The following is a 57,671-nucleotide window of genomic DNA, read 5'->3' as shown; positions in this document are numbered from 1 at the left end:
ATAGTCAATCAAATTGACTATATTATGTCGGTAGAACAAATAATGATTTATATAATATAGAATCAATGGAGGTTTCACATGGTTAATATCGTGAAAATTAGAGGGAGTGTATTTGCACCGTATGCATCGCTGGAACCTATTAAGGACCCTGCAACAGGAAGAGTGTTTGAATATGCTGGAGATGCACGTGAGTTTACACCACAAGCTGTGAACACAAAGCGTTCAAGGTTAGAACAAGAAGTGAATATTGATTTTTATAAAAGAGAAATTTTCACATATGCAGATGCTTGTATCGTCACCGTGAAGATTACAAATTCAGATGGCTCAATTGAGTATCAAAAGGGAGAAACAAGTACAGAAAACATTGTATGTACAAATATTGTATGGAGTGAAGATGAAGTTTCATTTGAAATGAGAGCAAGTGCAAGTAATCCTTTAAACGCAGCAGCACCTGCAGCTGATTATTTTTTGACTATACGAGCTAATGAAAGTGGTACTGTGAATATTGAAGGTGTACATGATGGTTTCCCTTGCTATGAATTTTATAAACAAGTAGATTTTGGTTCGTTTGAATTGATATACACACATGATTTCAGAAAAACGGATGATACCCCAGCAGCACTAGCTGGAGAGATGGAATATAGCTTTAAAACGACAGTCTAAACATAAATATAGCGCTATTTTTTAGAAGGAAATAGAAAAGTAAAAGAGAAATCTATTGGTTTTAGGATTGAAATTATGGTCTGTTTTATTTAATAAGCATTCAGCATCTAAAATAAAATTATAGAGGTGTTTCTTATGACTAATATCGTGAAAATTAGAGCCAGTGTATTTATTCCAATGTCTTGGACTGAGGCTAAGAAGGATATGGAAACAGGAAAAGTAATGCAATTCGAAGGTGATTCACGTGAATTCACACCGTATGCGGTAAATGCGATGCGCTCTAGAGTTGAGCAAGAGGTAGTAGTTGATTTCTATAAAGAAGAAGTGTTTTCATATGCGAACACGGGTATTACGACCGAGAAGATTACAAGTCCAGATGGTTCTGTGAGTAAAAGAACAGGGAAAGCAAGTACAGAAAATATTGTGTGCACTGATATCACATGGAATTCTGAAGGTGTGCAATTCAAAATGAGTGCGAGTGCAAGTAATCCATTAAATGTATATGCACCTCCTGTGGATTATGTATTAAATGTATGTGTGAAACAGGATGGTAGTATTGATATTCAAGGGGAGCATGATGGATTCCCTTGTTTTGAATTTTATAAGCAAGTAGATTTCGGTTCATTTGAAAAAATATATACACATGATTTTAGAGAAACTGGTGATACAGCGGCAGCCCTAGGCGGGAACATGGAGTATAGTTTTACAAAGAGATTATAGGAAGTATGATAATAGAACGATGGATTGATTCATTCGTAAAGAACTTGGAAATATCTAAGTTCTTTTTTTGTTTCAAATTTGTGAAAGAAAGACATATTGATTGAAATTAAATTTTTTATAATTTATTATATACCCGTACAGGTATAGGTTTTATATGTGTGATATATGAGGGAATTAAATAATAAATAGTATGGAGGTTTGACATATGTCTAGAAAAATTGTTGTAGTAGGCGGAGTTGCTGGCGGGGCATCAGTAGCTGCAAGGCTTCGTCGTTTAAGTGAGGAAGATGAAATTATTATGGTTGAACGCGGTGAATACATTTCGTTCGCAAACTGTGGATTGCCATATTATATTGGCGGTGTCATTACAGAAAGACAAAAGTTATTAGTACAAACTGTTGAAAGGATGTCAAAACGTTTTAATTTAGATATACGTGTATTGAGTGAAGTTGTAAAGATTAATAAAGAAGAGAAAACAATTACGATAAAGAATGTAACTACAGATGAAACATATAACGAGGAATATGATGTTTTGATTCTTTCACCAGGGGCGAAACCAATTGTTCCACCTATTTCGAGCATTGAAGAAGCGAAGGCGTTGTTTACGCTACGAAATGTACCTGATACAGATCGTATAAAAGCGTATATTGATGAGAAGAAACCACGTCATGCGACGGTTATTGGTGGAGGATTTATTGGAGTGGAAATGGTTGAGAATTTAAGAGAACGCGGGATTGAGGTTACTCTTGTAGAGATGGAAAATCAAGTGATGCCACCAATTGATTACGAAATGGCGGCATATGTACATGAGCATATGAAGGTGCACAATGTTGAGCTTGTTTTTGAAGATGGTGTAGATGCGTTAGAAGAGAATGGGACTGTTTTACGTTTAAAAAGTGGCTCAGTTATAAAAACAGATATGATTATTTTAGCAATTGGTGTACAACCAGAGAGTAGTTTAGCGAAAGATGCAGGATTAGCATTAGGAGTTAGAGGAACGATAAAGGTAAATGAGAAATTTCAAACATCTGACCCATATGTATATGCAATTGGTGATGCGATTGAAGTGAAAGATTTTGTTACAGAAACAGAAACGATGATTCCTTTAGCGTGGCCCGCTAATCGTCAAGGTCGCATGTTAGCAGATATTATTCATGGTCATACGGATTCTTTATATAAAGGTACGATGGGAACTTCTGTGGCTAAAGTTTTTGATTTAACAGTTGCTTCGACTGGAGTAAATGAGAAAATATTAAAACGATTAAATATACCCTATGAGGTAGTACATGTACAGGCAAATTCTCATGCGGGATACTATCCGAATGCTACGCCAGTGCTAATAAAATTAATCTTTAATAAAGAAAGCGGAAAGATTTACGGAGCACAGGCTTTAGGGCGTGACGGGGTAGATAAGCGTATAGATGTTATCGCGACGGCAATGAAGGCAAACTTAGCTGTAATCGATTTACCAGATTTAGAATTATCATATGCCCCGCCGTATTCTTCTGCAAAAGATCCAGTAAACATGGTGGGGTATGCCGCAAGTAATATAGTAGATGGTTTTGTGGAAACGGTACAATGGCATGAAATAGATAGTATTGTTGACAATGGTGGATATCTTATAGATGTTCGGGAGCCCAATGAACTAAAACAAGGAATGATTAAAGGCTCTATTAATATTCCGTTAGATGAATTACGTGATCGATTGGATGAAGTGCCAATGGGCAAAAAAATATATATCACTTGTCAACTTGGTATGAGAGGGTTTGTTGCAGCGCGCATGTTAATGGAAAAAGGATATAAGGTAAAGAATGTAGATGGTGGTTTTAAATTGTATGGGACAGTACTGCCAGAACGTGTTGTATATTGATATTTTTCATCTTCTACTTCAAGATTTAGTGGAAGATAAAAACTTATAGATTAAGGTTTTATTTTTTGTTTTGCGAACATATAAGGTGAAAATTTAAAATAGGGGTTTACAAAATACCCTATAGGGTATAATGTATTGTCATAGGTTATAAATAGTGACATAATGGTAATGAGGTGATTATAGGATGGAATATAATCAAGATATGAAAAATAGATTGAAACGTATTGAAGGTCAAGTTCGTGGTGTGCTTCGTATGATGGAAGAAGGAAAGGATTGCCGAGAAGTTATTACACAGTTAACGGCATCTCGTTCTGCCCTTGATCGTACAATTGGGCTCGTTGTTGGAACGAATTTAGAGCAATGTTTGCGTGAACAGTTTGAAAGTGGTAATGGTTCAAATGAAGAGTTAATTAAAGAAGCTGTTCAATTACTTGTAAAAAGCCGATAATCTGTCAAACATAATTGTTGACAGATTTTCAAAAACATTTTAATATACCCCTACAGGTATATGTATATAAATTGTGGAGGAATCGATTATGAGTATAAAAGTGGATATGAGTTTAGATTGTAAAGGGTTGGCTTGTCCGATGCCGATTGTGAAAACGAAGAAGGCGATAGAAGGATTAGCACCAGGGCAAGTGATTGAAGTTAAGGCGACAGATAAAGGATCTACGGTAGATATAAAAAGTTGGGCGGGTAAAGTAGGACATCAATATATAGGGACGAAACACGAGGGTGATGTATTGGTGCATTATGTTAGGAAAGCAAACGAGCATGAAGTGAATGAAGTTGTGAAATATCCTCATACAATTACGAATTCGGAATTGGAAGAGATATTATTAAATGGTGAAGAGTGTATTGTATTAGATGTTCGCGAAGCAGCGGAATTTGCTTTTGGCCATATTCCATCCGCCATTTCGATGCCATTAGGTGAATTATACAGTGCAGTGTTAGATGAGACGAAGCAAATTTATGTTGTTTGTCGAACTGGTAACCGTAGTGATGTAGCTTGCCACATGTTGAAAGAGAAAGGTTATGCAAATGTGAAAAATGTCATTCCAGGCATGTTAGAGTGGCAAGGGAATATAGAGAAATAAATTTTTTTGAAAGAAAATATACCTATGGGGGTAATGAAATGAATGTTAAACCGTTACAAGCAAAAGATGTGGCAGAGAAAGTTTTATTCGGAGAGTTATTCATTTTAGATGTTCGTAATGAGGCGGATTATGAAGATTGGAAAATTGAAGGGAAACAAGTTTCTTCTATTAATAGACCTTACTTTGACTTGTTAGATGGTGTAGATCATATTGTAAGTGAATTACCTAAAGATAAAGATGTTTTAGTAGTATGTGCAAAAGAAGGGTCTTCTATATTTGTGGCAGAGCAATTAACAGAGGCTGGATTAGAAAATATTTATTATTTAGCTGGTGGCATGAAGGCTTGGAGTGAATATGTAAAGCCTATAAAAGTTGGAGATTTAAAAAATGGTGGAAGTATGTATCAGTTTAACCGCCTTGGAAAAGGCTGTTTATCTTATATGGTCGTTTCAAATGGTGAAGCAGCAGTTATTGATGCAGTAAGAACAGCCGAGGCATATGAAGAATTTGCGAAAGAGCATGGCGTTACGATTACGAATGTAATGGATACACATTTACATGCAGACCATATTTCCGGAGGACGTAAGTTAGCGGAAAAGGTAGGTGGTACGTATTGGTTACCACCAAAAGATGCAGAGGAAGTTGTTTTTTCATACGAACCGCTTGTTGAAGGATCTGTTATTACGGTGGGGGGTACTAAAATTGTAATTGACGCATTATACTCACCAGGACATACGATTGGAAGTACGTCATTCATTGTAGATGATTCTTATTTATTATCAGGCGATATTTTATTTGTAGATTCAATTGGGCGTCCTGATCTTGCTGGTAAGGCTGAAGATTGGGTGAGTGATTTACGTAATACTTTGTATAGCCGATATAAAGAGCTATCTCAAAATTTAGTTGTGTTACCGGCTCATTATTCAAAAATAAGTGAAATGAACGAAAGTGGTATTGTTAGCGCAAAATTAAAAGATTTGTTTGCGAATAATGCGGGGTTAAATATTGAGGATGAGGGAGAGTTCCGTAAAGTTGTAACAGAAAACTTACCACCTCAGCCAAATGCATATGAAGAAATTCGTCAAACCAATATGGGTAAAATTCACCCAAGTGTGGATAAAGAGCGTGAAATGGAGATTGGTCCAAATCGTTGTGCAGTGCACGAATAATGAAATAAATAAAAAATGGAGGAATTGATGATGAATATAAAACAAGTGTTAGATGCGAAAGGTTTAGCATGTCCAATGCCGATTGTAAGAACAAAGAGAGCAATGGATGCTCTACAAACTGGAGAAGTGTTAGAAATACATGTAACGGATAAAGGGTCAGTTAAGGATATTCCAGCGTGGGCAAATAAATGTGGCCATGACATCGTAAAGCTTGAAGAAGAAGGCGATGTGCTGAAGTTTTGGATTAGGAAGGCGTAGTGAAGCAATAGTTTTGTAAATATAGGGAGGTTGGTTATATGAACACAATATTAAGTACGCTTTTCATTGTACTTGCTGCATGGTTTGTTATTTCACGATTTTTACCAGTGAAAGGTGTTCAAAATATAAATGGCAAAGAATTGAAAAGTATAGTGGGGAAAAAGGGGAAGTATTTTATTGATGTCCGTACAGTAGGTGAATATAGAGGGAATCATATGAAAGGCTTTCAAAATATCCCCCTAAATGATCTAGCAAGTAAGGCGAATCAATTAGATAAGAATAAGGAAGTAATCGTTATTTGCCAAAGTGGAATGAGAAGTAAGCAAGCAGCAAAGGTATTGAAAAAACTAGGGTTTCAGCAAGTAATAAACGTTTCAGGTGGTATGAATGGTTTGTGAGGAGGAAATTTAAAATGAAAGAAATGACTACAAAAGAATTAGAAGAAAAATTGTTGCGTAAAGAAGCGGTAAATATTGTGGATGTACGTGAAGTAGAAGAAGTAGCTGAAGGGAAAATTCCAGAAGCATGTAATATTCCACTAGGACTATTAGAGTTTCGTATGCATGAATTAAATAAAAATCAGGAATATATTATCGTTTGTCGTTCAGGCGGGAGAAGTGCAAGAGCTGTTCAATTTTTAGAAAGTTACGGTTTTCAAGTAATCAATGTGGTAGGTGGTATGTTAGCTTGGGAAGGAAAAGTAGAATAGGGAGAAACAATTTTTATAAATAAAAATACCCCTATAGGTAATTGGAGGGAGAACAATATGGAACAACAGAAGAAAACAACAATCGTTTTATTTAGCGGAGATTACGATAAAGCAATGGCTGCTTATATTATTGCAAATGGTGCAGCGGCGTATGATCAAGAGGTTACTATTTTTCATACTTTCTGGGGATTAAATGCTTTAAGGAAAGATGAACATGTGAATGTAAAGAAAACATTTATAGAAAAAGTATTTGGAAGAATGATGCCACGCGGTGCTGATAAGATGGGGTTATCCAAAATGAATTTTGCTGGTATGGGACCAAAGATGATTAAAGGCATTATGAAAAAACATAATGCAATGCCTTTGCCAGATTTAATTGATTTGGCAAAAGAACAGGGGATTAAACTTGTAGCTTGTCAAATGACAGTAGATTTATTAGGGTTAAAAGAGGAAGAGATTATGGAAGGCGTAGAGTTTGCAGGTGTAGGGGCATATTTAGCAGATGCTTCGGATGGGAATGTAAACTTATTCATTTAATCACCTTCTTTTTAGAAGGAGGGGGATGTAAGGTGAGTGGAGTATTATTACTTTTTATAATTGGGTTTATAGGATCGTTTATATCAGGAATGGTTGGAATTGGCGGTGCAATTATTAATTATCCGATGATCTTATATATTCCGGTATTGTTAGGATTTAATGGCTATACGTCACATGAAGTGAGCGGTATTACAGCAGTACAAGTATTCTTTGCAACTTTTGCAGGTGCCTGGGCATATCGGAAAAGTACTGATATGAATAAAATGTTAGTTGTGTATATGGGAGCTAGTATATTAATAGGAAGTTTTATAGGAAGTTTTAGTGCAAATCTATTAGATGAACACGCTGTAAATGTTGTTTATACAGTATTGGCGACCATTGCAGCTATGATGATGTTTGTACCGAAGAAAAATAATAGTGGAGCAGTTAAGTATAATAAATGGTTAGCAAGTGTGTTAGCGTTTATTGTAGGAGGTGTTTCGGGCATTATTGGAGCTGGAGGTGCGTTTCTTTTAGTTCCTATTATGCTAGTTATTTTAAAATTACCATTGCGCATGACGATAGCGACATCTATCGCTATTACGTTTATTTCCTCAGTAGGGATTACGACTGGAAAAGTGATTACTGGACAAGTAGTTATCATTCCAGCTCTAATTATTGCGGTTGCAAGTATATTTGCTGCGCCACTTGGAGCGCGAGTCGGGAAGAGGATAAATCAAAAAGTACTACAATATATGTTATCGATTTTAATTGTCGGCACTGCTGTTAAGATGTGGATTGATATGATATCGAAATAAAAGGATGGGCTGCTTGCAGCCCATCCTTTTATTTATGCCCAAATAACTTTCATTAAGTTTTTATATTCGTCATTCGCTAATTTATATAGCATTCTCGTATGTTCAAAGACAAGTGCTGGATTAAAGTTTGGTTCTGAGAATGCAAGAGATGTTGAAATATCAATTGCATTTTGCTTATTTAATGTGAATTTTGCAAAGCGATAAGATGTATTTAATTCATTGATGACATGTAAAATATCATTTGTTGATGTTGCATCAGGTACGTGAGCAACATTGAAGCAGTATATATCCACCGTAGGATGTTCGTTTTGGAAAGCAGCGATAAGTTGAATTTTTGCGCCAGCTTCAGTCTCTAATCCTACTGAAAAATGAACAGAGCCATCATTTTCATCTATATTTTCTTCCATGTATATATCGTTGGATTTTAAGTAGTCTTTAAAATCTGAGATGTTATGTTTTACTGCAGCTTTCATATGTATGAGCCCCCTGATAATTGGAATAGATTGCTACTATTTATTATAATTTAAAAATATTAAAAAAGATAGTTAGAAAGTTCTGATTTTTAATTCTGAAGAAATAAAAAGAAGCCGTACTCTACCTCCATAGAGTACGGCTTCTTTACTATTCATTGTCGTTAGACGATGTTTCTGTATCTTCACTGCTATTTTTGTTCTTATTTTTCACTTCATTGTTACTTGATTCGCGTTCACTTGAATTTTCAGACTTAGATTCTTTTGTCTTTTTCGAATCAGAGTCTGAGTCAGACTTTGTATATGCAGGTAGCCCAAGATGAGTACGAAGTTCATTTGTAACATTAGCTAATTCTTTTTTATCTGGATTGTAGTAGTAAGTTCGACCACCACCAGCAGATTTGCTACAAGTATCGTCACCTTTTGCCATATAGCAATCATCACCTTGGATTTGTAATTTCTCAATTTCCGAATCCGATCCATATTTATAGAATGAAAGCATATCATCAAATGTTAAGTTTGTAACGAATTGTCCGTTAATATCATCAATGATGTTGCCAACTTTTGTTACAGAACCAACACTTGTTAGCTTCTTTAAAATAGCCTCGATAACGAGTTGTTGACGTTGTCCACGCATTGCATCACTATCGATGTGTCTTGTTCTAGCAAGAGCAAGAGCTTCTTCGCCATTTAGCTTTTGAACACCTTTTTCTAGGTGAATAGCCTCAGCATTATCATTGCTATCTTGCTCAGTAAATTCAACTGGTACATCAACTTCAACACCGCCCAAGTCATCGACGATTTTTATAAATGATTTAAAGTTGAATTTTACAAAATAATCGACAGGAACATTCATTAATTTTTCAACTGCATCAATGCTTGCTTGTGGTCCACCATTTTTTCCGTTTTTAGCAGAACCGAATGCATGAGCGTGTGTAATTTTATCTTTTTTCTTTTCTATTGGAATATAAGTATATGTGTCACGTGGGATACTTAATAGTTTAACAGTTTTGCTATCTTTATTAAATGTTGCAAGTAAAAGCGCGTCTGTTCTTATAGCTTCACCATATTCTTTTCCACGGACATCGCTTTCATCAACACCCATTATTAAAACAGAGACATTGTTTGTAATAGGTTTTACAGCCTTATCACGTAAATCAGATTTATCACCGCGTGCTAAATCGTGTGCGGCATTTCGAACAGCAGAAGATGCTTTATTTACTAAAAACCAAGTATAACCGCCACCTATTAATAAAACGAATAGTATAGCGCTTATAATAATTTTTATTTTTTTCTTATTTTTTTTCGGTTTATTGCGTGTATTTTCTTGCAAAGATGGGTTTTGCTCCATTTCCTGTACTCCTTCATTTGGATTGAAATACGACACTCATATCCACTTATTATAATGAAATTTAGCGAAAAAAAACATTACAAAACATTTACATTTCGTAAAAATTCAATATATTTATAAAAAGTCAGATTTTCTATATTATATTTTTGAGATGTAGAATAAGTATAAGTTGTTTTAGTAGAAATGAAAATATATATTGTGAGAAAGTGATAGAGAAGTAAGATTTGTTGAAATATAGCCAAGAAGAAACGAGTAGGTTTACTAAGTTTTTCTATATAATAAAGAAGAACTTTACGGATAAAGGAGAGAGCATAATGAATCATACATCATTCCGAGCAATCGTTGTGAACGAAAAGGAAAATCATCAGTTTGTAAGAAAAGTTGTTGAGAGAGAAGTAAGTAGTTTACCTGAAGGAGACGTGTTAATACAGGTTCATTATTCTTCATTAAATTATAAAGATGCTCTTTCAGCTACTGGTAATAAGGGTGTTACGAGAACATATCCTCATACGCCAGGAATTGATGCTGCAGGAGTGGTTGTGAGTAGTGAAGATGCTACCATTAAAGCAGGAGATCAAGTTATTGTAACGGGATATGACTTAGGTATGAATACCTCTGGTGGTTTCGGAGAATATATTCGCGTGCCATCATCTTGGGTCGTGCCTTTACCGGAAGGAATGTCATTAAAGGAAAGTATGATGTATGGGACAGCAGGTTTTACTGCGGCTTTGTCGGTATATAAGCTTATTGGAGCAGGAATCAAGCCTAGTATGGGAGATGTTTTAGTAACGGGTGCTACAGGCGGCGTAGGGAGTGTAGCTGTTAGTATATTAAGTAAGCTAGGGTTTAACGTAGTAGGAGCGACAGGAAAAATGGAAGAGGAAGATATGCTACTACGTCTAGGAGCGAAAAAGGTGATTCATCGCGCGGAATTGAATGATGAATCAGGAAGACCGATGTTAAAAGGGATATACGCGGGAGTTATCGATACTGTAGGTGGACATATGCTAGAAACAGCTTTAAAAACAGTAAAGTATGGTGGTTGTGTAACGACATGCGGTAATGTGGCAGGCCAGGAACTACAAACAACGGTATATCCGTTTATTTTACGAGGTATAAGCCTTTTAGGGATAGATTCCGTGCAATGCCCAGTAGATGTGAGAAGAGATGTTTGGACGCTTTTAGCGAAAGAATGGGGAAATAAAGAGTTACTATCTTATACAGAAGAATGTACATTAGAAGAATTAGAGAAGAAGTTTGCACTTATATTGCAAGGAAAGTTAAAAGGAAGAACAGTTGTTAAAATATAATGAAAAAAGAGACGCTTAAGTTAGCGTCTCTTTCTTATTATAATGATTGTTTTAGATTGATTTTTCCTTGTTCACCTAAAACACCGTCAGCGATATTTACAGCGTGATCGCCAATGCGCTCTAAGTTACTTACCATATCGACGAAGATGATACTTGCATCACCTGAACAGCTGCGTTCATTTAGACGTAATACGTGACGTTTACGAAGAACACGTTCCATTTGGTCGATTTTGCGTTCTTTGGCAATAACAGTTTGAGCTAGTTCAGTATCGAAGTTTGTTAAAGCTTCAACTGAGTCTTGCAGTGTTGAAATTGTTAACTCAAGCATTTCGTTTAATTCAGCTAATGCTTCATCTGATAGTGAAACACGGTTTGAAATTTGGAAATCTACAAGTTCTACAAGGTTTTCTACATGATCACCGACACGTTCAATATCTCCAACAACACCTGCTAAAACAGAATGTTTTTCAGAATCCGTAGGTGAAAGTGGCTTTTCTGATAGTAAAACTAAATACTCGGTAATTTTTTTATCTAAATTGTTAATAGCTCCTTCTAATTGAGTAGCCATGTTTGCGTGTTTTTTGTCTTGTGTATTTAAAAATTGATTTGCTTCTTTTAATCCATGTAATGAGAACTCAGCCATACGGATAATCTCTTTTTGAGCTTCAGTTAAAGCGATGGCTGGAGATTGTTCAATAAAGATTGGATTTAAATGTTGTGGTTTGAAGTCAATCGCTGCATCTTCACCACGAATAATTTTTGTTACAATCCATGCTAACACTGCAATGAACGGGAATTGAATGATTGTATTTGTTACGTTAAATGTTCCGTGTGCAAATGCAATAGTCATTTCTGGATTCAAGTTTAATGATGTTTGGAAATATTGAATTAAACTTGTAAATGGTATTAATAAAATTGTAAAGATAATTGTACCGATAATATTAAAGATAACGTGAACTAATGCTGCACGTCTTGCTGCAATTGAAGTACCGATTGCTGCTAATACAGCTGTAATTGTTGTACCGATGTTATCACCGAATAATACAGGAAGAGCTGCTTGTAAATCGATTGCACCTTGACCGAATAGTTCTTGTAAAATACCGATTGTTGCACTTGAACTTTGTACAATTAAAGTAAAGACTGTACCGACAACAATTCCTAAAATTGGATTATCACTCATGCTCACTGTTAATTCTTGGAATGATTCTAAAGAACGAAGAGGTTTCATACCTGCGCTCATTAATTCTAAACCGAAGAATAACATACCAAAACCGAATACAACTTGACCTACAGAATGTACTTTTTTATTTTTAAAGAAGAATAGTAAGATTGCTCCAACTGCCATAACTGGGAGAGCATATTCTCCGATTTTAATTCCGATAATAAATGCAGTAACTGTCGTACCGATGTTTGCACCCATAATAACACCGATTGCTTGTCTTAATGTCATAAATCCGGCACTTACAAGTCCGACTGTTAAAGCGGTTGTTCCTGAACTGGATTGGATTAATACAGTAACTAACATACCTGCTAGTACACCCATAAGTGGGTTTGTTGTAAAACGATCTAGAATATCGCGAAGACGATCTCCAGCTGCTTGTTGCAGTCCATCGCCCATGTATTTAATCCCGAATAAGAAAATACCTAATCCACCAATGAACTGGAAGATCATATCTTGAACATTATATTCCACGCATTCCACTCCTTAAATTTCATGTACGATGTAATTATTAACTGAACCTTGAGTCACTGTAAACGGTTTGCTAGTAAAATTTACACTAAATTTACAAAAGGAATAAAAGTTTACAATCCCTTAAAGAAACAACTGCATTTCATTGGTTTTTATCTTGTATAAATCTTAATTTTGTAAAGAAATCACACTTTTTAGAATAATGTTGTTCAGTCGAATATCAAGGAAAGCGTCTGCAAGTTCATCGTATATTTTTTGATGAACGTTAAAAAAATATGTAGAGAAATGCATGTAGTTTTAGAACAGCAAAATGAGGGAAAACAATTCGTTTAACATGATAAAAAAGCCACTGAATTATCCAGCAGCTTTTTCCGTGTTTTTATCGCCATGCTTTTGTTTTCTTATGCTTGTAATGTAAATGAAGAGAAAAGCAATAAGTAATAGAGAGGAGTAACGATATACAGTTGCATAGTTTGTAAAGTGAGCAATAAATCCAAAGATAATCGCTCCAGCGCCGATTCCAAGGTCAAATGCGGAGAAGAATGTAGCAGTTGCTACGCCGCGTCGATGCGGTGCTACGCGGTCAATCATCCATGCTTGTAGTGCAGGTTGGATCGCTCCAAAACCACTTCCGTAACATGCTGCAGCAATAATTAAGCTCGGAATTGTCGTCGTATACGACAATAAAATAATACCTGTAAACGTTATAATAACTCCCGGAATGATGACGAATGTATGGCCTTTCGCATCATATAGCTTTCCAGAGAATGGACGAGTCACAGCGATTGCTAGTGCGTTACATAAAAAGAAGAGACTAATATCAGCTATGCCGACTTCTGTAGCAAATAGTGTGATAAAACTTCCGATTCCTCCGTACATTAATGTAATACATAATATTAATAATGAAGGAAGTAAAGCTTTACGCTCAATAAATCCATCGAGAAAAGTACTAGATGATTGTTGTGGAGGCTGTTTCGTTTTTTGGATTTGAAGTAGTTTCGTTAATATTAATGAAACAATTGTGCACGATAATGCACATAAAAAAAGAATTGTGAAGTTATATGTTTGCATAAGCCATAGTCCGATAAGTGGACCGAGGGCCATTGCAAGTGTTCCAGAAAGACCAAAATATCCCATGCCTTCTCCGCGGCGAGCTGAGGGAATTAAATCAGAAACGACAGTTCCATATGTAGTCGTTGTAATACCGAAACCAGCTCCGTGCAAAATACGAACAGCAAGCAAGAGAAAAATAGTTGAGGCGAAAAGGTAACTGCCCATAGCGAGTAAACAGATAGCAGTACCGATCATTAAAATGATTTTTTTATTGAATTTTTGCAAGGCGTTCCCAGTTAGCGGTCTAACAAAAAGTGCCGCAACGGTAAACATGCCGACAACAAATCCGATATTTGAACTTGTGCCACCAATTTCTTTCACATAAACAGGTAAGGTTGGAATTAACATTTGAAACCCTAAAAACATACATAAGTTTGCAAAAATTAAAGCAACAAACTCTTTTGTCCATAACGGTTCTCGTTTTACGAGTATTGCTTCTCCCATATATTCATCCCCTATATAAAATTTTCTCTTTTCTTTCGAGTATATGTATTGGCCAATGCAACAGTCAAGGAAGGTGTCTTGAAAACGGATAACAATTTTTAAGGTGAAAAACTGACAAATTTGTGTAAAGGCTACACAACTATGAAAAAAAGATGTAAAGTATAGATGTATAGACTTGTAGGTGTTAAGAATGATAGAAATTGTTTTTTCTTTAAAGAAAGCGGATTCAAAGGAGTAGTGAACAAGAAGGGGATATATACTTTTTCACTACATATATTTGAAAAGGTTTACAATATGATGAAGAAAGAGGCGTGTACATATGAGACGATTAGGTATTTCTATTTATCCAGAACATTCAACAGTAGAGAAAGATAAGGAGTATTTAACATTAGCAAGTAAATATGGGTTTACACGTGTGTTCACATGTTTATTATCTGTGGATGGAGAAAAAGAGAAAATTATTGAAGAATTTAAAGAAACGATCTCACATGCGAATGCATTAGGGTTCCAAGTATTAGTGGATATTAGTCCATCTGTTTTTGAACAATTAGGTATTTCGTATAATGATTTATCATTCTTCCATGAATTGGGTGCGTACGGTATTCGTTTAGATGTTGGTTTTTCAGGATTAGAAGAATCAATTATGACTTATAATCCGTATGGTTTGAAAATTGAGATTAATATGAGCAATGGTACGAAGTATGTAGATAACATTATGAGTCATAGACCAAATCGTGAAAATTTAATTGGTTGTCATAATTTTTATCCGCATCGTTATTCAGGGTTATCATACGATCATTTCATTAAATGCTCGAAACAATTTAAAGATTACGGTATGAGAACGGCTGCTTTTATTTCATCATTTGATGCAACATACGGACCTTGGCCAGTAACAGAAGGGTTATGTACATTAGAGCAGCATCGTGAATTACCGATGACAACACAGGCGAAACATTTATTCGCGACGGAATTAATTGATGATGTTATTATTGCAAACGCATATGCGTCAGAAGAAGAATTACAAGCACTAGGTGCATTAAATAAAGAGAAACAAACATTTGATATAGAAATATATGATACAACGACAGAACTAGAAAGAATTATCGTATTAAACGAACCACATTTTTATCGCGGAGATGTATCTGAATATATGATTCGTTCTACACAAAGTCGTGTGAAATATAAAAAAGAAGAGTTTAAACCTCATAATACGCGTGAAATTAAGCGTGGGGATTTATTAATTGATAATGAACAATATGGTCAGTATAAAGGCGAATTACAAATTGCATTAAAAGATATGGTGAATACAGGAAAAACAAATGTAGTTGGTCGAATTGTAGAAGAAGAGATTTTCTTACTAGACTATTTACAAGCATGGGATAAATTCGGATTTACATTAAAGAAATAGAGAGAATATAAAGGGGAAAAACTACTGATTTCAGCAGCTTTTCCCCCTTTATATATAAAGAGCGAGAGGAAGAGCTATGACAAAGGTGCATCAGCGATTAATTTCTATTTTAGAGGAATTTTTAGAAGAGAAATCGATGTTAAATCGAGCTTTTTTAGCGGGCCGTTTACATGTATCGACGAAGACGATTCAAAAGGATATAAAATTATTAAATGATATATTGGAAGAAAACGGAGCGAAAATCGAATCGCAAAGAGGGACTGGGTACGAATTAGAAATTATACAAAAGAAGAAATTTGAAGACTTTTGTGTGAGTCTATTTCAAAAACAGACGGAAAAGATCCCAACTTCTTATGAAGAAAGAATAGCGTACATTCTGCAGCGTGTTTTAATGACAGAGGGATATGTGAAGCTTTCAGAATTAGCGGAAGAGATGTATGTGAGCAAATCAACGGTCAATTTAATTATGAAAGATGTTACAGATATATGTGGTCGCTATAAATTACAAATTGAGAAGAGACCGTATTATGGTATACGTATTGTTGGAGAGGAATTTAATATTCGTTCTTGTTTATCACAATATGGTTTACCGCGTTATGACCATACTCCGTTTCATGAGCAATTTGAGCAGACGGAGACATATTTATCGCTACCGCATATATCACTCATTCGTTCAATTATATTAAAGTATATTGAAGGCGGAACAATATATTTATCTGATATAGAAATTGATAATTTAGTCATTCATATTGCAATCGCATTAAAGCGTTGTCAAAGTCAACATTATATGAAAGGACTGCATGCGGAGCAATCAGAACTTATAATAAAGAAAGAATATACAATTGCGAAGCAGATTTTAGGAGATTTAGAGAAAGCGTTAAAATTTTCATTTCCAGAAGAAGAAGTATTATATGTGACGATGCATTTATTAAGTACTGCTGTTACAACGAGAAATCGCTATGAAAATATAGAAGAGCTATTAGGGAAAGATATATATGCATTTATGCAACATATTCTTTTTAAAGTAGCGGAAGAACGGAATCTTATTTTTTATTATGATGAAGAATTATTATTTGGATTTGGTATTCATTTAAAAACGTTATTAAATCGTTTGAAGTATAAGTTAAATACGAGAAATCCTCTTTTGGCAGAAGTGAAAAAGAATTATCCGTATGCTTTTGAAATTGCGGTTCTCGTTGGAGATATCATTGGTGAATATACGGGTGAATCGATCCCTGAAAGTGAAATTGGTTATATTGCAATTCACTTCGGTGGAGCTATGAGCCGTTTGCAGGAGCAAAATCAAAAGAAAAGATGCTTATTAGTTTGTGCGACTGGTCAAGGAAGTGCCCAACTATTAAAATATAAAATTTTATCACAGTTCCGAGATAAATTAGAGATTGTAGGTATTACAGGCTATTATCAATTGAAAGTAGAAGATCTTTATAAAGAAAAAATAGATTGTATTATTAGTACGATTCATATACCGAGTGGCTTGCCTGTTCCAGTTATAAAAGTGAATTCAATATTTGATGATAAAGAGATTAAATCGATTGGTCAGCGGTTGTTTACGCATGTGAATACTAGTGTGCAGCCTTATATTAAGGAAGATTTAATCTTTTTAAATTATAGTGCTTCTACGAAAGAGGATGTTATTCAGTTTTTATGTGAGAAAGCTGCTGAGAAACGCTATGTACCAGAAAACTTTTATGCTTCTGTTATGGAAAGAGAAAATACGTCTCCGACAGCGGTTGGGAATTCAGTTGCAATCCCGCATCCGATGCAGTTATTAAGTGAGGAAACTTTTTTGATGTTTTGCACACTTGAAAAGGCTGTTGATTGGGGAGATAAAAAAGTACAAGTAATTATTTTATTTAGTGTAAAGCGCAATAATAATGAAGATTTGCAAAGGCTTTATGATTTTTTATATGATATTATGTCTAGTCAAACTACGATAGAGAAACTTACTCAGACCGAGGTAATTGAAGATTTTCAAGAGATTTTATTATCATTTTGAAAAAGTATATAAAAACTTCCGTTACATAACGGAAGTTTTTTATGTTTAATTGTATGCGTTTTCATAATAAGATGAAAATATAGAACCATATAGCTTGGGGGAATTTAAAATGGCTGATATGCAAACTCCATTTGCGTTAATTTTACATGGTGGCAATGCGAGAAGTGCGGCGCTTGAAGCAATTGCTTTTGCAAGACAAGGAGATTTCGGGAATGCCGGCGAAAAGATGAAACTTACTAGTGAGGAAATTTCAGCAGCGCATCGTATTCAAACGGATTTAATTCAAGAAGAAGCAAGAGGAAATCATGCAGAAATTAGTTTACTGTTGGTGCACGCACAAGATCATTTAATGAATGCAATTACAGTGAAAGAACTGGCTGAAGAATTTATTGCTCTTCATAAACGAGTAGAAGAGAAAGTGACCGTATAAGATGTACATTTTATTATGTTGTGCAGCAGGTATGTCAACGAGTATGGTCGTAAGAAAAATGCAAGAAGAGGCAAAGAAACAGGGGAAGAATTATAAAATTAAGGCAGTTGATTCAGAACTAGTGAAGCTTGAAATTAAGGAAGCCGATGTCGTTTTAATTGGCCCACAGGTGAAATATTTATTCCCAGCTGTAGAGTTTCTTGCAAATTCATACAATATACCAGTTGCGATTATAGACCAACGAGATTATGGCATGTGTGATGGTTTGAAGGTGCTTAAGCAAGCAGAACAATTAGTTTTAGCATAATTATATCTTTTTAAATATAAACATTATAATGTTATAAAGTTTATTTCGTTCTTTTATAGTAGAGAGAAAGAGGAGGGCTATTGATGAATGGGTTTATGAGTTTTATGGAACAAAAGATTATGCCAACAACGCAAAAAATTGCAGGACAACGACATTTATTAGCAATTCGAAACGGGGTTATTTCTACATTACCGTTAACGATCGTCGGATCATTTTTTGTTATCTTTTTAAATTTACCAATTGATGCATATATGGAATGGATCGCACCGTTTCGTCATATTTTAGATATTCCATTTCGATTTACAGTAGGACTAATGGCATTATACGCAGCGTTTGGTGTAGGGGCTTCGCTCGCGAACTTTTATCAGCTCAATCAGTTAAGTGCAGGGTTATTATCTGTACTCGCCTTTTTACTAGCATCAGTTGAACCAATTCAAATTACGAAAGCTGTACCAGGTGTTATTGATGCAGGGAGATATATTTCAGTAGGAACATTAAGTGCAACGTCTTTATTCGGCGCAATTGTTACAGCATTAATTGCAGTAGAAATTTATCATTTTATGATTAAGCATAATATCTCGATTAAATTACCAGATAGTGTACCACCAGCAGTTTCAAATTCGTTTGCAGCATTAATTCCAACATTAGCAGTTATTCTTTTATTCTGGGGCATTCGCTACGGTTTGAAATTTGATGTGAATACAACGATCACATATTTAATCGCACCATTAAAATCAGTATTAGTAGGAAATAATTTATTCGGTGGTTTATTAACAGTATTCTTAATCGTGTTTTTCTGGTCATTCGGTATACATGGACCAGCGATTTTAGGACCAATTATTCGTCCGATGTGGGATTCAGCAATTCTTGAAAATATGGAAGTATTCACGGCTACAGGAAATGCACATCAGTTACCAAACTTATTTACAGAGCAATTTATTCAATGGTTCGTATGGATTGGCGGATCAGGCTCAACGTTAGCTTTAGTAATTATGTTTATGTTCTCTAAATCTAAGTTCCTAAAAGAGTTAGGTAGATTATCATTCGTACCAGGTTTATTCAATATTAACGAACCAATTATTTTTGGGGCACCGATTGTAATGAACCCAATTCTAATTATTCCGTTCGTTATTACACCGTTAGTGACAACGACAGTATCATATTTTGCAGTTGTTTCAGGTATGATTCCACTTATGATGGCGAAACTGCCATTTACGATGTTAGCACCAATTGCAGCGGTAATTAGTACGGACTGGACAATTATGGCTGGTGTACTTGTACTTGTTAACTTTGTCATCTCATTCGTAATTTACTATCCATTCTTCAAAATGTATGAGAAACAACAATTAGCAGGAGAGGAGAAAACAGAATGCTCGGAGCAATTATCATCTTAATTACATTCGTGGTCGGACAGTGTATTGCCCATTATTCGAAATGGGTACAAAGTAAATCTTTATTAGTGTTACTACTAGTATCAGTTTTATTTATCGGTTGTTCAATGGGTGCATATGTAATGTTAGGATTGCAATCACCGTACGTAATTATTGTACCGACAATTTTATGTGCAACGTGTTTATCTGCAAAATATAGATTTACGAGCATGGCATTAATACAACGTGTGAAGGAGATGCAAAAGCATGGAGCGTAAATTAGGAATTTCACTTTATCCAGAACATTCAACGAAAGAAAAAGATATGGCTTATATTTCCGCAGCGGCACGACACGGTTTCTCAAGAATATTTACTTGTTTGTTATCTGTGAATCGTCCGAAAGAAGAAATTGTAGCTGAATTTAAAGAGATTATCAATCACGCAAAAGATAACAATATGGAAGTTATTTTAGATGTAGCTCCAGCTGTGTTTGATCAGCTTGGTATTAGTTATAGCGATCTATCATTTTTCGCAGAATTAGGCGCAGACGGTATTCGTTTAGATGTAGGTTTTGACGGATTAACGGAAGCGAAAATGACGAATAATCCGTACGGTTTAAAAATTGAGTTAAATGTAAGTAACGATATTGCGTACTTAGAAAATATTCTTTCGCATCAAGCGAATAAATCAGCTTTAATTGGTTGCCATAATTTTTATCCGCAAAAATTCACTGGTCTTCCATACGATTATTTCATTCGCTGTAGTGAACGCTTTAAAAAGCATGGTATTCGCAGTGCAGCCTTTATTACATCACATGTCGCAAACATCGGTCCATGGGATATTAACGATGGATTATGTACATTAGAAGAGCATCGTAATTTACCAATTGAAGTACAAGCGAAGCATTTATGGGCAACAGGGTTAATTGATGATGTCATTATCGGAAATGCTTATGCGAGTGAGGAAGAGTTAGAGAAACTAGGAAACTTAAATCGCTACATGTTACAGCTAAAAGTGCACTTTGTAGACGAAGCGACTGAAGTAGAGAAGAGAGCTACGCTGCAAGAATTACACGTAAGGCGCGGCGACATAACAGAGTATATGGTACGTTCTACAGAAGTACGTAAAAAGTACAAAGATTATGACTTCCCAGTGCGTGAAAGTGTGCTGCAGGAAAGAGGGCAAGTTGTAATTGGAAACAATTCATTTGGTAAGTATAAAGGTGAACTGCAAATCATTCTGAAAGAAATGCCGATAGATGAACGGAAAAATATTGTCGGTACAATTGCAGAAGAGGAGTTATTCTTACTAGATTATGTAGGAGCTTGGACGCAGTTTACTTGTGTGGAATAGGGAAGAGAAGGAGAGGATGCTGTGACATCCTCTTTTTTCTGTTGAAATAGTAATCTATCGTATATAGAATGCAAAGAGATAGACTTAATTTGGACGGGAGAGAAGGAGATGGAAGAGTATATAGATGATTTATTAAGGCGGATGGCTGATGAGGAAACAGAGATTTGGCATCGTGCGTATGATGAAGCAAAAGCGTTAAATGACTTATTAACTTTTCCTTATTTACAGCAGAAGGTAATCAAAGCAAAAAAGGTATCTATGAAGAAAGATATTTATTATTTAATGACGAAACTCGCCATCAATACGAAGGAAATCTATATTGCTGATTATCTTATAGATCGTTTGGAATGTGAACAAAGCCCGACTTTGTTAAGTGAACTGCTTAGTAATATTTATACATTGCCAGAAATAAGTAGTACAAATAAAATCATTCCGTATATTTATCATAAAAACGATAGTGTTCGTTATTGGGCAGTTGCTTCCTTAAAGTTATATAAATCGTTAGAAGCGGAAAGTGCGTTGCTAAAGTTGTTGGATACTGAAGAAAATAAAGATGAGATTACACATATTTGTTATACATTGTTTGAGATTGGAACGAAGCAATCGATTCTGCCGTTAACAAAGCTTTTATATAGTAATAGTGCCTATGTTCGTTCAACCGTTATTGAGGTTTTAGCAAAAATAGGGGGATCGGACTTACAAATAGTTTATATTGAAGCTTTACATGATAGAAATGTTATGGTGAAATATGAAGCTGTTCGAGCTATTTATACGTATGGCGACGAAATGGCAATGAGAGCAATTTGCGAACGTGTGAATAAAATTGTTGCTAGAAGACGTAAAAATGAAGTAGAGCCTACGGATGAAGCAGAGATTATCATTGCTCTTCGTTTCTTACATAAGTTTGCTAATCATGAAGAAGTTTTAAAGATATTTGATAAGGTATACAAAAAACGTGGAAACTTGTTTATTTCGAAGAGGGAGTGGCTTCGAGACAATATTGCTTACTTTCAAGAGAAAGAAAGAATGTAATAATTATAGAAAAGGAGCCAGTCTCAACGATGAGACTGGCTCTTTTTTATAACTAGTTTAATACTTTAACTGTAACTGTTTTACGTCCCCAGCTACTTGATGAACCTTTATCTGGCATTAAAACGTCGATTTTATTACCTTTAATAGCTCCACCAGTATCACCAGCGATTGCTACTCCGTAACCTTCAACCCATACTTTTGAACCTAATGGAATGACACTTGGATCAACTGCAATTAGTTTCATGTTTGGATTAGCTGTTAAGTTGTGGCCTAAAGCTGATTTTACTTGGTCGCCTGCTTTATAACCATTTTCAAGTGGATCTGCTGTGTAAGCTGTTGCTACAACACGTAACTCACGAGAAGATGATGGTGTACTTGTTTCAGTTTCTTTTGCAACAGGTTGTTGTGTAGCTGGTTTTTGAGCTTTAGCCGCTTCTTGAGCCTTAGCCGCTTCACGAGCTTCAGCTGCTTCTTGAGCCTTAGCTGCTTCACGAGCTTCAGCTGCCTCTTGAGCTTTAGCTGCTTCACGAGCTTTAGCTGCTTCTTGAGCCTTAGCCGCTGCTTGAGCTTCAGCATCTGCTTGAGCTTTAGCTGCTTCACGAGCTTTAGCTGCCTCTTGAGCTTTAACTTCTGCTTGAGCTTCAGCATCTGCCTGAGCTTTAGCTGCTTCTTGAGCCTTAGCTGCTTCACGAGCTTTAGCCGCTTCTTGAGCTTTAACTTCTGCTTGAGCTTCAGCTGCTTCGCGAGCTTTAGTTGCTTCCACTGCTTTAGCTTTTGCTTGAGTTTCAGCTACTTCCTGAGCTTTAGCTGCTTCACGAACTTTAGCTGTATCTTGAACTGTAGTCGTTTTTTCAACTTTAGCTACTGGTTGAACTTTAACTGGTGCTTTACCTGTTAAGTAAGGAACATGAACATAAGCTGTTTTTCCGTTATATTCAAATTGAATCCAATCATTTTGTACTTGGTGTGTTGTTTCAATTACATCATCTTTTTTCAACTTACCAAGAATCTCTGAGTCTGTGTTTGCCCCAGCACGTACGTTTAATACGTTTGCTGTTACGTAGTAAGTGTCTTTTGTATAGTCAGCGCTTATGAAAGCTTCTTTACCGCTATTCAATTGAACTTTTGACCAACCATTTTCTGTATGTAAAACATTTACTTTATATCCATCTAATAATTTTCCTACAACTTTTGATTCAGTAGTTGGGTTTTCTCGTACGTTTAGTACGTCAGTCGTTACGATTGTTTCTGCTTTAGCAGATGTTGTGAAAATCCCAAGACCAAAAACCGCTGCTGTTGCTATACCCATAAATTTTTTCATAATAGCCTCCATTGCATTTGTTTTCGTTGACCTCATTATAGCAACCATTATTTTCTTATTTGCGAAAAACATAAAATTACAAAGCTTTCGTAACGGGGCATTAATATTCTGTAACAATTCCATAAATATCCTGATAGCGCTTCCTTGTTGTTTTTTGGCGTATTAGGGCATATGAAACACAAAATGAGTAGTATTTCAATTACTGTAACGTTAATAATGTTACAGTAATATTTCTTAATGATATCTATAGCGTTACAAAAATAGCTTATTTTACTGTTTGAATGGAAATTTAGTTATGAAACGATAATCTTTTTAGGCGTGAAAATATATAAATGAGGTGAAATTTAATAAAATATCGATATAATTGTTACAAAATCAGTCGAAGTATGGAAAAAATTACGCCTTGATTTTCGTCTGTTACATAGTATTTTTGCAATAATAGAATTAGATAATAGCCTTAGTACCTATAAATAATGAAGAGTATTAGAATGGTAGTTGTAACGTGAAACATATATAATAGAAGAAACTCAATTTAGTAGATAAATAAAAAACGCAGGAGTGTAAACTCCTACGTTTTTGTTTATTCATATCGTAAACATTCAATTGGATCCAGTTTGGCAGCTTTGTTAGCTGGCAGTAAACCGAATATAATACCGATTAACATTGAGATACCTACTGCAAGAAGTCCAAGTTCTTTTGAGACAACGAGTGGCCATCCAGCAAAGATTGAGACGATCCAAGCGAAGAAAATACCGAGCATGAATCCGATGAAACCACCAAGTCCTGTTAATATACAAGATTCGATTAAGAATTGTGTTAATACTTTACCACGTGTTGCACCAAGTGCTTTACGAATACCAATCTCACGTGTACGTTCTGTTACAGATACGAGCATGATGTTCATTACACCGATACCACCAACAAGTAAGGAGATAGCGGCAATACCACCGAATACCATTTTCATCATACCGATTGATTCGTCTAGTTGTTTCGTAAATTCACCTAAATCTTGTGCTTCGAATTTGTGCTCAAATTTAGGAGCTTTCATTTCGTTTAAGACAGAAACAGCTTGTTTTTCTACACTTTTACGTTCTGTCGGAGAGGTCATTGTTAATCTTACAGAGTCATACTCATTTACTCCTGAAATGACAGGCGCATTTTCAAGTGATGTATAACCTTCAGGCATAGGCATTCCAAAGTCATTTTTCGTTTCGTATACACCAACTATTTTATACGGCTTTCCTTTTATATCTGTGTATTGATTTGATTCCCAACCACTACTAAATAATTTGTTGAAAGCTTCTTCATTTAATATAACAGCAGGGATTGCTTGATTTAGTTCACTGTCATTTAATTCACGACCGTGAACTAATTTTATTTTCGAATCTGTCATAAAGGCGCCTGTTCCACCTTTTAAATCAAGATTTACATCTTTTGAACCAGCAGATGCTTTTACTTTCATACTTACGTCTGGATACACATCTTTAACGCCTGGTACAGTTTGCAGACGGTTTAGCATATCAGGTGTGATTTTGGCACTATCTGTTCCGTAATCAGGATTGTTGTAGTAAATCGTTACTTCGTTATCTTTTCCTTGGCCTAATTCTTTTTTAAACTTTGCGTTTGTACCATCACCCATTGAAATGATAGTAATAATGGCACTAATACCGATAATAATACCTAACATCGTTAAGATAGAACGCATTTTATGAGCAAAGATAGAGGAAAGGGCCATGCGTATATTTTCACTCGTATTCAAAATTAACCTCTCCAATCTTGGACGATATTTCCGTCACGAATTACAATTTGACGTGCTGCAGCTTCCCCGATTTCACGGTCATGGGTAATCATAATGATTGTTGAGCCTTGTTTATTTAATTCGTAAAAGAGGTCCATAATTTGTGTACTTGTTTTCGTATCAAGTGCTCCCGTCGGTTCATCGGCTAAAATGAATTTCGGGTTATTTACGATTGCGCGGGCAACGGCGACACGCTGCTTTTGTCCACCTGATAATTCGTTCGGTAAGTGAGTAGCGCGATCAGCTAAACCGACTTTTGTTAAAGCAGCTAATGAGCGCTCGCGTCTTTCTTTTTTATCGACTCCAGCGTAAATAAGAGGTAGTTCTACATTTTGAAGCGCTGTAAGTCTCGGTAATAACATGAAGTTTTGGAATACGAATCCGATCTCTTTATTACGTACGTGTGCAAGTTCTGTTTCAGACATGTTTGAAATATTTTGACCGGCTAGTTCGTACGTACCTGTCGTCGGTTTATCTAAGCAACCGATAATGTTCATTAATGTTGATTTACCAGAACCAGAAGGTCCCATAATTGAAGTGAATTCTCCTTGGTTCAGTGTTACGTCAATTCCGTGTAATATTTGAACGGACTCTGCACCATTTTGGAAGGATTTCGTGATGCCTTTTAAGTTAATCACTGGGCGACAACCTCCATACCATCTTTTAAGTCTTTTTCAGGTTTAGAGATAATTTCCTCTCCTTTTTTCACTCCAGAAACTTTTGCTTCGCTATCAGTCTCGAATTCAACAGTAACTGCTTGTTCTTTCGCCTTACCGTCTTTTACAACGAAGACAACATTTTTGTCACCTTTTTTCACGATACTGCTTTTCGGAACAATTGTACCAGTTGCTTCGCCAGATTTACTTGTTACGTAAACGTGGAAGCCGTTTTGTAATTCGTCACTATTATCTAATGTGACAGTGAATTGATAGTTAGAAACAGTTTTATTTTCATCCATGCTCTTTAATGGTGTAGAACCGATTTCTGTTACTTTTCCTGTCCAAGTCTTACCAGCGACAGTTTTTGATGAAACAGTTACTTCTTGCCCAACTTTCATACTAGCAAGCTCATATTCAGAAATTTGACCTTTTACTTTAAATTGACCAGCGTGACGAAGAGTAATTCCGCTCATACCTGTTTTTTCGTCAGCAGTTTTTACGATATCATCAATTACGCCATCAGCAGGACTTGTTACAGAAAGATTGTTTACTTTCTCTTTTGCTGCTTTAATCATTTCATCAGCTTTTTCAACTTCAAACTTTTTCATTTCAATTTGTGATTCTAATTGCCCAACTTCGGCTTCTGATGCTTTTAATGCTTCAGCAGGAAGGCCTGAATTTTTATCTTTTTGTAATTTTTGTTTCGCTACATCAATTTGTTTTTGGAGCAACGTTACTTCTTTTTGTGCGATTTTCTTTTGCATTTCTGCTTCTGTTACACCTTGTTTCGCAGTCGGATCATTGTATTTAAATAGAAGCTGACCTTTTTTCACTTCATCGCCTTTTTTCACAGCTAATTCATATGTTCCTTTTGTTGGATCGAATGAAATAGTTTCAATTCCATTTGGAATAACTTCGCCACCAAATTTTTGCGCGTTTTGGATTTGTTTTTCGGTTACTTTATATCCGCTATATGCCATTGCTACATCTGAACCGCCACCAGCAAATGCAAAGTATGATCCAGCTGCAATTCCGATTGCTACTACACTAGTAATTAACACTTTATTTTTCTTCTTCATCTATTTATCACCTTTTCGTTCGTTTTAGTATCTACATTAAGTATAGAAGAGGTAAAGAATCTGACAAATCGTTTTAGCTTACAATAACCTTACAGTTTTGTAAGGTATGAATATGTAAATGTAAGGTAGAGGTTGTCCTAGTGTAAGCAAATGAATTGACTCGTCGTTTCTTTCTTACAATAATATTGTATGGAGGAAAGGAGGAAGGAAGATGGAAGCTTATTTTAGCGCACACCCATTAAAACCATTTATTCCATACTCAAGGCAACATGCCCTTATATTATTTATTATGTTGGTGGGGATATTTTTTCTGTATCAATACCAAGATGTATTACGTCAAAGTGAGTGGAATATAACGGTTCGATATGCAATTGCATTTTTATTTATAGGTAGTGAAATTGGGCTTCATATGTGGGAGTGGAAAGCGGGGATTTTTGAGCTAGCTACTTCATTACCGTTTGAATTATGTACGATTAGTTTATTATTAGCGTCGATTATGATCGTAACGAAAAGTTACCGCATATATGAGATTGTATTTTTCACGGGAATTATTGGTGCATCACAAGCTATTTTAACGCCAAACTTGCAGTATGCTTTTCCGCATTTTCGTTTCATTGAATATTTTATCGCGCATATATTGCTCATTTGGGCACCACTCTTTATGACTTGGGTGGAAGGCTATAGACCGACCTTGCAATCTATTAAGCGTACGATGATATTTTTAAACATATTGATTCCGCTTGTTTCGTTTGTGAATTATAAAACAGGCGGTAATTATATGTTTTTAGCTCATAAGCCAGAAACAGCTTCATTACTCGATATGTTAGGACCGCATCCTTACTATATTATTTCATTAGAACTCGCAGCGCTTATTGGGTGTTTTATTTTGTATATGCCGTTTGCAAAAAGAGAAAGGCATGCGCATAAAGAATCACTAGGATCATAACCTAGTGATTTTTTATGATTGAATATTTACAATTCAGAAAATTAAGAATAAAATTAGAGAGTAAAATATAAAGAGAGAGAAGGGAAAACGTGGTCAAAAAAGTTTTTCTGAATGGGATGGAAGTGACAATTCAATTTATTATTTCGATTTTGGGGATTATTATGTTAGGGGCTCTGCCGAAATTGTTTTATGGATTTAAGCTGGATGTATCAAAGTACATACAGAGTTTAAAAGAAGTGTTTGTGAACTTAATGGATATTTCCAATTTGCAATATGTGAAAGGTAAATTTTTATTTCCGCAGCTGTTCGTCCATTATAAAGAAACGATTATTATTTTTTTAGCTGCTTTTTTTATTTCATTATTTGTAGCATTTTGTATTGTTTATGTAATTATGAGTAGTTCACCGCGTATACAACATCGAATTAAATCATTTCTTATCTTCCTAGAATCTATTCCAGATATCCTTCTTATTTTAGTATCACAAATTTTAGTTATATGGTTTTTTAAACAAACAGGTTTTTTACCTTTTCAAATTGCTTCAATTGGAGGCGAGTCAATTAGAGGATTGCCGATACTTTGTTTGAGCATCCCGACTACGATTATGTTTGTAAAAATGGTCGTGCTTCGTTTTGAAAATGAACTAGAAAAAGATTATGTACTATTTGCTAAGGCGAAAGGGCTGGGGCGCTTTCATATTTTAAATCGTCATATTTTACGAAATGTGTTGCTTAGTACATTATTCTTTGCGAAAACGAATATCTTTTTTATGTTATCTAATTTATATATTATAGAATGGATTTTTAATACGGGTGGTATTTTTATGTTTTTGAAATCTTATTTTGGTATTAGAGTTGAGGTTTTCATCGTTAGTGTGCTTCTTATATATATTCCGATTTTTATTTTATTTAAATTGTTTCATTATCTCATTCCGGCTGCGATGAAGGAGAGATTATAATATGTGGACGTATATAAAACGTGATAAAAGATTTTGGATAAGCATTGGGTTTCTTCTCCTATTAGTTCTTTTGAGCATCGGAAATACGTTATGGAATGATGGACATATTAGACAAGTTACATTGCAATATGATGCGGATGAAAATCCACAAGTGCCACCGTTTTCACCTTCATTACAATTTTTACTCGGGACAGATCGGAAAGGATACGACCTTTTACATTTAGTTATTGAAGGCGCGAAGTGGACGATTGGTATATCTATTTTAATTGCGGCACTTAGAATGGTAATAGGTGTGTTTTTCGGTGTCGTACTCGGAACGTATATAAAAAGAGGATTTTCAAAAATTGAGGCTTTCTTTGATAGTTTTACAGTTATTCCGACAGTTATGATTGCGTATTTTTTTCTTCAATCTGCAAATGCATTTGGAAGCGGGGAGGAAACAACAACCTTTTTTGAAAGGGCTTCGTTTCAAGTTGTCTTACTTGTAATGCTTGTAATGCCAGTTATTGCACTGTATGTTGCGAAGGAAGTTCGTAAATTGCGAACGGAGGAATTTGTTGATGCCGCACGCATATTAGGTGGATCGAGAAGACATATTGTTATAAAGCATCTTTTCCCGCACCTTTATATGACGTTTATACTTGTATTTTTTCAGCAGTTTACGCAGACTCTTACTATTTTACTGCACTTAGGGTTACTAGAAATATTCTTTGGCGGAACGGTTAAGTTTTTAGGACCGATAGAAGAAATAGAATCTTACACACATGAATGGTCAGGGCTAATTGGAGTCTATTTTAGATCTTTAACAGTGCATCCATGGATTCCTCTCGTCCCAATTACATTTTTCGGGCTTACCATTTTTTCAGGAAATATGATTGTAAAAAGTCTAGAAGAGGCGATGTTGAAAGTTCGATTAGGGGGAGAGATAAAGAAGGAAGTTGTAGAAGAGGAACAATCTGCTGTACAGTCAAAGGAAGAGTTGTTTACGTTTAAACATACGATGTGAAGAGAAAAAGAAGCAAGCATGGATTTCATGCTTGCTTCTTTTTACTTTGCAGAAACTTCACCTTCAGCTTCTGTTTGCGGAATAAAGTATCCGATTATACCACCAATTATTGCTGGAACGATCCAGCCGATTCCTAAGTTATAAAAAGGAATCGTGTGTACGATATTAGCGATAAAACTTGGTATCATTCCCACATTATCAAGTGCATGAATACAGCTAATAATGAATGCTGCGATCATTGCTCCGATGTAGACAGAAGGTTTACGTTTCGTATATTTATCGATAAATGATACGAAAATTAAAATGATTGTAATTGGGTACAAAATAATTAATACAGGTAGTGTGATTTTAATTAATAAGCTTAATCCTAAGTTTGAAATAACGAAACTAAAGATACAAACGTATAGTACGAGCTTTTTGTAAGAAACATTTGTTAATACTGTTGCGAAATAGTTGGCGAATGCACTTACAACACCAATTGCTGTTGTTAAACAAGCGAAGATAATGGCGATACTTAATAAAACATTACCGCTTGTCCCAAAGAATTGGTACATAACAGTTGCTAATAGTTGACCACCGTTCTCGAATTGTCCCAAGTTTCCGTTTGAAGCTCCGATATAACCGAGTAAGAAGTAAACAATTGTTAAGAATAGAGCAGCGATACTTCCGCAAATGATTGTATATTTCGCGATAGATTTCTTCTCTTGTATACCGTTTTGACGAATTGCATTTACAACAATTGTTGATAGTACGAGAGCGCCAATTGCATCTAACGTTAAAAATCCTTCAAGAAATCCTTTGAAAAACGGGATGTCTTTATAGTCACCGATAGGCTCTGCAAACGTTCCTGGTGAAAGAATCGCTTTTGTTGCCATAATTGCAATAATTACAAGTAAAATTGGCGTTAATATTTTACCGATATGATCTACTAGCTTGGATGGATTTAATGATAAGAAGTAAACGACTGTAAAGAAAATCGCACTAAAAACTAACATAGAATACCATTGATCTGGGAAAAGTGGTGCAATCCCAATTTCATAAGATACAGATCCAGTTCGTGGAATAACAAATAGTGGGCCGATTGAAAGATAAATAATGATAGCGAATACTGCTGCGAATTTTGGATGAACACGGCTCGCTAAAGTGTTAAAACTACCACCAGCAAGGGCAACAGCAACGATAGCAAGTAAAGATAAACCGACGTCTGTAATAATAAACCCTGTAATGGAAACCCACATATTTTCTCCGGAAGAAAGGCCAAGAAGGGGCGGGAAAATCATATTACCAGCACCGAAGAAAACTGCGAAGAGTAATAAACTAATCGAAAGTATTTGCGCTGGTTTCAAAGTTGTACGCATATAAAGAAAATCCTCCTAATGAGTATTTTTGTCGAAAATTCAAATAATTTGTCGAGTAACTGTTATTATTTTAAAGGTCTGATGACTAGAAAGCAATAGGGAATTTTGAAAAAATTAAAAAATAATGCATTAAATCGAATAAATATACTATTTGTATGTTTAATAGGAAGGATTTAACTTTTAACGTAAAAAAAACACATATCGCTAGGATACGTGTATTAAAAATATATTTTTCTATCGCGTTCTTCTTTTAAAATTTCAACCGCTTCTCGGAAACGTTGTGAATGGACAATTTCTCGTTCGCGTAAAAAGCGTAAACTGTCATTTATGTCGGGATCGTCAGATTGGTTGATAAGCCATTGATATGTGGCACGCGCTTTTTCTTCAGCCGCAATATCTTCGTATAGGTCGGCAATTGGATCACCTTTAGCTTGTATATAGGTTGCAGTAAATGGAACACCAGCTGCGTTATGGTAATGAAGTGCGCTGTCATGATCGACGTAATGAGGGTCGAGACCAGCTGCCTTCATCTGTTCAGGAGTCGCATCTTTTGTCAGCTTATAAACCATCGTAGCAATCATTTCAAGATGCGCAAATTCTTCTGTACCAATATCGGTAAGGAGGCCAATGACTTTATCCGGGATTGTATAACGCTGATTTAAGTAACGTAGTGCAGCAGCTAATTCTCCATCTGCACCACCGTATTGCTCAATTAATAATTTTGCAAGTGCTGGATTACAAGTTCCTACTTTAACAGGGTATTGTAATTTTTTTTCATAAATCCACATAGTTTCTCTCCTTTATATTTGCCATGGCCAAGGACCTTTGCTCCATTCCCAAGGGGCATTAGAATAGCTATTTCCATACTGTTGAAGCGGTCCATATTTTTCTTCCATCTGTTGTTTTAATACTCTTCGTTTATAGGAAAAATCATTAAATTGGTTAATAGCTGCTGTATCGTCTGGGTGGGTGTCTAAGTAAAGGGTTAGTTCAACTAATACAAAGTCTAATTCTTGGAGATTCTCTAAAAGTCGATAATACTCTTCTGGTAGTGGCTGGTTCACGTCAGTAGTCACCGCCCTTTTTTATAAGGATTTTCGTAATAATCATAAAAGATAGGCCATAAGGTTCCTTTTTGTAGTGCTTCTTTCGGTGAGAATTGTGGTGAATTTGGCGGTTGAAAACCTAAATATAAATTAGGAGGGGTAGAGTAATATTTTTTACCAATAGGAGGACAAGGATCTTGAGGACTATGATATGGCACATATGATTTCATATATTTATCCATTAATAAACCTCCCTATATTCTTCATCACTACGTATTGTATTCAGACATAATAGGCCTTTATGACACATATAAAAAAGTAATAGGTACGGGGGGAATGAATGTGGAGAATGTGAAACAATTCATTGTATTGGAAGTGAAAAACTTAAAGGAAACTTTGTATTTTTATGAAGGGATTTTAGGAATCAAGCCTAGTTTAGAAAGACCCCAATTAGATGTAACAGGGGTTTGGTATGATGCTGATTCAATGAGAGTTAGTTTTGTAATGAATCGTAGTTTGGGTGGGCGTGAGAAGAGTGTTACGGATTCGGTTGATGTACTAATGTTTTCAATTTCTAACATAGAGAACTTAAAGAAGAGGTTAGTGTTTTATAAAATTGCATATACAGAAAACAAAAGTGAGAAGAGTATTGTAGTACAAGACCCAGATGGATATAAAATTCAAGTGATAGAGAAGGACGAATAAACGGAGGGGATTTAGTGGAGAGGAATTATGAAGAAAGTGCATTGTTTGAGCATCAATTTTGGCTAAAGGTGCTTACTGATCATTCGCAATTTTTACTTGATGCATTAGCTCCGAAGGAAAAAGAGGATATAAAAAAGGCCACTTATTTTGTTGAAACATTTACGAATCTGTTAAATAAAGTTCGTAATGTGAATCTCATTGCGTTTTCAAAAGAGGCAGAACGAGCCGCAAAGGAAATACGAACGTTTAAATTAAGTATTATACAGAAACAACTCGAGGGAAAAATCACTATTCATTTTACGCCAACTTTCATCAATCATATGGTAAACGAAGTAGAAGAATATATAACGGTGTTAGAATTTTTAAAGAAAGGAGAAGTTCCGCCTGTTTTTCATGAATTACATTATCATCTCGTTTGGTTAACGGATGCGGCTGGCCATGCAGGATCTATTTCTGGTGGATTAGATCTTGTTGAAAAAAGATTAAAAGAGAAAAGCGAAGAATTTACGAAGCACTTTGAACAATTTTACTTAAAGGCAGTTGAGATGACAGGTTATTTACGGACAGAGCTTCATCATTTTCCTGCATTAAAGAAGTTTACAAAAGATGTTTCACTTGAGTTAAAATTATTTTCGCATTTTCTCCATGAGGTTGAAGAGATGGAGTTATCGAATGAAATATTAAGTGCATTATCTGCTAGAATGGCGGATCATATGGCAAGAGAAGAATGTTATTACTTATTAAAATTAGCACAATCTTCTGGACTTGAGATGCCAAAATGTAATCCGCTTTAAAGAAAAAAGAGGTCAATTTTATTTGGCCTCTTTTTCTGTTTTATTGTCTCTTTTTATTTCTGCTTGTTCAATACTTGCCTGTAATGTCTCCATAATATTGATGATGTTTGGAGCAGGAGAGATGGTTTCGGTTTTTTCCTGTTGTTCAATTTTATTTTCGATTAATTCGGTAAGAGCTTCTTTATATTCATCTGTATATAACTCTTGTTCGAAAGGATTTGTAAGATGGTGGATTAAATTGATTGCTGCTGTGAGTTCTTGTTTTTGAATCGGATAATTTTCATTACTTGGTAAGTTAGGTGTATTTGTTATATCGCGAATTTCATTAGGGTAGTGAATAGTTTGTAATATAAGCCCATCTTCAAAGTTACGGATAATAGCTAAATGTTGTTTTTTTCTAATGGAAATATGGATAAGACCAAGTTTATTCGTACGTTCAAGAGCTTCTTTTAATAATAAATACGATTTTTCATGTCCTGAGGTAGGGCCTATAAAATAAGAACGATCGTAGAGAACAGAATCAATTTCGTTATTTTGGACAAAAGATATAATACGAATAGATCTTGGTTCGTGAGCTTTTTGCAACTCAGCTAATTCTTTTTCATCCATAATAATGTACTTATGAGGTGCGTATTCATAGGCTTTTACAATATCTTTATCATCAATTTCTTCATCCGTACAATCAGGAGCAAATTTTTTATATTTAATAGGTGTTAAGCATTCTTTATGAAGACTTAAAAATTTTATATCGTTTTCTTCTACGGCACTGTATAGTTTGATTCCTATATTTAATAGTCCAAGTGAAAGGGCACCTTTCCATACGGTATGCAAATGAAGCCTCTCCTTTCATTCAAAAATGATTATGTATATTATGAGATAGTAAGAAATTTCCTATACGTTTTTTGTTTTTACGGAATGTTAAGCAGGAGGATGTGGGATATAAAATATATTGACAAGCCCTCCAAAATATTTTAATGTGATTGTATAAAATTGTGTATATAAAGGGGAGTAACTTATTACAGTAAAGTCGTCATTACAGGGAGAAACCCTCGGCTTTATTGGCAACGTTTCGTTGTTAGTGAGACCTTTACCAGCAATGGTAAAGGCCCCTTATTGTCTTTTTTGGACCCTTACCATGTTTGGTAGGGGCCTTTTTGTATACAAAGAGAGGAGATATAAAAATGAAAAAACTTATTAGTAGATTAAGAGTTGTATTTCATGTTCGCCGATTTGTTCCATTCCTATTTGACTTTTTCACTTCAAAAGAGGTTTCAATAAAGAAGAAAATTTTATCTATTGCGTTTTTAGTTGGTTATGTTGCGATGCCGCTCGATTTAATTCCAGACTTCTTACCGTTTATCGGTATTTTAGATGATATTGGAATTGTATTATTTATTTTGAACCGAATTGTAAAAATGGCGCCAGTTCAATTACAAGAAAAGCATAACGTAAACGTAGGATAGGAGTTGGGGTAGAAAATATGGAGCAAATTATTTTAGATATAATCGAGTTTTTAAAGCAATTTTCTTATTTTGGAGTTGTGTTAGCATTAACGTTTGAATTTATTCCAGCAGAAGTAGTTTTGCCCATGGTTGGTTATTGGGTGTACGAGGGAGATATGAATTTTTGGCTTGCTGTATTAGCCGGAACCCTCGGCGGAACGACAGGACCTTTAACGTTATATGCACTCGGTTATTACGGTGGTCGTCCTCTATTAATAAAATACGGGAAATACTTCTTCATTAAAGAAGAACAAATTCAAAAAGCAGATGATTTCTTTGAGAAATATGGACCGGTTGTAGCATTTGTTGGACGCTTTGTGCCAGGAGTTCGAACGCTTATTTCTGTTCCATGTGGTATGGCGAAAATGAACATATGGAAATTTAGCATATATACATTTGTAGCAATGTTCCCGTTAACGACTTTGTATGTTTATTTTGGAATGAAATTAGGTCCACATTGGGAAAAAGCAGCGGATGTTGTTGGGCAATATATGTTACCGATATTAGGAGGCGTTATTCTTATCGTTGCTAGTATCTTTGTCTATAAATATATGAAAAAAAGAAACAAAACAGAATCTATCTAGTCACATGAATATTTTTTGAAAATAGATGAATAGTACAGGCAAAAGACTCTGGGGGACATACACATATAGGGAATATAAAAGAGAGAGGGGAAACAACTATGTCTTGTGAGTGCTCAGGGTCAGCATTAACTTGTTGTCCAGATAAAAATTATGTGCAAGATAAAGTGTGTAGTCCGTGGTCTGCTACTGTAGTTGCAACAGCAATTGATAATGTTCTCTATACAAATAATATTAACCAAAACGTAATTGGTACTGGCTTTGTTAAATATGATGTTGGACCAGGCCCAATTACTGTAGAGGTACTTGATTCTGCTGGGGGTACAATTGATACACAAACATTAAACCCAGGAACGAGTATTGCTTTTACGTATCGCCGCTTTGATAGTATACAAGTTGTGTTACCTGCAACACCTGCTGGAACGTATCAGGGAGAATTTTGTATTACAACACGTTATCCACTTTCATAGCAGAATAGGAGAGGATCGAAATGGGAATGAGAAGTTCCAGTTTGTCTTGTTGTTCTAATAAAACACTTGTGCAAGACCAAGTATGTACAGACTGGTCTATTACAGGTGCTGGTACTCAAATTGTATATACAAATAATATCACGCAAGAAGTATATGGTTCAGGTTACGTGAAGTATGATGTAGGTGCCAACCCGATTACAGTTGATTTTTTAGTAGGTGCAACAGTGGTTGATACAATTACTGTACAACCACAAAGTAGTGGTACTTTCACTGTCCGATATTTTACTACTGTCCGAATTACTACGACAGGAACGACTGTTAATCAAGGAGAGTTTTGTATTACAGTACGTTATCCAATCTCATAAAAAGCATACCGTGAACGGTATGCTTTTTATATTAAGGAAATAATGAAATTGGTATTCTATAAGCAACATGTAAATTCGCAACAGTACTTGCCTTCTAAATATAGTGAAGGATTACTTGTTATATTGATAATATTGATCGACTGTAGGTCTTTTCCTGTGTACGATATTGTATTACCAGGAAACACAGTGAAAATATTGGTTACTGTTCCAACGATTTGAATTGTAATTGCTTCGGTGCTGCTAGTACTATTGTAAACCGAGACAGTACCTGATATAAGTAGTATCCCATCACTTTGCCATAGTATCATTGATTGTGATGCATCTTTGGCAGATGGGATGGTGTTATTAGTTATGAGGAAGTTCCCTGCAAATTCATTTGTTACTCGCTCGCAATTTGGATTTGGAGGAGGGGGCGGTGGACAAGGGTCTGGACAAATAATAGATAAAGGAGCGAAACAGCCGATATTTTTTTTATTCTTCAATATACCCCCTCCTTTTAAGTTGTCTTTTATTACTATTAAATGTAAAAGCATGGCCGATGTGTTAAAAAAAGAAGGAAATATTAAAAATTAAGATTGTCTAATAGGCTTAAACCTTAACTTATCATTAGTGTTATAGAAAAGATTATATGTGAATAGTCATAGGAAAAGAATGATCAGACTCTTTTAGACAAAAGGTGGTTGTATACAATAGTACGAGGAATGTTGGACTTAATTTCTAATTAACTGTATATTTACAAAAATCTAATAAAGTTCATTTGTTATTTAAACGACATTAACATGTATTAGATAAAATAGCCCTTGTAATGAATCAATTATTATGAGGAGGATTCAAGTGGACAGAAATGCTTTAAGAAAAGTAAAAGGCCTTATTGGATTATTAATGGTTTTTGTATTAGCATTCGTATCATTTCCGTGGAGTACATCAGTCAAGGCGGAAGAGAAAAAGCAAGAAAGGGCATCAAGTGAGAAGAAGATAGTTTTTCCAGTTGTAAGTGATGTGCATATTAAAAACAGTGGAACAGATGATACGTTTCGCTGGAAAAGAGCGATTGAACAGTTTAATACACTAGCACCAAAGCAAGATGCATTTGTTATTGTAGGTGATTTCACAGATACAGGATCAGTGCAGCAATATGATCGTTTCATGCAAGTGTATAATGAAAATGCAAATAAAGATGCCGTGAGAATGAATTCTCTTGGTAACCATGATTATTGGAACGGTTTATCTGTAGAGGACGCACAGAAGCGTTTCTTAGAAAAAACAGGTATGGAATCAATTTATTATCATAAAGTGGTAAAAGGTTATCACTTCCTTGTTATGTCTCCAGAGAATGGAACAACTCATGGCTATTATTCGGACAAGCAAATTAATTGGTTAAAAGAAGAAATGGCAAAAGCGCAAAAAGATGATCCAGAAAAACCGATTTTTGTATTTTTACATCAACACATTAAAGAGACAGTATACGGTAGTCATGAATGGGGAACACAAGATAGCGCAAAAATTAATGCAGTATTAAAAGAATACCCACAAGTTATTACGTTTTCAGGTCATTCACATTATCCATTAGATGATCCGAGATCGATACATCAAAAAGACTTTACATCAGTTGATACATCTTCAGTAAGTTATATGGAAGTTGAAGGTGGTAAAGTACAAGGGAATATCCCGCCAGGAGCTAGTACGTTAAGCCAAGGTTTATTAGTAGAAGTAGATGATAAAGAAGTAACGATTAATCGTCGTGATTTCCATACGAATTCTTGGACAGGCGAGCCTTGGAAAATTAAATTACCAGCAAAGAAAGAAACATTTACACATGTAGAAGATCGTGATAAAGAAAAGCCTTACTTTGCTAAGGATGCAAAGCTTACTGTATCAAATGTAACAGAAAATGCGGCAACAGTAACATTCCCACAAGCATTGGACAACCTCCTTGTTCACTCTTACCGTGTGCAGGCTAGAGATAAGCAAACGGGTGAAATGAAAAATAAATTGTTAGCATTCTCAGAGTTTTATCGTGATCCAGTGCCGAAAGATCTTACGTTTACACTGGCAGGGTTAGATGGCGGGAAAACATATACACTTGAAGTTGTTGCAATTGATTCGTTTGGTAATGAAAGTGCGCAGCCTTTAACGGCAGAAATTACTACGAAAAAAGATGATATTGATCCGAATGTAAAAGTGCCAAAGGCTGATGTTTTCGATGTGAATTTTGCAGATGGTACATTTAAAGACAATTCACCATTTGGTACAAAAGGTGATGTGAAGGGCAATGTGACTATTGAATATGATAAAGCATTGAAAAAGAATGTTATGAAGTTAAACGGACAATCTAATACATTTGGATACCTTCCATTTTCAGCAGCACAAAAAGAGAAAGTAGCAAATACATTTACGTTAGAAACGGTATTTTCAATGAATCAAATCCGTGGCCAAGGTATTTTGCAAAATACAGAGAGCGGTGGAATTGGATTTGAGTCTAGAGGAAGCGGCTATGTTGAATTATGGGCTCACATTGGCGGCAGTTATAAACGTGTTGGAGTTCAATTAGAAGCAAACAAAACATATCACTTAACAGGAACGTATAACGGAAGTGAAGTAGCTATTTATGTCGATGGTAAAAAAGTAAATAGCCAACCAGCTACAGGGAAAGTGTATCATCCAAATGTACCATTTGCACTTGGAGCTGATCCTGATAGTAACGGCAATGGTGGTATTCCGTTAAACGGTAAAATCGCGCTTGCGAAATTATATAGTAAAGCGTTAAGTTCTTCAGAAGTATTAGCAGCGTACAATGAGTTTTCTAACCGTACGAAGTTAGAGCAAGTGAACGCGTTATATGAAGAGCTTGGAAAAGGGAAAGAAGTGTTAGCTGGTACGTATGAGTTTGGTGATAAGCCAGGTCAATATTCAAAGGAAGCATTTCAAGAACTAGAGAAAAGCTATAATAATGCAAAACAAGTGTTTGAAAATGTAGGGAGCACGGGAGAGCAAATCGTTCAAACATATAACGAATTAAAAACAGCTAATGTAACATTTGTACAATCTAAAGTAGTAGAACAACCGAAAACACCGAAAGAAAAATTACAAATCAATATTGAATCTGCAAAAGTAGTAGTGAAAAAAGCGCAAGATGCAAATGTAACGGACGGTTCAGTGAAAGCACTGAGTCAAAAAATTACAGTGGCCGAAGCTGTAGTGAAAGATGTAAAAGTAAAAGATACACAGGTAGAAACAATGAATCGTACGATGGAATATGCAATTTCACTCGTTGAAAAAAGCATAAACAAGTAAGAGAGAAGAAAAGAAGCTTATCATGATAGGCTTCTTTTTTGTTATACTAAAAATAGCATAGAATGAAGGAGCGAATAATTTGGAACAGAAAAAGCTAAAAAGAATTCTTGAATATGTATGGATCGCGGTTGTGCTCCTTGTAGGATATTATTTCTTAAAAGAAAAAAGTATATGGGTTTTATTTTTAATGACGTTTTTATTAGCGGGTTTAGGCACGTTATTTATTAATTTCTTCTTTGATAGTTTAAATGCCTGGAAGAATAAAAAGAAGGGAACGAAGTAAAGGAGGGAATATATGCAAAAGTGGAAGCTCATATATCAGGTGATTATTTTCCTATTGCTTGTAGGTATTGGAATTGTGAAATACGCAACGCCAATAGGAAATTGGGCATGGTTTACAGCTTGCATCGGCATATTTTTCATTTTACAATCGTTGACGAAAAAATATAATAGTACAGAAAGATAGCTCGCCGCTAAAACGGCGAGCTATTTTGTTATGCTTTTTTCTTTTCATCATTTGTTTTTTCAATAGCTAAATGACTATGTTTCCTAGAGTAGAAGAAATAGAAGCATAAGCCGACTATAAGCCAAACTGCAAAGCTAATCCATGTTGTTTTAGACAAATTGATCATTAAATATAAGCAGCAAAGAATCGCGACAACTGGTAATACAGGTACGAAAGGTGTACGGAATCCACGTTTTAAATCAGGGTGTGTTTTTCGTAAAATAAGTACTGCGCAGCAAACGAATGTAAAGGCTGTTAACGTACCGATGTTTACTAAATTCGCTAGCAAATGTAAGTCTAAAAGGCCTGCTAATAAAGCAGCAACAACGCCAGTAATCCACGTATTTAATAAAGGGATTTTTACTTTTTTATTTACACGTGCTAACGCTTTTGGAAGTAAACCGTCACGGCTCATCGCATACGAAACGCGAACTTGTCCATACATAACAACTAAGAGAACGGTTGTCATTCCAGTCATCGCTCCAACAGCGAGTAGTCCTGCAATTGTATCCTCACCAACGAAATGCAATGCAAATGCAACTGGATCAGAAACGTCTAATTGCGTATAAGGAACCATACCTGTTAAAACGAAAGATACGATCATATATAAAACAGTACAAATAAGAAGAGAACCGATAATACCAATTGGTAAGTCACGCTGCGGTTTTTTCGTTTCTTCTGCAGCTGTTGCGATTGCATCAAATCCTAAGAAGGCGAAGAACACAGTGGCAGCCCCAGTAATAATACCGTCGTATCCGAATGGGATGAACGGTGTCCAGTTTTCAGGTTTTACATATTTTGCACCTGCTACGATAAAGGCGATAATAACGGCTAACTTAATAAGAACCATAATATTATTAATGCGTGCGCTTTCGCGTATACCAAAACTTAAAAGGCCCGTAATAAGAAGTAAAATACAGACAGCAGGTAAATCGATGAGACCACCTTTTCCTACGCCGGGGGCCGAGGCGATTATGGCGGGCAGGTGTATATTGAACCCTTGTAGTAATGATTGCAAATAACCAGACCAACCGACAGCTACTGCTGCAACGGCAAGTAAATATTCGAGCATTAAACACCATCCGACGATGAAGGCGACGACTTCTCCGACTGTCATGTATGCGTAAGTATACACACTTCCTGAGACAGGAATAGAAGAAGCAAATTCAGCGTAACAAAAGGCTACACAAGCACAAGTAAATGCAGCAATAAGGAATGATAGCATAATACCAGGACCAGAATGTTTTGCTGCAACAATACCTGTTAATACAAAGATCCCTGTCCCAATTACGGCGCCGATTCCTAAAAATGTTAAATCGAGTGCAGTTAATGTTCTAGCTAGCTGCTTTGGTGATTCAGTACTAAGCGCTTTTTTTCGTAATAATGACTTCACTTTGGACTCTCCCCCCGTTTTTTCATTTCCATAACTGCGACTATAGTATGAGTCCATTAAAAAAGAGTAAGTAAGGAAGTGGAGGTGCAGTTATGGTATGTAGTTTTTTAAAATTGCTGGATTAATCTTAATATAATTCAGAATATTTTGTCAAATAAAAATATGACAAATAAAATGCGGATCAATAGGGGAAACTACTTGCAGAAATGGACGGGGGTTAACGACCCACTGATTAAAGTTAAAGTAGGAGCAGATGCTATGTTATTTTATTTTGAACTTGTCGTCATTTTACTTTGTACGAAATTAGCTGGTGACATTAGTGTAAGACTTGGTCAGCCTTCTGTACTTGGTAAGTTAATTGTCGGTATTATTATCGGTCCGGCTGTACTTGGTATTATTAATAGTTCTGAACTGATTGATGAATTGAGTGAGATTGGTGTTTTGTTACTTATGTTTATGGCGGGACTTGAAACAGATTTAGAAGAGTTAAATCGGAATTTGAAATCGTCGTTTGCAGTAGCGGCCGGTGGAATTATTTTTCCTTTCATCGGTGGTTATGTAACAGGATTGCTGTTTGGATTAATACAATCCCATGCCATTTTTTTAGGGTTATTACTTTGCGCAACATCGGTTAGTATTACGGTGCAGACGCTACGTGATCTAGGAAAAATGAATACGAGAGAAAGTACAACAATTTTAGGTGCTGCCGTATTTGATGATGTCATTGTCGTTATTTTATTAGCATTTGTAATGAGTTTTTTAGGAACGCAAGATGTGAATATAACACTTGTCATTGTAAAGAAAATTATTTTCTTTGTAAGTATTGTTTTTATTGCTTGGAAAGTCGTTCCTTGGATTATGAAAATGCTTGTCCCGCTTCGTGTAACAGAAGCGTTAATTAGCGCGGCTCTTATTATTTGTTTCTCTTTTTCTTATTACAGTGAAATGATGGGAATTGCAGGCATTATTGGAGCATTTGCAGCAGGAATTGCTATTTCTCAAACAGAGTATAAGCATGAAGTGGAACATAAAATTGAACCGATTGCTTATGCAATATTTGTTCCAGTATTCTTCGTAAGTATCGGAATGGAAATTACATTTCAAGGCATTGGAAGTCAGCTTTGGTTCATTATTATTATGACTCTCGTTGCGATTTTCACAAAGTTAATCGGATCCGGCTTAGGCGCAAGACTGACAGGATTTAATCGCCAATCTTCTATCAGTATTGGTGCGGGGATGGTATCACGTGGTGAAGTAGCGCTTATCATCGCAGCAAATGGACTTACGGCGAATTTATTAGCGAAAGAAAATTTCACAGCGATTGTTATTGTTGTTATATTGACGACGATTATTACACCGCCACTTTTGAAGAAATATTTTGTATAGACAGGAAGGGCTTATCTGATGTAGGTAAGCTCTTTTTTTATTCCCAAAAGCAATGATCATATAGCATGAAGGGTTTGTAATTATGGTAAAATCTATGTATGTGATATGACAAGGAGAGGGAAGTGTGAAGATTACGAAGGAGAAGGTTATCGGTGTAATCGTACTTATTGCAGTATGTATACCATTTACTGCATGGAAAGAATCAAAAGTGAAAGATTTTCCGGTTTCTATTTTTTCGGAAGAAGCAGATGGTGAGTACGGTCAGAAGCTGAAATATACTGCTTTTTTACCTGATGTTGCGATTTGGATGAACGGTTGGGAAAAGAAGTGGACAGAGGGGGAAAGAACTGTTTATCAAAAAGGGAATCGCATTGTAAATGTGTTTCATCCTCCTGGCGATGATGGTTATTACCTTCTTGAAGCAAGAGAAAATAAGTGAACGCAACTGTAAGAAGTGGAGGTTAAATAGTGAAAGCTTCAACATTACTATTTAAAATTGAAAGTAATATGGATCAATTTTCACCAGCTGAGAAGAAGGTTGCCATGTACATAATGGAGAATGCAGAGATTGTACCGAATTTAACGACGAAAGAAGTGTCAACGAATGCAGGAGCAAGTGAAGCGAGTGTCGTTCGCTTTTGTAAATCGATTGGAATCGGAAGTTTTAAAGCATTTAAGATAGCACTCGTTCGTGAATTAACGATTGCTGATTATAATATTAACGATTTTTCAGTGATGAATACAGAAGATGGACCGTATGATTTATTTAATAAAGTTACTTATGTGAATAAAGCTGCAATTGAGGCGAGTGTTACTGCAATAGATAAGAGGGAACTTGAGAAAGCAGCGGATCGTATTGTCAATGCGGGCAAAATTATATTTTACGGAGTAGGTGGATCAGCTACGCCAGCAATGGACGGGGCTTATAAATTTACGCGGCTTGGATTTACAGCGATGATGCTATCTGATTTTCATATGATGTTGCCACTTGTGACGAATTTAAAAGAAGGTGATATATTTGTTGCGATTTCAACATCTGGTCGAACGAAAGATGTGCTTGAAATGGCGCAGTATGCAAAGAGACAAGGTGCAACTGTTATTGGAATTACGAAATTAGATCAATCATCACCCCTATATAAAGAAGCGGATATTCGCCTTTGTATGCCAGATGTAGAACAAGATCATCGTATTGCGAGTATTGCTTCGAGAATGACACAATTGAATATGATCGATGCTTTATATGTTATTACTTTCAATCGAATTGGTAATAAAGTATTGGATCAATTTATAGAGACGCGAGAAGAAGCGTTGCGGTTACGGAAGTTAAAGTAGAAGAAAAGATGAGGAGACTCATCTTTTTTATTATCTTTGACACAAATATGTCATGTTGTGAAATTTTATTTCATAAAATAAGAAAGGATTATTGATTTTTAGTTTCTTAAAGTTATAATAAAAGTGTGAAATATAATTTCAAAGAGGGTGGAAATATGTTAGAAAATTTATCGACAGAACATCGTAATGAGAAAACAATGAATCTGGATGAAATGAGCATAAAAGAAGTATTGCAAAGTATGAATGAAGAAGATCGAACTGTTGCGTTAGCAGTTGAAAAAGAGATAGAACAAATTGAAAAGGTTGTACAGACTGTTATTAAATCTTTTGAAGAAGAGGGACGCTTAATTTACATTGGTGCTGGTACGAGTGGTCGTTTAGGTATCCTAGATGCAGTGGAATGTCCGCCGACATTTGGCACGGATGATAAAATGGTGCAAGGATTTATAGCAGGTGGATTGAAAGCGTTTACTAAAGCGGTGGAAGGTGCCGAAGATCGCGAAGAGTTAGCAGAAGAAGATTTAAAAAGTATTGGATTAAATGAGAAAGATACAGTGATTGGAATTGCTGCCAGTGGCAGAACTCCTTACGTAATTGGCGGCTTGAAATACGCACAGAGCGTAGGAGCGAGTACAGCGAGTATTTCTTGTAATAAAAATGCTGAAATAAGTAAATATGCAAATTTAAATGTGGAAGTAGAAACAGGTGCAGAAATATTAACAGGATCAACGCGTTTAAAAGCTGGTACAGCACAAAAATTAGTGCTGAATATGATTTCAACAGCTTCGATGATTGGTGTAGGAAAAGTATATAAAAACTTAATGGTAGATGTTCAATCCACAAATGAAAAGTTAGTAGAACGGTCAAAACGAATTATTGTGGAAGCAACAGGCGCTAGTTATGAAGTAGCGGCAGAGTATTATGAAAAGGCAGAACGTAACGTAAAAGCTGCCATTGTTATGGTGTTGTTGCAGTGTGAGTATGGGGAAGCACTGGAGAAACTAAAATACGCAAAAGGGTTTGTGAAGAAAGCACTATAAAGTAATAGGGAGGGGGATTCTATTATGAAGAAAGAAGAGAGAATGGCCAAGGAAATTTCGGAGCAACTTGGTGGAATAAAAAATATTCGTAGTATTGCTCATTGTATGACGAGACTACGTTTAACGCTTCATGATGAAAGTAAAGTAAATATGGACCTTTTGAAAAAAGTTGAAGGCGTTATGGGTGTTATAGAAGATGAGACGCTTCAAGTTGTCGTTGGTCCAGGAACAGTAAATAAAGTAGCAGCTGAAATGGAAGGTTTGACAGGACTACGAATTGGTGAGGTAGCAGATCATCACCTTGAAGATATTGGGCAAGAGATGAAATCAGAGATTAAGAAGAAAAATAATACACCGGTGAAAAACTTTTTACGAAAAATAGGAAGTATTTTCATCCCATTAATTCCGGGGCTTGTTGCGTCAGGAATTATAAACGGGGTTGCTAACTTTGCGAAAAATGCTGGTGCTGATCCAAATGCAACGTGGTTACAAATGTTACTACTCATTGGCGGCGGTATCTTTACATTCTTAGGAATTTTAGTCGGCTGGAATACAGCGAAAGAATTTGGCGGGACAACGGTTCTTGGGGCAATTGCTGGTATTTTAATTTTCAACCCGGCGATGGCAAACGTAAAATTGTTTGGTGAAGCGTTAGTGCCCGGACGGGGCGGATTGTTTGCAGTTATTTTTGCAGCATGGCTTATGGTTGTAGTGGAAAGACAAGTTCGAAAAGCAGTGCCAAACGCAGTTGATATTATCGTGACACCACTCATTACTGTATTAGTTGTAAGTATCGTAACGATGTTAGCCATTCAGCCATTAGCAGGTTTCTTATCAGATGGTATTACGAGCGGAATTAATGCTATTTTAAATATTGGCGGAGCATTTGCTGGCGCAGTACTTGCGGGAACATTTTTACCTCTCGTTATGGTCGGATTGCATCACGGTTTAACACCAATTCATATGGAATTTATTAATCAAACACACGTAACACCTTTATTACCAGTGCTCGCAATGGCTGGTGCTGGCCAAGTGGGCGCAGCAATTGCGATTTATGTGAAAACAAAAAACAAACGACTTCGAAATGTAATTAAAGGTGGATTGCCAGTTGGCTTTTTAGGAATTGGTGAGCCGTTATTATACGGGGTGACATTACCACTTGGGAAACCGTTTATTACTGCTTGTTTAGGAGCGGCTGTCGGTGGTGCATTCCAAGCAGTTATGCAAACAGCTTCTCTTGGAATTGGCGTATCAGGGCTATCTTTAATTCCGTTAATTGCTGACAATAAATATTTACTCTATTTCTTAGGTTTAGTAATTGCATATGCTTTCGGATTTATCTTTACGTATTTCTTCGGATTTAAAGAAGAAATGGCAGAAAACATATAGAGAAAGGGATTCCTTTCTCTTTTTCTATTAATAGAAAGGGAGATTTATATGATCGGAGTTTCCATTTATCTTTCAAAAGAACGAGTAGAGAAACAAGAAGAGTGGTTAAAAGTAGCGAAGGAAAATGGGTTTACATCTATTTTTACATCACTGCACATTCCAGAAGATGATCCAAATACGTATAAAGAGTTAATTCAAATATTAGGGAAACAAGCTCTTGCACATGAAATGGAGCTAATGGTTGATGTTTCTCCAAAATCGTTACACCATTTAGGGCTAACATATGAAAATGTGGAAGAGCTATTGGACTGGGGCATTACCGGTTTAAGAATGGATTACGGCATTGCGCCAAAAGAAATTGCAAGCGTATCTCATAAGATGAAAGTAGCTTTAAATGCGAGTACGATTACAAATTCATTTTGGAAAGAATTACTTGCAGAACATATAAGAGTAGAGAATGTAGAAGCATGGCATAATTTTTACCCACGTCCAGAGACAGGACTAGCAAAGTCCTTCTTACAAAAACAAAATCAATATTTACAGGAGTGCGGAATAAAAACGATGGCATTTATTCCAGGAGACGCGGAAAAACGTGGTCCGTTATATGAAGGGTTACCAACGTTAGAAAAACATCGCAATATGCGCCCGCTTGAAGCGTACTTAGAACTTGTTCAAGATTGTGGTGTTGATAAAGTATTGATTGGAGATATAAGCGCAAGTTTGGAAAGTATGCAAGAAGTAGCTAGTGCGAGTAGAGGGATTATTCCATTGCGTTACAAATCATTTATAACTGATAAAGAAGTATTAAAAGTGGTGGAGCAAGTGCATACAAATAGACTAGATCCGGCTCGTGATGTTATTCGATCTGTAGAATCAAGGGAAGGAAATAGAGTGGTTTTACAGCCGATGCATACAATTGTAAGAAAGAAAGGCAGCATTACAATTGATAATGAATTGTACGGTAGATATGCAGGGGAGATGCAAGTTGCTACACATGATTTACCTGTAGATGAGAAAGTGAATGTTGTTGGAATAGTTGTGGAAGAGGACGTTTCTTTACTGCCTTATATTGGCGCTGGAAAAATGTTTCAACTTTTTCTATGCGATAGAATAAAAGCTTGAATTAGCGCTATTTTGTAGGAAAACATTATCCGTAAAACGGATAATGTTTTTTGTTTTCTTTAAAAAAGTATTTGACGAATGAAATAAAATACCGTATTGTTTTGACTTGTAAATAAAAGTTCACCATAACAAAACAAAAAGGAGAGTTCAAAATGAATCAATATATTGGGAATTTAATTATTCGTATCGTGTTAGGAGTTACGTTTTTTGCACACGGTTTAGCAAAGTTTCAATCAGGTATCGATAACGTAGCAGGATGGTTTACAAGCATCGGTTTACCAGGTGGTCTTGCATACGGCGTAGCAACAGTTGAATTAGTTGGTGGTATATTATTAATTATCGGTTTAGGTGTACGATATGTAGGATTGTTATTCGCTCTTATTTTAGCTGGAGCTATTGTAAAGGTAAATGGAGCAGCAGGTTTATTAGGAGATGGAAAGAATCCAGGATATGAATTAGATCTTGCATTATTATCAATGGGTGCGTATTTATTCGTAGTAAAAGCAGAAGGATATGTAGATCGTTTCTTAAAAGAGAAAGTAATGAAAACGAAGTAAATTTTATTTATAAATGTTGACTTGAAGAAATATTGTAACTATAATGATTACAACAAATAGATTAAGAGTAAAACAATTTAAATATTTTTTTGCACAAGATGTAACTGTATAGGTTACATCTTGTGCAAAAATAAATAAACGGGAGGAAGTAATATGCCTAAATCAAATTTAGAAATTATTCAAAGCACGTATGAAGGATCAGCGTCTTCGAATGCAAAGCATTTAGCAGAAGCCTTCTCTGAAAAAGTGGAATGGACAGAGGCAGAAGGTTTCCCGTACGGCGGAACATATAAAGGCGTAGAAGCTATAATGGAAAATGTATTTAGCCGTTTAGGATCAGACTGGGATGATTATAAAGCAAGTGTAAATACATATCATGAAGTAAACGGAAAAGATGTAATTGTTGCTGAAGGTATGTATTCTGGAGTTTATAAAGAAACAGGAAAATCATTTGAAGCAGAATTTGTTCATGTATGGCAGCTTGAAAATGGAAAAATCGTGAAGTTTAAGCAGTATGTAGATAGTCATATTGTTAGGGAAGCGATGAAGAGCTAATGCTTTTTAAATGGATTGTAGGTATATGTATTACCATTATGGTAATCATCTCTTCTATAGTTGGCGGAAAGAAATTGCTTGCATATGTGGAAAAAGAAAATACAAATATTCAAACCGAGCGAGCGGCAAACGAAAAAGAGAAAAAAGCTGCAGAAGAAGCCCCGCAAATTAGTGAAGGTGAAATTATTTCTACTATGCATAAAATGGTGCACCAAAAGGTAAAATCCTCTGAAAAATGGGGATTTGTAGAGATGACAAAAAAGGAAATTTCTAATGTAAAAAGAGATATTGAAAATAGTACAGGTTTTCAATATAAAATGAAGTTATTTTCTATTATAAATAGATGGGAAAAAGGAGATTTTTCTCAAACTGTTGAGGAGCATAACTTTTTATGGAGCCTTCAAGGTGGAGATACTGGCAAGGCGACGAAACGTTTATCGCCAGAAGAGGAAAAGCAGTATATAAAAGAAATGAAGAGAAAATAAAAACATCGCCAACCCAGATGACGATGTTTTTTCATTAAGAATGTTTTCGCATTAAAGGTCTAACAGGCTGAACGGCAACAGTTTTAAAATGAGAAAATAAATAACATCCTGTTACAACGACAATTGTCCCTAAAATTTGTATCCACGTTAATTCTTCTCTGAGGAATATGAATGCTAAAATGGCTGTGAAAATTGGATTGAAGTTTAGAAAAATACCTGATGTAGTTGCGCCTAATTTTTGTACACCAATATTCCAAAATACCATACAAAGAACTGTCGAAATAAGCCCAGTATATAAAAGTGATGTGATGAAAGAAGTATTTATATTTGAAACAGTGAAGCTACCTATGTTAAGCGGTAGTAATAAAATAACGCCGAAAATACCAGAGTACAACGTTGCCATAAGTGGTGTAGTTGTTTTTGTTGCCCATTTACTACAAACAGAATAGATTCCCCAAATACAAACTGCTGCAATCATCCATAAATCGCCGCTATTAAAATGTAGTGAAAATAAAAGCGAGAAATCACCTTTTAATAGGACGAGGATAACCCCGAAGAATGAAAGAATCATGGATAGGATTTGAAGTGTATTTACTTTTTCTTTTAGAAATAATACTGAAAATAATGCGATTGAAATTGCATTCAATGTAGAGATAAGACCTACATTCGTAGCGGATGTTTTTTCTAATGCTAAAAATTGAAAGATGTTAAAAAGAGCGACCCCTGAAATTCCCATCAATATTAAAGGAAGTATTGCGGTACGTGGTGGAAGGATTTTCTTTTCTTTAAACCATACCATCGGTAATAAACAAACAATCGCAATCATCCATCTTAAATTTGTCAGTGTCATCGGCGATGCATGATCGACGAGTGATTTTCCAACGACAAAATTTCCTCCCCATAATAAGCTCGTTAGTAATAGTAAAAAGACGTAAAAATAAGGCATGCTAAAATCCCCTTTTTTGTAATCAATACGAATTGTAAATAATTTTAGCATTTTTCTTTATTGTGTAATATATTCTTTTGTATAATGGTGAAAACTCGATAAAATCTTTAGTTATGAATGATATTTACGGAATGATATTCAGTTTTTTGTAAGGTATAAGGTGTTTTTTCGAATAATCATCGGTAAGAAAAAAGGGGGGAATTGTAATGGAGTCGTCTGTTATTAAAGTGTTGGATGATTTGGATGTACAAATTTTAGATATATTGCAGAAGGAGTCACAAGTAAGTAATGCAGAGCTGGCACGTCGCGTTAATTTATCACCGGCTGCGATGCATGCAAGAATAAAAAGATTGGATGGGGAAGGTTTCATCGATAAGCAAGTTGCGATTTTAAATCAAGAAAAGCTTGGGTTTGATTTATTATGTTTTATTTTTATGAGTACAAATATTCATCAATTTGACAAGCTGGAAGTGTTGGAGAAAGAATTAGAATCGATGCCGGAAGTGTTAGAATGTCACTGTTTAACAGGAGAGTACGATTATTTATTAAAGGTTGCAAATCGTGATCGTAAAGAACTAGAGCAGTTTATTAGAAAGTTGAATAAGCTTGGTATTACAAGGATACAGACAAGTTTAGCACTTCGTGAAATTAAATATTCGACGGTATTGCCGATACGAAATGAGGAACCGAGCATCGATTAGATTGCTTGGTTTTTTGTTTGTATAAATTGATTGACGAGGAGAAAAGAGAGATGTATTATTATATAAAATTGTGAATTAAAATTCATTTTAAGTTATAAATATTAATATTGAGGGGCAAGGGGATGTAATATGAAAATCTGTAATGCGGTGACGAGTGATGTGAAAGAAATTTATAGTCTTATTGAGGTTTATGCAAAAGAGGGAGTTGTTTTACCACGTTCTCTTTTGTCTCTTTATCAATATTTGCAATGTTTATATGTTATGAAAGAAGACGAGAGAATTGTTGGAGTTGCTGGTTTACATGTATTAGGGGAGGACCTAGCAGAAGTCCGGTCGTTAGTCGTTTCGCATACATATGCAGGAAAAGGGATTGGACGTATGTTAGTGAATCATGTCATGAATGAAGCTGCGAAAATAAAAGTGAGTAGAGTTATTTCTTTAACATATGAAACGGAATTTTTTCAAAAGTGCGGGTTTGATTTTGTGAATAGAGATGCATTGCCAGAGAAAGTATGGATTGATTGTAGGCATTGTCCAAAGGTTGATTATTGTGATGAGGTGGCGATGATTCGGTATGTTGGGTGAATTTTTCAGACAGAAAAAGTCCCACTATTATTTACGTAATAGTGGGCATCTATGTTTTAGGGGAAATTAAGAACTTGAATTCGTTTTTCTTACTGCAAACTTAAAAATGGGGTTTTTAAGTTCATAGTTATAAGTAGAACCATCGACAAGCCCTACAACTTTATCGCTATCATAAAGATCGAGCATAAATTGTGCCATTTGTTTTGCAGTGTGGAATTTTGGTACAACATTATCGTATTGGAATTCATCAATATCAAATGAACGCTTCGCGAACTCTGTTTCAGTTGCAGCAGGAGCTAAAACTTTTGCTTGCAGTTTTGCGCTTTGTTCTTTCAGTTCGTGAGACAGCCCTTCTGTAAATGCACTTACATAGAATTTCGTAGCGCAATACGTAACAGCATCAGCAACAATCGTGTATCCGCCTCCCGATGAAACGTTAATAAGCTGTGTTCCGTCAACCTTTGAATAATCTCGAACGAAAAGAGAAGAGAGTATTGTTAGTGCTTCTATATTGACATGCAACATCGTCTCGATTTTATTTAAATTTTGTTCAGCAATTGAGGCGAAATTACCAAAACCTGCGTTGTTAATCCACGTTTCAATTTGAAAAGATTGTAGGCTTTCATAAAGTTTATAAACATCTTCAGTAACAGATAAATCAGTTCTTCGAATGACAACATCCAATTCTGGATGCATTTCGTTAATTTTCAATTTTAATTCGTTTAATTCTTCTTGTCTTCGAGCTACAAGTACTAAATTTTTTCCGCGAGATGCAAATGCTAAAGCTGCTTCATAACCAATTCCGGAACTTGCGCCAGTAATAACAGTGTATTTCATATAAAATCCCCCTAAGTTCAAATGAATTTATTATGGTTAGATTGTATTTGTTAGAGTATACTCTAAGTCAAATGTTTTTTATAAATTTGATAAGGTCATAAAATATATGAGGGTAAGCATGTGGAGGGAGTTTTAGTATGTACACAATTAGCGAGGTAGCAAAATTATTAGGCGTGAGCACACATACACTACGTTATTATGAAAAGGAAAATATATTAATTGCAAATCGAGATACAAATGGAAATCGACTTTACGAAGAGTCACATATAAAGTGGTTGCAGTTTGTAATGAAATTAAAACAAACGCAAATGCCAATAGCGAAAATAAGAGAATACGCTAGATTATATACAGAAGGGGAGCATACAACAGAAGCTCGTTTACAGCTCCTAGAAGATCATAGGAAATCTATTCAGATTCAAAGAGAAAACTTAGAAGTTACAGAGAAGATGCTCGAGAATAAAATTCGTGCTTACAAAAGCTCATTGGAAAATAAATAGATGTTGTTATGTGATGAAAAATGGATTTGATCTATGAGTATTTCATCATAGTGTGCGGATAAATAAAAAAGAGCAGCTAGCAAAAGCTAACTGCTCCATTCAAGGGATTTCTCCAAGGGGGAGTGGAGAAAATATTATGTTACTAGCAGTATTGACAGATTATTGAGAAATATACAGTGGACGATAGAATTTTTTCTAACTACATGTGGAATCAGAAATAAATTGTCTGGTAGGACAGTTTATTCGACTATTTACAGACTGATTGAATCTTCATTTTATGTTTAATATATCTGCTTATCGTTGATAATTAGCTATTTTTTTACTGAAAAATAATAGCTTTAACAATAAAGTTTATAAATAAAATAAACATAGTTATATATTACATTATATTTATAATATAAATTATGAAGTAAATCTATTATGGATAATAACAAAGAATATGTAAGCAGACTAGGTTATTCTTATCCTGATATTACTTATAAATAAACTAACAATGATAGATGGTGATTTAACAATAGAACAGGGATAAAAAATAAAAGATGCATTCAAGAATAAATTTGAAAATAAATAAGAGTTGAAAAAACTAATTATTATTTCATTCCACAATAACTAGTAGGGAGATTTCTAACTCAAAATTAGGCTGAAGCAAAGAAGTTAGTGGGCAGTCGTGCTGTCCGTTAATGTCCGATTGGTTCAATTAATAATCAGTGTATAATGAACAAAATTCCTACTGATTAAGTTTTACTTTATATATTATTTAAGGAGTTACGTTAAAATGGCGACATATTTTACAAGAACTTTTTCCGAGATGATTCAATTTAGTCCCCCGTATGTTTCACCTATTATTGGAACAATATTTTTAATAATAACGATAATACTTATATGGAAATACAAAAAAAACGACATCTCTTTAAAGTTTTTGATCTTAAGATTATTGCTAGTAAGTGTATCTTTTATTTATACAATGGGAGTATTAATAATTACAAGAATCGAGGCGATACCGTGGTCTATTTATGAAAGAGTGCTTGAGAATAAATCTATTTTTAAATTTTCTACACCACAATTAATTCCTTTTGATTCAATAATTCATATATTAAATATATATGGAATCGGAACTATTATTTTAGGTAATATATTACTTTTATTACCACTAGGATTTTTTCTGCCGTTATGGTTTCGAAATCTATTCAATTCTTATGTAGTAATATTCTTAATCATATTAACGTCAACAACAATCGAATTTTTACAATATCTTTTTGGGGTGGGAATACCTAATGTTGATGATGTGTTATTAAATACGATAGGAGGAGGAATTGGATATGGTTTACTAAAAGTAATCGTATGTTTTAAAAGTACATAAAAATAAATAATACACATGAATAATAAGGGGATGCTTGTATATCAATTCGTATTCCCTTATTCTAAATTTCTGCACATATTTATTATGAAAATCGATTCTTGACACAGTATGATTTATTCATATACAATAAGTATGAATGACATTCAGTCATTTTCTGTGGCAGGATGTAGTTAGTTTGAAAACGGAACAAATATAAATGGTAAATGAGGATGATAGTTGTTTATATATAGTAGTGATGAAAGAGCATATTTTTTTTAAACAAAAATGACTGATAGTCAGTCATAAGAGGTGAGAGGTATGAAAAATAAAGCTTGGTTATATGTCATATTAACATGTATCTTTGAAATTTTTTGGGTGTTTGGTTTTAATACAGCCAATACTTGGTGGCATTGGATTATTATTTTAGGAGTTATAGCTGTTGATTTTCACTTCCTTTCTAAAGCGTGTGAACATCTTGCAACAGGGACTGTATATGCTGTTTTCGCTGGAGCTGGTACGGTAGGTACTTTCTTGATGGATGTATTTCTTTTCGGCGGAAGTTTCAGTGTAGGGAAGTTATTCTTTATCGTGATGGTTGTAGCTGGCGTTATCGGTTTAAAGCTAGCTGATAATAAAGAAGAAACTGTGGAAGGAGCTGCTTAAAGATGGGTTGGTTTTTCGTATTTTGTGCTGCAATTAGTGAAATAGTCGGTGTGATAGGACTTAAAATGTATAGTAAAGATAAGACATTAGCCAATGGTGCGATTTATATAGGCGGGTTTGCTACATCCTTCGCATTCTTGTATACATCTTTCTTATTTTTACAAGTCAGTGTCGCGTATGCGGTTTGGATCGGTATTGGAACAGCAGGTGCAGTTTTATTAAACATGTTCTTGTTTGGTGAGTCGAAAAGTAAAGCGCGTATTATTAGTGTGTTTCTTATTGTATGTGGAGTGACAGGATTAAAGGCACTTTCTTAAAGATATATTGTATTTTTATCTCCTAATTGTTTATTAGGAGATTTTATTATAAAAAAATGACGTCCTCTTAGAGTTCACTATCATTGACAGTACAATCAATTATCTTATAAAATGAGTGACAGTCATTCAATATGCGTGTGAAAGGGTTTAGATGATGAATAAAAAAGAGAAAATTGTCTATGCAGCGATTGAAGTGTTTCAGGAAAAGGGCGTCGAAAAAACGAAGATTTCTGATATCGTGAAATTAGCTGGCATTGCGCAAGGAACTTTCTATTTATATTTTCCTTCTAAGCTATCTGTTATGCCTGCAATAGCAGAAGTGATGGTTGAAAAGATGATACTTGCAGTGAAAGAGAAAGTACAAAAAGATGTACCTTTTTCAAATAAAGTGGCACAAGTAATCGATGCGGTGTTTCAATTTATAGAGGAATACCGTGAAATACAAGCTTTAATGTATGCGGGTCTTGCATCTACAGAACATATAAAAGAGTGGGAAGCTGTGTATGAGCCTCTTTATATGTGGTTAAGCGAATTTTTAAGTGAGGCGAAAGAAGCTGGTGAAATTCGTGATTCGGTTCACGCAGAACGAACAGCGAAGTTATTTATCGCTCTTGTTGAATCAGCAGCGGAACAAGTTTATTTATATGATCATAAAGATGATGATCAAGTCGAGCTACAAAAGGCAGAAGTACTAGATTTTTTAACACATGCACTACATATAAAGAAGTAGTAAGATGAACCTGTCTGAAAAGGTAGGTTCATTTTTGAGGAAAACTGAATGATAGTCATTCACCTAATGCTTATGTATGTGTGGAAGGATAGAGTGAAATTCTAATGAGTGGAGGCATCCTCACTCATTACTAGCCCGCAAAGAGCAGGATAAAGAAAAAGCTTCTTGGGCATTATTTTTTGAGAGGAACTTACGGGAAGAGGTGTTAAAAAGTGAAGAAACCGATAAAAGAACAAAAGATGGTATTGGTCATTCTTTTGAGTAATATATTTATCGCTTTTCTAGGGATTGGATTAATCATTCCGGTTATGCCGTCCTTTATGAATGATATGCATTTAACAGGGAAGACGATGGGCTATCTCGTTGCAGTGTTTGCAATGGCACAGCTCATTACTTCACCTATTACAGGCCGGTGGGTTGATCTTTACGGTAGGAAGAAAATGATAATCATTGGATTATTTATTTTTGGTGTTTCAGAGCTTCTTTTTGGATTGGGAAAAGATGTATGGATGCTTTATGTAGCAAGGGTGTTAGGCGGAATTAGTGCTGCGTTTATTATGCCTGGTGTTACGGCATATGTTGCGGATATTACATCTATTCAGGAACGTCCAAAGGCAATGGGATACTTATCTGCAGCGATTAGTACTGGATTCATTATAGGGCCTGGAATCGGCGGATTTATTGCAGAATACGGTATACGTGTGCCGTTTTTCGTTGCAGCAGCAATTGCCTTTATAGCATGTGTGATTTCGATCTTTATTTTAAAAGAACCGTTAACGAAAGAAGAACTTGCAGAGATTTCTTCTAATACGAAAGAATCAAGCTTTATTGGTGATTTAAAGAAATCATTACATCCAATGTATGCAATCGCATTTATTATCGTATTTGTACTCGCATTCGGATTATCAGCGTATGAAACAGTGTTTAGCTTGTTCTCTGATCATAAATTTGGTTTCTCGCCGAAAGATATTGCAGCGATTATTACAATTAGTTCAATCTTTGGGGTAGTTGTGCAAGTATTTATGTTTGGCAAATTGGTAGACATGTTCGGTGAGAAAGTGTTAATTCAAATATGTTTAATTGTAGGTGCAGTATTAGCATTCGTCTCAACTGTAGTCTTTAATTATTGGATTGTACTTCTCGTTACTTGCTTCATTTTCTTAGCATTTGATTTACTTCGTCCAGCTTTAACGACATTTTTATCAAAAGCAGCCGGAAAAGAGCAAGGATTCGTCGCTGGTATGAACTCAACTTATACGAGTTTAGGAAATATCGCAGGACCAGCGATGGGCGGAAT

At 35.4% G+C, this 57,671-nt stretch carries 67 protein-coding genes (1 of these 67 running past the window's edge); 50 read left to right on the top strand and 17 right to left on the bottom strand.

Going from position 1 to position 57,671, the window contains the following annotated elements; all coding sequences use genetic code 11:
- Positions 1-78: 78 nt before the first annotated feature.
- The 11 genes from ACUN13_RS11345 (at position 79) to ACUN13_RS11295 (ending at position 7,820) form a co-directional block, all read left to right on the top strand.
- Entirely contained in the window at positions 79-663 is a 585-nt protein-coding gene (locus ACUN13_RS11345; protein ID WP_000247265.1) for a DUF3238 domain-containing protein, read from the top strand.
- 135 nt (positions 664-798) lie between these two features.
- Complete coding sequence (locus ACUN13_RS11340; protein WP_088345634.1) at positions 799-1,383, top strand: DUF3238 domain-containing protein; 585 nt, start codon at positions 799-801, stop codon at positions 1,381-1,383.
- Between the two features lie 205 nt (positions 1,384-1,588).
- Positions 1,589-3,253, top strand: coding sequence for a CoA-disulfide reductase (gene cdr, locus ACUN13_RS11335; RefSeq protein ID WP_088345636.1), 1,665 nt, complete (start codon positions 1,589-1,591; stop codon positions 3,251-3,253).
- Between the two features lie 184 nt (positions 3,254-3,437).
- Entirely contained in the window at positions 3,438-3,701 is a 264-nt protein-coding gene (locus ACUN13_RS11330) for a metal-sensitive transcriptional regulator (RefSeq protein WP_000456206.1), read from the top strand.
- 88 nt (positions 3,702-3,789) lie between these two features.
- On the top strand, positions 3,790-4,350 hold the full coding sequence (locus tag ACUN13_RS11325; RefSeq protein ID WP_088345638.1) for a sulfurtransferase TusA family protein: 561 nt from the start codon (positions 3,790-3,792) through the stop codon (positions 4,348-4,350).
- Positions 4,351-4,388: 38 nt separating this feature from the next.
- Positions 4,389-5,519 (top strand): MBL fold metallo-hydrolase, encoded by a 1,131-nt coding sequence (locus tag ACUN13_RS11320; RefSeq protein WP_088345640.1) that lies wholly within the window; start codon positions 4,389-4,391, stop codon positions 5,517-5,519.
- Between the two features lie 27 nt (positions 5,520-5,546).
- Complete coding sequence (locus tag ACUN13_RS11315) at positions 5,547-5,777, top strand: sulfurtransferase TusA family protein (protein ID WP_002093886.1); 231 nt, start codon at positions 5,547-5,549, stop codon at positions 5,775-5,777.
- A gap of 38 nt (positions 5,778-5,815) precedes the next feature.
- Entirely contained in the window at positions 5,816-6,175 is a 360-nt protein-coding gene (locus ACUN13_RS11310) for a rhodanese-like domain-containing protein (RefSeq protein WP_001092318.1), read from the top strand.
- Positions 6,176-6,189: 14 nt separating this feature from the next.
- A complete protein-coding gene (locus ACUN13_RS11305) occupies positions 6,190-6,486 on the top strand; it encodes a rhodanese-like domain-containing protein (RefSeq protein ID WP_000661810.1) in 297 nt (98 codons plus the stop codon).
- A gap of 57 nt (positions 6,487-6,543) precedes the next feature.
- The gene (locus ACUN13_RS11300; RefSeq protein ID WP_000437742.1) at positions 6,544-7,023 is read left to right on the top strand and encodes a DsrE/DsrF/DrsH-like family protein; all 480 of its coding nucleotides are present in this window, start codon (positions 6,544-6,546) and stop codon (positions 7,021-7,023) included.
- Between the two features lie 32 nt (positions 7,024-7,055).
- A complete protein-coding gene (locus tag ACUN13_RS11295) occupies positions 7,056-7,820 on the top strand; it encodes a sulfite exporter TauE/SafE family protein (RefSeq protein ID WP_088345642.1) in 765 nt (254 codons plus the stop codon).
- 32 nt (positions 7,821-7,852) lie between these two features.
- Here the strand turns inward: ACUN13_RS11295 and ACUN13_RS11290 are convergent, their stop codons facing one another.
- A complete protein-coding gene (locus ACUN13_RS11290) occupies positions 7,853-8,293 on the bottom strand; it encodes a hypothetical protein (RefSeq protein WP_000642362.1) in 441 nt (146 codons plus the stop codon).
- Between the two features lie 148 nt (positions 8,294-8,441).
- Entirely contained in the window at positions 8,442-9,641 is a 1,200-nt protein-coding gene (locus tag ACUN13_RS11285) for an LCP family protein (protein WP_000437391.1), read from the bottom strand.
- A gap of 314 nt (positions 9,642-9,955) precedes the next feature.
- On the opposite strand from ACUN13_RS11285, the gene ACUN13_RS11280 reads away from it, so the two are divergent.
- Entirely contained in the window at positions 9,956-10,951 is a 996-nt protein-coding gene (locus ACUN13_RS11280) for a YhdH/YhfP family quinone oxidoreductase (RefSeq protein WP_088345644.1), read from the top strand.
- A gap of 37 nt (positions 10,952-10,988) precedes the next feature.
- Here ACUN13_RS11280 and ACUN13_RS11275 read toward each other — a convergent pair whose 3' ends face one another.
- Together ACUN13_RS11275 and ACUN13_RS11270 are read right to left on the bottom strand one after the other, a co-directional pair.
- Positions 10,989-12,644, bottom strand: a complete 1,656-nt coding sequence (locus tag ACUN13_RS11275; protein WP_000456278.1) for a Na/Pi cotransporter family protein — start codon at positions 12,642-12,644, stop codon at positions 10,989-10,991.
- Between the two features lie 351 nt (positions 12,645-12,995).
- Positions 12,996-14,198: an MFS transporter gene (locus tag ACUN13_RS11270; RefSeq protein WP_000503245.1), complete on the bottom strand. Its 1,203-nt coding sequence runs from the start codon at positions 14,196-14,198 to the stop codon at positions 12,996-12,998.
- Between the two features lie 319 nt (positions 14,199-14,517).
- Here ACUN13_RS11270 and ACUN13_RS11265 point away from each other — a divergent pair, with 319 nt between their 5' ends.
- The 8 genes from ACUN13_RS11265 (at position 14,518) to ACUN13_RS11230 (ending at position 22,115) form a co-directional block, all read left to right on the top strand.
- Entirely contained in the window at positions 14,518-15,606 is a 1,089-nt protein-coding gene (locus tag ACUN13_RS11265; RefSeq protein WP_001253349.1) for a DUF871 domain-containing protein, read from the top strand.
- A 76-nt stretch (positions 15,607-15,682) separates the two neighbouring features.
- Positions 15,683-17,623: a BglG family transcription antiterminator gene (locus tag ACUN13_RS11260; protein ID WP_000169796.1), complete on the top strand. Its 1,941-nt coding sequence runs from the start codon at positions 15,683-15,685 to the stop codon at positions 17,621-17,623.
- 109 nt (positions 17,624-17,732) lie between these two features.
- Entirely contained in the window at positions 17,733-18,053 is a 321-nt protein-coding gene (locus ACUN13_RS11255) for a PTS lactose/cellobiose transporter subunit IIA (protein WP_088345648.1), read from the top strand.
- Position 18,054: 1 nt separating this feature from the next.
- Positions 18,055-18,360 carry a PTS sugar transporter subunit IIB gene (locus tag ACUN13_RS11250; RefSeq protein WP_000275642.1) on the top strand — a complete coding sequence of 102 codons (306 nt, stop codon included), beginning with the start codon at positions 18,055-18,057 and terminating at the stop codon, positions 18,358-18,360.
- An 83-nt stretch (positions 18,361-18,443) separates the two neighbouring features.
- A complete protein-coding gene (locus tag ACUN13_RS11245) occupies positions 18,444-19,754 on the top strand; it encodes a PTS sugar transporter subunit IIC (RefSeq protein ID WP_001013053.1) in 1,311 nt (436 codons plus the stop codon).
- Positions 19,730-20,008, top strand: a complete 279-nt coding sequence (locus ACUN13_RS11240; RefSeq protein ID WP_000900048.1) for a hypothetical protein — start codon at positions 19,730-19,732, stop codon at positions 20,006-20,008. Before ACUN13_RS11245 ends, ACUN13_RS11240 begins: the two co-directional genes overlap by 25 nt.
- Positions 19,998-21,083, top strand: coding sequence for a DUF871 domain-containing protein (locus tag ACUN13_RS11235; RefSeq protein WP_000440054.1), 1,086 nt, complete (start codon positions 19,998-20,000; stop codon positions 21,081-21,083). Before ACUN13_RS11240 ends, ACUN13_RS11235 begins: the two co-directional genes overlap by 11 nt.
- Positions 21,084-21,191: 108 nt before the next feature.
- On the top strand, positions 21,192-22,115 hold the full coding sequence (locus ACUN13_RS11230; RefSeq protein ID WP_088345650.1) for a HEAT repeat domain-containing protein: 924 nt from the start codon (positions 21,192-21,194) through the stop codon (positions 22,113-22,115).
- Between the two features lie 52 nt (positions 22,116-22,167).
- Here ACUN13_RS11230 and entC read toward each other — a convergent pair whose 3' ends face one another.
- The 4 genes from entC to ACUN13_RS11210 form a co-directional block, all read right to left on the bottom strand.
- Positions 22,168-23,559: a cell wall-binding protein EntC gene (gene entC / locus ACUN13_RS11225; RefSeq protein WP_025689753.1), complete on the bottom strand. Its 1,392-nt coding sequence runs from the start codon at positions 23,557-23,559 to the stop codon at positions 22,168-22,170.
- 457 nt (positions 23,560-24,016) lie between these two features.
- The gene (locus ACUN13_RS11220; protein WP_001986269.1) at positions 24,017-25,171 is read right to left on the bottom strand and encodes an ABC transporter permease; all 1,155 of its coding nucleotides are present in this window, start codon (positions 25,169-25,171) and stop codon (positions 24,017-24,019) included.
- 26 nt (positions 25,172-25,197) lie between these two features.
- Positions 25,198-25,872: an ABC transporter ATP-binding protein gene (locus ACUN13_RS11215; RefSeq protein WP_000609100.1), complete on the bottom strand. Its 675-nt coding sequence runs from the start codon at positions 25,870-25,872 to the stop codon at positions 25,198-25,200.
- Positions 25,869-26,972, bottom strand: coding sequence for an efflux RND transporter periplasmic adaptor subunit (locus ACUN13_RS11210; RefSeq protein WP_025689750.1), 1,104 nt, complete (start codon positions 26,970-26,972; stop codon positions 25,869-25,871). The genes ACUN13_RS11215 and ACUN13_RS11210 overlap by 4 nt, the downstream gene beginning before the upstream one ends.
- A gap of 211 nt (positions 26,973-27,183) precedes the next feature.
- On the opposite strand from ACUN13_RS11210, the gene ACUN13_RS11205 reads away from it, so the two are divergent.
- The 3 genes from ACUN13_RS11205 (at position 27,184) to ACUN13_RS11195 (ending at position 29,880) form a co-directional block, all read left to right on the top strand.
- Positions 27,184-27,918: a YwaF family protein gene (locus ACUN13_RS11205; protein WP_000388698.1), complete on the top strand. Its 735-nt coding sequence runs from the start codon at positions 27,184-27,186 to the stop codon at positions 27,916-27,918.
- Between the two features lie 89 nt (positions 27,919-28,007).
- Complete coding sequence (locus tag ACUN13_RS11200) at positions 28,008-28,874, top strand: ABC transporter permease subunit (protein ID WP_000239670.1); 867 nt, start codon at positions 28,008-28,010, stop codon at positions 28,872-28,874.
- Between the two features lies 1 nt (position 28,875).
- Complete coding sequence (locus ACUN13_RS11195; RefSeq protein ID WP_000269976.1) at positions 28,876-29,880, top strand: ABC transporter permease; 1,005 nt, start codon at positions 28,876-28,878, stop codon at positions 29,878-29,880.
- A gap of 41 nt (positions 29,881-29,921) precedes the next feature.
- On the opposite strand, the gene brnQ2 is transcribed toward ACUN13_RS11195, so the two are convergent.
- The 4 genes from brnQ2 to ACUN13_RS11175 form a co-directional block, all read right to left on the bottom strand.
- Positions 29,922-31,238 carry a branched-chain amino acid transport system II carrier protein BrnQ2 gene (gene brnQ2, locus ACUN13_RS11190; protein ID WP_001260934.1) on the bottom strand — a complete coding sequence of 439 codons (1,317 nt, stop codon included), beginning with the start codon at positions 31,236-31,238 and terminating at the stop codon, positions 29,922-29,924.
- A gap of 218 nt (positions 31,239-31,456) precedes the next feature.
- Positions 31,457-32,026 carry a spore coat protein CotJC gene (gene cotJC / locus ACUN13_RS11185; protein ID WP_000265278.1) on the bottom strand — a complete coding sequence of 190 codons (570 nt, stop codon included), beginning with the start codon at positions 32,024-32,026 and terminating at the stop codon, positions 31,457-31,459.
- Between the two features lie 12 nt (positions 32,027-32,038).
- Complete coding sequence (gene cotJB / locus ACUN13_RS11180; RefSeq protein ID WP_001075543.1) at positions 32,039-32,302, bottom strand: spore coat protein CotJB; 264 nt, start codon at positions 32,300-32,302, stop codon at positions 32,039-32,041.
- An 8-nt stretch (positions 32,303-32,310) separates the two neighbouring features.
- Positions 32,311-32,526 (bottom strand): spore coat associated protein CotJA, encoded by a 216-nt coding sequence (locus ACUN13_RS11175; RefSeq protein ID WP_445423777.1) that lies wholly within the window; start codon positions 32,524-32,526, stop codon positions 32,311-32,313.
- Positions 32,527-32,560: 34 nt separating this feature from the next.
- Between ACUN13_RS11175 and ACUN13_RS11170 the strand changes: the two genes are divergently transcribed.
- Entirely contained in the window at positions 32,561-32,989 is a 429-nt protein-coding gene (locus ACUN13_RS11170; protein WP_162837398.1) for a VOC family protein, read from the top strand.
- A gap of 14 nt (positions 32,990-33,003) precedes the next feature.
- Positions 33,004-33,783 (top strand): DUF2935 domain-containing protein, encoded by a 780-nt coding sequence (locus ACUN13_RS11165; RefSeq protein ID WP_088345654.1) that lies wholly within the window; start codon positions 33,004-33,006, stop codon positions 33,781-33,783.
- An 18-nt stretch (positions 33,784-33,801) separates the two neighbouring features.
- Here the strand turns inward: ACUN13_RS11165 and ku are convergent, their stop codons facing one another.
- The gene (gene ku / locus ACUN13_RS11160; protein ID WP_088345656.1) at positions 33,802-34,614 is read right to left on the bottom strand and encodes a non-homologous end joining protein Ku; all 813 of its coding nucleotides are present in this window, start codon (positions 34,612-34,614) and stop codon (positions 33,802-33,804) included.
- Between the two features lie 350 nt (positions 34,615-34,964).
- Between ku and ACUN13_RS11155 the strand changes: the two genes are divergently transcribed.
- From ACUN13_RS11155 to ACUN13_RS11140, 4 genes are all read left to right on the top strand, one after another.
- A complete protein-coding gene (locus ACUN13_RS11155) occupies positions 34,965-35,246 on the top strand; it encodes a YkvA family protein (RefSeq protein ID WP_000733844.1) in 282 nt (93 codons plus the stop codon).
- A gap of 17 nt (positions 35,247-35,263) precedes the next feature.
- On the top strand, positions 35,264-35,869 hold the full coding sequence (locus ACUN13_RS11150) for a DedA family protein (protein WP_000435017.1): 606 nt from the start codon (positions 35,264-35,266) through the stop codon (positions 35,867-35,869).
- A 98-nt stretch (positions 35,870-35,967) separates the two neighbouring features.
- Complete coding sequence (locus ACUN13_RS11145) at positions 35,968-36,336, top strand: DUF3992 domain-containing protein (protein WP_001277537.1); 369 nt, start codon at positions 35,968-35,970, stop codon at positions 36,334-36,336.
- Positions 36,337-36,356: 20 nt separating this feature from the next.
- A complete protein-coding gene (locus ACUN13_RS11140) occupies positions 36,357-36,701 on the top strand; it encodes a DUF3992 domain-containing protein (RefSeq protein WP_000525819.1) in 345 nt (114 codons plus the stop codon).
- A gap of 56 nt (positions 36,702-36,757) precedes the next feature.
- On the opposite strand, the gene ACUN13_RS11135 is transcribed toward ACUN13_RS11140, so the two are convergent.
- Positions 36,758-37,138 carry an S-Ena type endospore appendage gene (locus ACUN13_RS11135; RefSeq protein ID WP_232306259.1) on the bottom strand — a complete coding sequence of 127 codons (381 nt, stop codon included), beginning with the start codon at positions 37,136-37,138 and terminating at the stop codon, positions 36,758-36,760.
- Between ACUN13_RS11135 and ACUN13_RS11130 the strand changes: the two genes are divergently transcribed.
- From ACUN13_RS11130 to ACUN13_RS11115, 4 genes are all read left to right on the top strand, one after another.
- A complete protein-coding gene (locus ACUN13_RS11130) occupies positions 37,026-37,274 on the top strand; it encodes a hypothetical protein (RefSeq protein ID WP_002023335.1) in 249 nt (82 codons plus the stop codon). The two genes, ACUN13_RS11135 and ACUN13_RS11130, sit on opposite strands and share 113 nt — an antisense overlap.
- A gap of 261 nt (positions 37,275-37,535) precedes the next feature.
- Positions 37,536-39,995, top strand: coding sequence for a LamG-like jellyroll fold domain-containing protein (locus ACUN13_RS11125; RefSeq protein ID WP_257115872.1), 2,460 nt, complete (start codon positions 37,536-37,538; stop codon positions 39,993-39,995).
- A gap of 79 nt (positions 39,996-40,074) precedes the next feature.
- The gene (locus ACUN13_RS11120; RefSeq protein ID WP_000435797.1) at positions 40,075-40,278 is read left to right on the top strand and encodes a hypothetical protein; all 204 of its coding nucleotides are present in this window, start codon (positions 40,075-40,077) and stop codon (positions 40,276-40,278) included.
- 12 nt (positions 40,279-40,290) lie between these two features.
- Positions 40,291-40,461, top strand: coding sequence for a hypothetical protein (locus tag ACUN13_RS11115; RefSeq protein ID WP_001174839.1), 171 nt, complete (start codon positions 40,291-40,293; stop codon positions 40,459-40,461).
- A 28-nt stretch (positions 40,462-40,489) separates the two neighbouring features.
- On the opposite strand, the gene ACUN13_RS11110 is transcribed toward ACUN13_RS11115, so the two are convergent.
- On the bottom strand, positions 40,490-41,950 hold the full coding sequence (locus tag ACUN13_RS11110; protein ID WP_002040681.1) for an amino acid permease: 1,461 nt from the start codon (positions 41,948-41,950) through the stop codon (positions 40,490-40,492).
- Between the two features lie 105 nt (positions 41,951-42,055).
- Here ACUN13_RS11110 and ACUN13_RS11105 point away from each other — a divergent pair, with 105 nt between their 5' ends.
- The 9 genes from ACUN13_RS11105 to ACUN13_RS11065 all read left to right on the top strand — a co-directional run bounded on the left by ACUN13_RS11105 (position 42,056) and on the right by ACUN13_RS11065 (position 49,759).
- The gene (locus ACUN13_RS11105; protein ID WP_060852387.1) at positions 42,056-43,279 is read left to right on the top strand and encodes a cation:proton antiporter; all 1,224 of its coding nucleotides are present in this window, start codon (positions 42,056-42,058) and stop codon (positions 43,277-43,279) included.
- Positions 43,280-43,403: 124 nt separating this feature from the next.
- A complete protein-coding gene (locus ACUN13_RS11100) occupies positions 43,404-43,718 on the top strand; it encodes a hypothetical protein (RefSeq protein ID WP_000704958.1) in 315 nt (104 codons plus the stop codon).
- A gap of 29 nt (positions 43,719-43,747) precedes the next feature.
- Positions 43,748-44,611 carry a MurR/RpiR family transcriptional regulator gene (locus ACUN13_RS11095; RefSeq protein ID WP_342761667.1) on the top strand — a complete coding sequence of 288 codons (864 nt, stop codon included), beginning with the start codon at positions 43,748-43,750 and terminating at the stop codon, positions 44,609-44,611.
- Positions 44,612-44,766: 155 nt separating this feature from the next.
- Entirely contained in the window at positions 44,767-45,651 is an 885-nt protein-coding gene (gene murQ, locus ACUN13_RS11090; RefSeq protein ID WP_000892350.1) for an N-acetylmuramic acid 6-phosphate etherase, read from the top strand.
- 24 nt (positions 45,652-45,675) lie between these two features.
- Positions 45,676-47,040, top strand: coding sequence for a PTS transporter subunit EIIC (locus tag ACUN13_RS11085; RefSeq protein WP_257115874.1), 1,365 nt, complete (start codon positions 45,676-45,678; stop codon positions 47,038-47,040).
- Positions 47,041-47,088: 48 nt separating this feature from the next.
- Positions 47,089-48,162, top strand: coding sequence for a DUF871 domain-containing protein (locus ACUN13_RS11080; RefSeq protein ID WP_025688212.1), 1,074 nt, complete (start codon positions 47,089-47,091; stop codon positions 48,160-48,162).
- A gap of 152 nt (positions 48,163-48,314) precedes the next feature.
- Entirely contained in the window at positions 48,315-48,719 is a 405-nt protein-coding gene (locus tag ACUN13_RS11075; RefSeq protein ID WP_001077751.1) for a DoxX family protein, read from the top strand.
- Between the two features lie 153 nt (positions 48,720-48,872).
- Positions 48,873-49,274: a nuclear transport factor 2 family protein gene (locus ACUN13_RS11070; protein ID WP_001126699.1), complete on the top strand. Its 402-nt coding sequence runs from the start codon at positions 48,873-48,875 to the stop codon at positions 49,272-49,274.
- Entirely contained in the window at positions 49,274-49,759 is a 486-nt protein-coding gene (locus ACUN13_RS11065) for a PRK06770 family protein (protein WP_242278506.1), read from the top strand. The genes ACUN13_RS11070 and ACUN13_RS11065 overlap by 1 nt, the downstream gene beginning before the upstream one ends.
- A gap of 34 nt (positions 49,760-49,793) precedes the next feature.
- Here ACUN13_RS11065 and ACUN13_RS11060 read toward each other — a convergent pair whose 3' ends face one another.
- Entirely contained in the window at positions 49,794-50,705 is a 912-nt protein-coding gene (locus ACUN13_RS11060) for a DMT family transporter (RefSeq protein ID WP_257115875.1), read from the bottom strand.
- 206 nt (positions 50,706-50,911) lie between these two features.
- Here ACUN13_RS11060 and ACUN13_RS11055 point away from each other — a divergent pair, with 206 nt between their 5' ends.
- Positions 50,912-51,406 (top strand): Lrp/AsnC family transcriptional regulator, encoded by a 495-nt coding sequence (locus ACUN13_RS11055; protein ID WP_000446097.1) that lies wholly within the window; start codon positions 50,912-50,914, stop codon positions 51,404-51,406.
- 129 nt (positions 51,407-51,535) lie between these two features.
- On the top strand, positions 51,536-51,991 hold the full coding sequence (locus ACUN13_RS11050) for an N-acetyltransferase (protein WP_000686669.1): 456 nt from the start codon (positions 51,536-51,538) through the stop codon (positions 51,989-51,991).
- A 66-nt stretch (positions 51,992-52,057) separates the two neighbouring features.
- Here the strand turns inward: ACUN13_RS11050 and ACUN13_RS11045 are convergent, their stop codons facing one another.
- Entirely contained in the window at positions 52,058-52,828 is a 771-nt protein-coding gene (locus ACUN13_RS11045) for an SDR family NAD(P)-dependent oxidoreductase (protein WP_242278505.1), read from the bottom strand.
- 137 nt (positions 52,829-52,965) lie between these two features.
- Between ACUN13_RS11045 and ACUN13_RS11040 the strand changes: the two genes are divergently transcribed.
- The 6 genes from ACUN13_RS11040 to ACUN13_RS11015 all read left to right on the top strand — a co-directional run.
- On the top strand, positions 52,966-53,325 hold the full coding sequence (locus ACUN13_RS11040) for a MerR family transcriptional regulator (protein ID WP_000288066.1): 360 nt from the start codon (positions 52,966-52,968) through the stop codon (positions 53,323-53,325).
- A 775-nt stretch (positions 53,326-54,100) separates the two neighbouring features.
- On the top strand, positions 54,101-54,685 hold the full coding sequence (locus ACUN13_RS11035; protein WP_445423776.1) for a VanZ family protein: 585 nt from the start codon (positions 54,101-54,103) through the stop codon (positions 54,683-54,685).
- Between the two features lie 297 nt (positions 54,686-54,982).
- Entirely contained in the window at positions 54,983-55,327 is a 345-nt protein-coding gene (locus tag ACUN13_RS11030; RefSeq protein WP_000790626.1) for a DMT family transporter, read from the top strand.
- A gap of 2 nt (positions 55,328-55,329) precedes the next feature.
- Entirely contained in the window at positions 55,330-55,644 is a 315-nt protein-coding gene (locus ACUN13_RS11025) for a DMT family transporter (RefSeq protein WP_000539671.1), read from the top strand.
- 151 nt (positions 55,645-55,795) lie between these two features.
- Entirely contained in the window at positions 55,796-56,374 is a 579-nt protein-coding gene (locus tag ACUN13_RS11020; RefSeq protein WP_043924626.1) for a TetR family transcriptional regulator, read from the top strand.
- A gap of 212 nt (positions 56,375-56,586) precedes the next feature.
- Positions 56,587-57,671, top strand: the 5' portion of a protein-coding gene (locus ACUN13_RS11015; protein ID WP_000742953.1) for an MFS transporter. It continues 118 nt past the right edge of the window; only the first 1,085 of its 1,203 coding nucleotides appear in the window; its start codon is at positions 56,587-56,589; its stop codon lies off the right edge, out of view.

It is taken from the genome of Bacillus cereus group sp. Bce041 (assembly GCF_052646455.1).
Note: the sequence above shows the minus strand (reverse complement) of the source record. Positions and strands in the feature narration are given on the sequence as shown.

Coding starts and splice junctions, on each gene's coding strand:
- ACUN13_RS11065 (WP_242278506.1), top strand. CDS start 49,274: ATGCTTTTTAAATGGATTGTAGGTATATGTATTACCATTATGGTAATC.
- ACUN13_RS11035 (WP_445423776.1), top strand. CDS start 54,101: ATGGCGACATATTTTACAAGAACTTTTTCCGAGATGATTCAATTTAGT.
- ACUN13_RS11030 (WP_000790626.1), top strand. CDS start 54,983: ATGAAAAATAAAGCTTGGTTATATGTCATATTAACATGTATCTTTGAA.
- ACUN13_RS11080 (WP_025688212.1), top strand. CDS start 47,089: ATGATCGGAGTTTCCATTTATCTTTCAAAAGAACGAGTAGAGAAACAA.
- entC (WP_025689753.1), bottom strand. CDS start 23,559: ATGGAATTGTTACAGAATATTAATGCCCCGTTACGAAAGCTTTGTAAT.
- ACUN13_RS11235 (WP_000440054.1), top strand. CDS start 19,998: ATGGAGCGTAAATTAGGAATTTCACTTTATCCAGAACATTCAACGAAA.
- ACUN13_RS11230 (WP_088345650.1), top strand. CDS start 21,192: ATGGAAGAGTATATAGATGATTTATTAAGGCGGATGGCTGATGAGGAA.
- ACUN13_RS11070 (WP_001126699.1), top strand. CDS start 48,873: ATGCCTAAATCAAATTTAGAAATTATTCAAAGCACGTATGAAGGATCA.
- ACUN13_RS11260 (WP_000169796.1), top strand. CDS start 15,683: ATGACAAAGGTGCATCAGCGATTAATTTCTATTTTAGAGGAATTTTTA.
- ACUN13_RS11220 (WP_001986269.1), bottom strand. CDS start 25,171: ATGGCCCTTTCCTCTATCTTTGCTCATAAAATGCGTTCTATCTTAACG.
- ACUN13_RS11045 (WP_242278505.1), bottom strand. CDS start 52,828: ATGAAATACACTGTTATTACTGGCGCAAGTTCCGGAATTGGTTATGAA.
- ACUN13_RS11140 (WP_000525819.1), top strand. CDS start 36,357: ATGGGAATGAGAAGTTCCAGTTTGTCTTGTTGTTCTAATAAAACACTT.
- ACUN13_RS11325 (WP_088345638.1), top strand. CDS start 3,790: ATGAGTATAAAAGTGGATATGAGTTTAGATTGTAAAGGGTTGGCTTGT.
- ACUN13_RS11020 (WP_043924626.1), top strand. CDS start 55,796: ATGATGAATAAAAAAGAGAAAATTGTCTATGCAGCGATTGAAGTGTTT.
- ACUN13_RS11340 (WP_088345634.1), top strand. CDS start 799: ATGACTAATATCGTGAAAATTAGAGCCAGTGTATTTATTCCAATGTCT.
- ACUN13_RS11150 (WP_000435017.1), top strand. CDS start 35,264: ATGGAGCAAATTATTTTAGATATAATCGAGTTTTTAAAGCAATTTTCT.
- brnQ2 (WP_001260934.1), bottom strand. CDS start 31,238: ATGCGTACAACTTTGAAACCAGCGCAAATACTTTCGATTAGTTTATTA.
- ACUN13_RS11305 (WP_000661810.1), top strand. CDS start 6,190: ATGAAAGAAATGACTACAAAAGAATTAGAAGAAAAATTGTTGCGTAAA.
- ACUN13_RS11330 (WP_000456206.1), top strand. CDS start 3,438: ATGGAATATAATCAAGATATGAAAAATAGATTGAAACGTATTGAAGGT.
- ACUN13_RS11205 (WP_000388698.1), top strand. CDS start 27,184: ATGGAAGCTTATTTTAGCGCACACCCATTAAAACCATTTATTCCATAC.
- ACUN13_RS11265 (WP_001253349.1), top strand. CDS start 14,518: ATGAGACGATTAGGTATTTCTATTTATCCAGAACATTCAACAGTAGAG.
- ACUN13_RS11245 (WP_001013053.1), top strand. CDS start 18,444: ATGAATGGGTTTATGAGTTTTATGGAACAAAAGATTATGCCAACAACG.
- ACUN13_RS11075 (WP_001077751.1), top strand. CDS start 48,315: ATGAATCAATATATTGGGAATTTAATTATTCGTATCGTGTTAGGAGTT.
- ACUN13_RS11270 (WP_000503245.1), bottom strand. CDS start 14,198: ATGGGAGAAGCAATACTCGTAAAACGAGAACCGTTATGGACAAAAGAG.
- ACUN13_RS11210 (WP_025689750.1), bottom strand. CDS start 26,972: ATGAAGAAGAAAAATAAAGTGTTAATTACTAGTGTAGTAGCAATCGGA.
- ACUN13_RS11290 (WP_000642362.1), bottom strand. CDS start 8,293: ATGAAAGCTGCAGTAAAACATAACATCTCAGATTTTAAAGACTACTTA.
- ACUN13_RS11315 (WP_002093886.1), top strand. CDS start 5,547: ATGATGAATATAAAACAAGTGTTAGATGCGAAAGGTTTAGCATGTCCA.
- ACUN13_RS11195 (WP_000269976.1), top strand. CDS start 28,876: ATGTGGACGTATATAAAACGTGATAAAAGATTTTGGATAAGCATTGGG.
- ACUN13_RS11025 (WP_000539671.1), top strand. CDS start 55,330: ATGGGTTGGTTTTTCGTATTTTGTGCTGCAATTAGTGAAATAGTCGGT.
- ACUN13_RS11320 (WP_088345640.1), top strand. CDS start 4,389: ATGAATGTTAAACCGTTACAAGCAAAAGATGTGGCAGAGAAAGTTTTA.
- ACUN13_RS11115 (WP_001174839.1), top strand. CDS start 40,291: ATGCAAAAGTGGAAGCTCATATATCAGGTGATTATTTTCCTATTGCTT.
- ACUN13_RS11300 (WP_000437742.1), top strand. CDS start 6,544: ATGGAACAACAGAAGAAAACAACAATCGTTTTATTTAGCGGAGATTAC.
- ACUN13_RS11050 (WP_000686669.1), top strand. CDS start 51,536: ATGAAAATCTGTAATGCGGTGACGAGTGATGTGAAAGAAATTTATAGT.
- ACUN13_RS11345 (WP_000247265.1), top strand. CDS start 79: ATGGTTAATATCGTGAAAATTAGAGGGAGTGTATTTGCACCGTATGCA.
- cotJC (WP_000265278.1), bottom strand. CDS start 32,026: ATGTGGATTTATGAAAAAAAATTACAATACCCTGTTAAAGTAGGAACT.
- ACUN13_RS11085 (WP_257115874.1), top strand. CDS start 45,676: ATGAAGAAAGAAGAGAGAATGGCCAAGGAAATTTCGGAGCAACTTGGT.
- ACUN13_RS11055 (WP_000446097.1), top strand. CDS start 50,912: ATGGAGTCGTCTGTTATTAAAGTGTTGGATGATTTGGATGTACAAATT.
- ACUN13_RS11145 (WP_001277537.1), top strand. CDS start 35,968: ATGTCTTGTGAGTGCTCAGGGTCAGCATTAACTTGTTGTCCAGATAAA.
- ACUN13_RS11250 (WP_000275642.1), top strand. CDS start 18,055: ATGTACATTTTATTATGTTGTGCAGCAGGTATGTCAACGAGTATGGTC.
- ACUN13_RS11240 (WP_000900048.1), top strand. CDS start 19,730: ATGCTCGGAGCAATTATCATCTTAATTACATTCGTGGTCGGACAGTGT.
- ACUN13_RS11040 (WP_000288066.1), top strand. CDS start 52,966: ATGTACACAATTAGCGAGGTAGCAAAATTATTAGGCGTGAGCACACAT.
- ACUN13_RS11280 (WP_088345644.1), top strand. CDS start 9,956: ATGAATCATACATCATTCCGAGCAATCGTTGTGAACGAAAAGGAAAAT.
- ACUN13_RS11060 (WP_257115875.1), bottom strand. CDS start 50,705: ATGCCTTATTTTTACGTCTTTTTACTATTACTAACGAGCTTATTATGG.
- ACUN13_RS11155 (WP_000733844.1), top strand. CDS start 34,965: ATGAAAAAACTTATTAGTAGATTAAGAGTTGTATTTCATGTTCGCCGA.
- ACUN13_RS11285 (WP_000437391.1), bottom strand. CDS start 9,641: ATGGAGCAAAACCCATCTTTGCAAGAAAATACACGCAATAAACCGAAA.
- ACUN13_RS11310 (WP_001092318.1), top strand. CDS start 5,816: ATGAACACAATATTAAGTACGCTTTTCATTGTACTTGCTGCATGGTTT.
- ACUN13_RS11105 (WP_060852387.1), top strand. CDS start 42,056: ATGACAAATAAAATGCGGATCAATAGGGGAAACTACTTGCAGAAATGG.
- cdr (WP_088345636.1), top strand. CDS start 1,589: ATGTCTAGAAAAATTGTTGTAGTAGGCGGAGTTGCTGGCGGGGCATCA.
- murQ (WP_000892350.1), top strand. CDS start 44,767: ATGTTAGAAAATTTATCGACAGAACATCGTAATGAGAAAACAATGAAT.
- ACUN13_RS11175 (WP_445423777.1), bottom strand. CDS start 32,526: ATGGATAAATATATGAAATCATATGTGCCATATCATAGTCCTCAAGAT.
- ACUN13_RS11255 (WP_088345648.1), top strand. CDS start 17,733: ATGGCTGATATGCAAACTCCATTTGCGTTAATTTTACATGGTGGCAAT.
- ACUN13_RS11110 (WP_002040681.1), bottom strand. CDS start 41,950: ATGGACTCATACTATAGTCGCAGTTATGGAAATGAAAAAACGGGGGGA.